At 35.2% G+C, this 52,357-nt stretch carries 53 protein-coding genes (1 of these 53 running past the window's edge); 47 read left to right on the plus strand and 6 right to left on the minus strand.

Features of this window, described 5'->3' with window-relative positions; genetic code table 11:
• From ACTQ54_RS06725 to coaD, 26 genes are all read left to right on the plus strand, one after another.
• Window positions 1-30, plus strand: the final stretch of a protein-coding gene (locus tag ACTQ54_RS06725; protein WP_441755364.1) for an ACP S-malonyltransferase. The gene continues 906 nt to the left of window position 1, outside the view; only the last 30 of its 936 coding nucleotides appear in the window; its start codon lies beyond the left edge, outside the window; it ends in the stop codon at window positions 28-30.
• 11 nt (window positions 31-41) lie between these two features.
• Window positions 42-764 (plus strand): 3-oxoacyl-[acyl-carrier-protein] reductase, encoded by a 723-nt coding sequence (gene fabG / locus ACTQ54_RS06730; RefSeq protein ID WP_441755365.1) that lies wholly within the window; start codon window positions 42-44, stop codon window positions 762-764.
• A gap of 29 nt (window positions 765-793) precedes the next feature.
• A complete protein-coding gene (gene fabF / locus ACTQ54_RS06735; RefSeq protein WP_441755366.1) occupies window positions 794-2,029 on the plus strand; it encodes a beta-ketoacyl-ACP synthase II in 1,236 nt (411 codons plus the stop codon).
• A gap of 2 nt (window positions 2,030-2,031) precedes the next feature.
• A complete protein-coding gene (gene accB, locus ACTQ54_RS06740; RefSeq protein WP_441755367.1) occupies window positions 2,032-2,508 on the plus strand; it encodes an acetyl-CoA carboxylase biotin carboxyl carrier protein in 477 nt (158 codons plus the stop codon).
• A gap of 21 nt (window positions 2,509-2,529) precedes the next feature.
• Window positions 2,530-2,967, plus strand: a complete 438-nt coding sequence (fabZ, locus tag ACTQ54_RS06745) for a 3-hydroxyacyl-ACP dehydratase FabZ (protein WP_441755422.1) — start codon at window positions 2,530-2,532, stop codon at window positions 2,965-2,967.
• On the plus strand, window positions 2,968-4,365 hold the full coding sequence (locus ACTQ54_RS06750) for an acetyl-CoA carboxylase biotin carboxylase subunit (RefSeq protein WP_441755368.1): 1,398 nt from the start codon (window positions 2,968-2,970) through the stop codon (window positions 4,363-4,365).
• 1 nt (window position 4,366) lies between these two features.
• Window positions 4,367-5,218: an acetyl-CoA carboxylase, carboxyltransferase subunit beta gene (accD, locus tag ACTQ54_RS06755; protein ID WP_441755369.1), complete on the plus strand. Its 852-nt coding sequence runs from the start codon at window positions 4,367-4,369 to the stop codon at window positions 5,216-5,218.
• 15 nt (window positions 5,219-5,233) lie between these two features.
• Window positions 5,234-6,013: a carboxyltransferase subunit alpha gene (accA, locus tag ACTQ54_RS06760; protein ID WP_441755370.1), complete on the plus strand. Its 780-nt coding sequence runs from the start codon at window positions 5,234-5,236 to the stop codon at window positions 6,011-6,013.
• Window positions 6,014-6,362: 349 nt separating this feature from the next.
• Window positions 6,363-7,997, plus strand: coding sequence for a peptide ABC transporter substrate-binding protein (locus ACTQ54_RS06765; protein WP_441755371.1), 1,635 nt, complete (start codon window positions 6,363-6,365; stop codon window positions 7,995-7,997).
• A gap of 194 nt (window positions 7,998-8,191) precedes the next feature.
• Complete coding sequence (locus tag ACTQ54_RS06770; RefSeq protein ID WP_441755372.1) at window positions 8,192-9,133, plus strand: ABC transporter permease; 942 nt, start codon at window positions 8,192-8,194, stop codon at window positions 9,131-9,133.
• 1 nt (window position 9,134) lies between these two features.
• Window positions 9,135-10,205 carry an oligopeptide ABC transporter permease gene (opp3C, locus tag ACTQ54_RS06775; protein WP_441755373.1) on the plus strand — a complete coding sequence of 357 codons (1,071 nt, stop codon included), beginning with the start codon at window positions 9,135-9,137 and terminating at the stop codon, window positions 10,203-10,205.
• Between the two features lie 10 nt (window positions 10,206-10,215).
• Window positions 10,216-11,259 (plus strand): ABC transporter ATP-binding protein, encoded by a 1,044-nt coding sequence (locus ACTQ54_RS06780; RefSeq protein WP_441755374.1) that lies wholly within the window; start codon window positions 10,216-10,218, stop codon window positions 11,257-11,259.
• Window positions 11,260-12,171: an ABC transporter ATP-binding protein gene (locus ACTQ54_RS06785; RefSeq protein WP_441755375.1), complete on the plus strand. Its 912-nt coding sequence runs from the start codon at window positions 11,260-11,262 to the stop codon at window positions 12,169-12,171.
• A gap of 368 nt (window positions 12,172-12,539) precedes the next feature.
• Complete coding sequence (gene pdhA / locus ACTQ54_RS06790) at window positions 12,540-13,649, plus strand: pyruvate dehydrogenase (acetyl-transferring) E1 component subunit alpha (RefSeq protein ID WP_441755376.1); 1,110 nt, start codon at window positions 12,540-12,542, stop codon at window positions 13,647-13,649.
• A 2-nt stretch (window positions 13,650-13,651) separates the two neighbouring features.
• Window positions 13,652-14,629, plus strand: a complete 978-nt coding sequence (locus tag ACTQ54_RS06795; RefSeq protein WP_441755377.1) for an alpha-ketoacid dehydrogenase subunit beta — start codon at window positions 13,652-13,654, stop codon at window positions 14,627-14,629.
• An 86-nt stretch (window positions 14,630-14,715) separates the two neighbouring features.
• Window positions 14,716-16,383, plus strand: a complete 1,668-nt coding sequence (locus ACTQ54_RS06800) for a dihydrolipoyllysine-residue acetyltransferase (protein WP_441755378.1) — start codon at window positions 14,716-14,718, stop codon at window positions 16,381-16,383.
• A 12-nt stretch (window positions 16,384-16,395) separates the two neighbouring features.
• The gene (lpdA, locus tag ACTQ54_RS06805; protein ID WP_441755379.1) at window positions 16,396-17,805 is read left to right on the plus strand and encodes a dihydrolipoyl dehydrogenase; all 1,410 of its coding nucleotides are present in this window, start codon (window positions 16,396-16,398) and stop codon (window positions 17,803-17,805) included.
• A 124-nt stretch (window positions 17,806-17,929) separates the two neighbouring features.
• Window positions 17,930-18,307, plus strand: a complete 378-nt coding sequence (locus tag ACTQ54_RS06810) for an ArsR/SmtB family transcription factor (protein ID WP_441755380.1) — start codon at window positions 17,930-17,932, stop codon at window positions 18,305-18,307.
• 149 nt (window positions 18,308-18,456) lie between these two features.
• A complete protein-coding gene (locus ACTQ54_RS06815; RefSeq protein WP_441755381.1) occupies window positions 18,457-18,744 on the plus strand; it encodes a UPF0223 family protein in 288 nt (95 codons plus the stop codon).
• Between the two features lie 13 nt (window positions 18,745-18,757).
• The gene (locus tag ACTQ54_RS06820; protein WP_441755382.1) at window positions 18,758-19,540 is read left to right on the plus strand and encodes an inositol monophosphatase family protein; all 783 of its coding nucleotides are present in this window, start codon (window positions 18,758-18,760) and stop codon (window positions 19,538-19,540) included.
• Window positions 19,541-19,549: 9 nt separating this feature from the next.
• On the plus strand, window positions 19,550-21,388 hold the full coding sequence (gene typA / locus ACTQ54_RS06825; RefSeq protein ID WP_441755383.1) for a translational GTPase TypA: 1,839 nt from the start codon (window positions 19,550-19,552) through the stop codon (window positions 21,386-21,388).
• A gap of 177 nt (window positions 21,389-21,565) precedes the next feature.
• Window positions 21,566-22,165 carry a superoxide dismutase gene (locus ACTQ54_RS06830; protein ID WP_441755384.1) on the plus strand — a complete coding sequence of 200 codons (600 nt, stop codon included), beginning with the start codon at window positions 21,566-21,568 and terminating at the stop codon, window positions 22,163-22,165.
• Window positions 22,166-22,330: 165 nt separating this feature from the next.
• Entirely contained in the window at window positions 22,331-23,623 is a 1,293-nt protein-coding gene (locus ACTQ54_RS06835; protein WP_441755385.1) for an FtsW/RodA/SpoVE family cell cycle protein, read from the plus strand.
• Window positions 23,624-23,634: 11 nt separating this feature from the next.
• The gene (locus tag ACTQ54_RS06840) at window positions 23,635-24,000 is read left to right on the plus strand and encodes a YlbG family protein (RefSeq protein WP_441755386.1); all 366 of its coding nucleotides are present in this window, start codon (window positions 23,635-23,637) and stop codon (window positions 23,998-24,000) included.
• Window positions 23,997-24,554, plus strand: coding sequence for a 16S rRNA (guanine(966)-N(2))-methyltransferase RsmD (rsmD, locus tag ACTQ54_RS06845; RefSeq protein ID WP_441755387.1), 558 nt, complete (start codon window positions 23,997-23,999; stop codon window positions 24,552-24,554). Before ACTQ54_RS06840 ends, rsmD begins: the two co-directional genes overlap by 4 nt.
• A gap of 3 nt (window positions 24,555-24,557) precedes the next feature.
• Window positions 24,558-25,070 (plus strand): pantetheine-phosphate adenylyltransferase, encoded by a 513-nt coding sequence (gene coaD, locus ACTQ54_RS06850; RefSeq protein WP_441755388.1) that lies wholly within the window; start codon window positions 24,558-24,560, stop codon window positions 25,068-25,070.
• A 70-nt stretch (window positions 25,071-25,140) separates the two neighbouring features.
• Here coaD and ACTQ54_RS06855 read toward each other — a convergent pair whose 3' ends face one another.
• Window positions 25,141-26,691 (minus strand): ATP-binding cassette domain-containing protein, encoded by a 1,551-nt coding sequence (locus ACTQ54_RS06855; RefSeq protein WP_441755389.1) that lies wholly within the window; start codon window positions 26,689-26,691, stop codon window positions 25,141-25,143.
• Between the two features lie 302 nt (window positions 26,692-26,993).
• On the opposite strand from ACTQ54_RS06855, the gene ACTQ54_RS06860 reads away from it, so the two are divergent.
• The 4 genes from ACTQ54_RS06860 to ACTQ54_RS06875 all read left to right on the plus strand — a co-directional run bounded on the left by ACTQ54_RS06860 (window position 26,994) and on the right by ACTQ54_RS06875 (window position 31,261).
• Window positions 26,994-27,662, plus strand: coding sequence for a helix-hairpin-helix domain-containing protein (locus ACTQ54_RS06860; protein ID WP_441755390.1), 669 nt, complete (start codon window positions 26,994-26,996; stop codon window positions 27,660-27,662).
• The gene (locus ACTQ54_RS06865) at window positions 27,662-29,989 is read left to right on the plus strand and encodes a DNA internalization-related competence protein ComEC/Rec2 (protein ID WP_441755391.1); all 2,328 of its coding nucleotides are present in this window, start codon (window positions 27,662-27,664) and stop codon (window positions 29,987-29,989) included. Before ACTQ54_RS06860 ends, ACTQ54_RS06865 begins: the two co-directional genes overlap by 1 nt.
• A gap of 143 nt (window positions 29,990-30,132) precedes the next feature.
• Entirely contained in the window at window positions 30,133-30,567 is a 435-nt protein-coding gene (locus tag ACTQ54_RS06870; RefSeq protein WP_441755392.1) for a GNAT family N-acetyltransferase, read from the plus strand.
• Window positions 30,557-31,261, plus strand: a complete 705-nt coding sequence (locus ACTQ54_RS06875) for a TraX family protein (RefSeq protein ID WP_441755393.1) — start codon at window positions 30,557-30,559, stop codon at window positions 31,259-31,261. The genes ACTQ54_RS06870 and ACTQ54_RS06875 overlap by 11 nt, the downstream gene beginning before the upstream one ends.
• A gap of 558 nt (window positions 31,262-31,819) precedes the next feature.
• Here ACTQ54_RS06875 and ACTQ54_RS06880 read toward each other — a convergent pair.
• Entirely contained in the window at window positions 31,820-32,821 is a 1,002-nt protein-coding gene (locus ACTQ54_RS06880) for a YhdH/YhfP family quinone oxidoreductase (protein WP_441755394.1), read from the minus strand.
• Between the two features lie 146 nt (window positions 32,822-32,967).
• On the opposite strand from ACTQ54_RS06880, the gene ACTQ54_RS06885 reads away from it, so the two are divergent.
• The 9 genes from ACTQ54_RS06885 to ACTQ54_RS06925 all read left to right on the plus strand — a co-directional run bounded on the left by ACTQ54_RS06885 (window position 32,968) and on the right by ACTQ54_RS06925 (window position 41,390).
• Window positions 32,968-33,816, plus strand: a complete 849-nt coding sequence (locus tag ACTQ54_RS06885; RefSeq protein WP_441755395.1) for a glycosyltransferase family 8 protein — start codon at window positions 32,968-32,970, stop codon at window positions 33,814-33,816.
• A gap of 158 nt (window positions 33,817-33,974) precedes the next feature.
• Window positions 33,975-34,436, plus strand: a complete 462-nt coding sequence (locus ACTQ54_RS06890; protein ID WP_441755396.1) for a MarR family winged helix-turn-helix transcriptional regulator — start codon at window positions 33,975-33,977, stop codon at window positions 34,434-34,436.
• 3 nt (window positions 34,437-34,439) lie between these two features.
• The gene (locus ACTQ54_RS06895) at window positions 34,440-35,399 is read left to right on the plus strand and encodes a ring-cleaving dioxygenase (RefSeq protein WP_441755397.1); all 960 of its coding nucleotides are present in this window, start codon (window positions 34,440-34,442) and stop codon (window positions 35,397-35,399) included.
• Window positions 35,400-35,420: 21 nt separating this feature from the next.
• Window positions 35,421-36,029, plus strand: a complete 609-nt coding sequence (locus ACTQ54_RS06900; protein ID WP_441755398.1) for a flavin reductase family protein — start codon at window positions 35,421-35,423, stop codon at window positions 36,027-36,029.
• Between the two features lie 13 nt (window positions 36,030-36,042).
• Entirely contained in the window at window positions 36,043-36,645 is a 603-nt protein-coding gene (locus tag ACTQ54_RS06905) for an alpha/beta hydrolase (protein WP_441755399.1), read from the plus strand.
• A 169-nt stretch (window positions 36,646-36,814) separates the two neighbouring features.
• Complete coding sequence (locus tag ACTQ54_RS06910; protein WP_441755400.1) at window positions 36,815-37,747, plus strand: polysaccharide deacetylase family protein; 933 nt, start codon at window positions 36,815-36,817, stop codon at window positions 37,745-37,747.
• 387 nt (window positions 37,748-38,134) lie between these two features.
• On the plus strand, window positions 38,135-39,295 hold the full coding sequence (locus ACTQ54_RS06915) for an ABC transporter substrate-binding protein (RefSeq protein ID WP_441755401.1): 1,161 nt from the start codon (window positions 38,135-38,137) through the stop codon (window positions 39,293-39,295).
• 186 nt (window positions 39,296-39,481) lie between these two features.
• Window positions 39,482-40,261 (plus strand): hypothetical protein, encoded by a 780-nt coding sequence (locus ACTQ54_RS06920; protein WP_441755402.1) that lies wholly within the window; start codon window positions 39,482-39,484, stop codon window positions 40,259-40,261.
• A gap of 4 nt (window positions 40,262-40,265) precedes the next feature.
• Window positions 40,266-41,390, plus strand: coding sequence for an alpha/beta fold hydrolase (locus ACTQ54_RS06925; protein WP_441755403.1), 1,125 nt, complete (start codon window positions 40,266-40,268; stop codon window positions 41,388-41,390).
• 111 nt (window positions 41,391-41,501) lie between these two features.
• On the opposite strand, the gene ACTQ54_RS06930 is transcribed toward ACTQ54_RS06925, so the two are convergent.
• Window positions 41,502-42,347, minus strand: a complete 846-nt coding sequence (locus ACTQ54_RS06930; protein ID WP_441755404.1) for a DegV family protein — start codon at window positions 42,345-42,347, stop codon at window positions 41,502-41,504.
• 189 nt (window positions 42,348-42,536) lie between these two features.
• On the opposite strand from ACTQ54_RS06930, the gene ACTQ54_RS06935 reads away from it, so the two are divergent.
• The 5 genes from ACTQ54_RS06935 (at window position 42,537) to ACTQ54_RS06955 (ending at window position 46,871) form a co-directional block, all read left to right on the plus strand.
• Window positions 42,537-43,172, plus strand: coding sequence for a hypothetical protein (locus tag ACTQ54_RS06935; protein ID WP_441755405.1), 636 nt, complete (start codon window positions 42,537-42,539; stop codon window positions 43,170-43,172).
• 157 nt (window positions 43,173-43,329) lie between these two features.
• Window positions 43,330-44,751, plus strand: coding sequence for a bifunctional metallophosphatase/5'-nucleotidase (locus ACTQ54_RS06940; protein WP_441755406.1), 1,422 nt, complete (start codon window positions 43,330-43,332; stop codon window positions 44,749-44,751).
• 16 nt (window positions 44,752-44,767) lie between these two features.
• On the plus strand, window positions 44,768-45,475 hold the full coding sequence (locus tag ACTQ54_RS06945; RefSeq protein WP_441755407.1) for a YutD family protein: 708 nt from the start codon (window positions 44,768-44,770) through the stop codon (window positions 45,473-45,475).
• The gene (locus tag ACTQ54_RS06950) at window positions 45,475-46,251 is read left to right on the plus strand and encodes a TIGR01457 family HAD-type hydrolase (RefSeq protein WP_441755408.1); all 777 of its coding nucleotides are present in this window, start codon (window positions 45,475-45,477) and stop codon (window positions 46,249-46,251) included. Before ACTQ54_RS06945 ends, ACTQ54_RS06950 begins: the two co-directional genes overlap by 1 nt.
• On the plus strand, window positions 46,248-46,871 hold the full coding sequence (locus tag ACTQ54_RS06955; protein ID WP_441755409.1) for a TIGR01906 family membrane protein: 624 nt from the start codon (window positions 46,248-46,250) through the stop codon (window positions 46,869-46,871). Before ACTQ54_RS06950 ends, ACTQ54_RS06955 begins: the two co-directional genes overlap by 4 nt.
• Before the next feature lie 51 nt (window positions 46,872-46,922).
• Here the strand turns inward: ACTQ54_RS06955 and ACTQ54_RS06960 are convergent, their stop codons facing one another.
• From ACTQ54_RS06960 to ACTQ54_RS06970, 3 genes are read right to left on the minus strand one after another with little or no spacing between them, the layout of a single operon-like run.
• On the minus strand, window positions 46,923-47,483 hold the full coding sequence (locus ACTQ54_RS06960) for a phosphatidylglycerophosphatase A family protein (protein ID WP_441755410.1): 561 nt from the start codon (window positions 47,481-47,483) through the stop codon (window positions 46,923-46,925).
• 9 nt (window positions 47,484-47,492) lie between these two features.
• Window positions 47,493-48,497: an NAD(P)/FAD-dependent oxidoreductase gene (locus ACTQ54_RS06965; RefSeq protein WP_441755411.1), complete on the minus strand. Its 1,005-nt coding sequence runs from the start codon at window positions 48,495-48,497 to the stop codon at window positions 47,493-47,495.
• Window positions 48,498-48,535: 38 nt separating this feature from the next.
• The gene (locus ACTQ54_RS06970) at window positions 48,536-49,066 is read right to left on the minus strand and encodes a divergent PAP2 family protein (protein WP_441755423.1); all 531 of its coding nucleotides are present in this window, start codon (window positions 49,064-49,066) and stop codon (window positions 48,536-48,538) included.
• A gap of 163 nt (window positions 49,067-49,229) precedes the next feature.
• On the opposite strand from ACTQ54_RS06970, the gene ACTQ54_RS06975 reads away from it, so the two are divergent.
• From ACTQ54_RS06975 to ACTQ54_RS06985, 3 genes are read left to right on the plus strand one after another with little or no spacing between them, the layout of a single operon-like run.
• On the plus strand, window positions 49,230-49,814 hold the full coding sequence (locus ACTQ54_RS06975; RefSeq protein WP_441755412.1) for a peptidylprolyl isomerase: 585 nt from the start codon (window positions 49,230-49,232) through the stop codon (window positions 49,812-49,814).
• Between the two features lie 34 nt (window positions 49,815-49,848).
• Window positions 49,849-50,256, plus strand: coding sequence for a CvfD/Ygs/GSP13 family RNA-binding post-transcriptional regulator (locus ACTQ54_RS06980; protein WP_441755413.1), 408 nt, complete (start codon window positions 49,849-49,851; stop codon window positions 50,254-50,256).
• A gap of 2 nt (window positions 50,257-50,258) precedes the next feature.
• On the plus strand, window positions 50,259-51,602 hold the full coding sequence (locus ACTQ54_RS06985) for a glucose-6-phosphate isomerase (RefSeq protein WP_441755414.1): 1,344 nt from the start codon (window positions 50,259-50,261) through the stop codon (window positions 51,600-51,602).
• The last annotated feature ends 755 nt before the right edge of the window (window positions 51,603-52,357 follow it).

Here is a 52,357-nt window from a genome sequence, read left to right on the forward strand (position 1 = left end):
GTCCAAGCGTTAGAAAGTTTATTTAATTAAAGGAGTTTAATATGAGTCTTGTTTGTATTATTACAGGTAGTTCGCGTGGTATAGGCTTATCAATCGCACATTCATTAGCAAAGGCTGGCCATCAAGTAGTTTTAAATAGCCGTCGACCATTTGACAACGAAATTTTAGAACAGTTTGCTGATTATCCACTAGCAGTTGGAACAATGATTGGTGATGTGAGTGATTTCGAAACTGCAAAAGAACTTGTAGACCAAGTTAAAGAAACATTCGGCAGAATTGATGTTTTAGTCAATAATGCAGGGATAACAAAAGATGGTTTATTTATGCGCATGTCTGAAGATGATTTTAACACGGTGATTCAAACGAATCTAAATGGTGTGTTTAATATGTCACGTCACGTTGTGCCTATTATGTTAAAACAAAGAAGCGGATCGATTATTAATATGTCTAGTATCGTAGGGGTGACCGGAAATGTTGGTCAAGTTAACTATGCGGCTAGTAAAGCAGGTATTATTGGATTAACCAAGGCTTTGGCTAGGGAAGTTGCTAGTCGATCTATTACAGTTAATGCGATTGCTCCTGGATTTATTGAAACAGAAATGACTGGGCATTTGAGTGAACGTGTTGTTGAAACGATGCTAGGCCAAATCCCTTTAAAACGTTTTGGTCAAGTTGAAGAAATAAGCCAAACTGTCGCTTTCTTAATTGAAAACCGCTATATTACAGGGCAAGTAATTGAAGTAAATGGCGGCATGAACATGTAAGAACATGTTTTTACACAAGGAGGAAAATAATGAACCGAGTAGTAATAACGGGAATTGGAACAGTTTCACCTATCGGAAATGATGTTCAATCATTTTGGGATAGTATGACGAACAATCGAAGTGGTATTGCTGAAATTAAAAAATTTGATGCTGAAAATACTGGAATCAGTGTTGCGGCTGAAGTCAAAAATTTCGATCCAACATTAACCATGGATCGCAAAGAATATAAACGAATGGATTTATTTTCTCAATATGGTGTTGCTGCGGCTGCAGAAGCACTTGAAATGAGTGGCTACAATATCGAAGAAAACCCGTATAGGGTAGGAACACTCGTGAGCTCCGGTATTGGGGGCTTAATCGAAATTGAGAATGGAATCCGTAAAATGATTGATAAAGGACCAAAAAGAGTCCCACCATTATTTGTACCAATGACCATTGGTAATATGGGTGCAGGAAATATTTCCATGAAATTTGGTGCTAGAGGCATTAGCTTAGATATTGTCACAGCTTGTGCTAGTGCGACGAATTCAATCGGTGAAGCTTTCTTGAAAATTCAAAATGGTCTTTTAGATGCATGTTTTGCTGGAGGAACAGAAGGAACGATTAATGAAATTGGCATCAGTGGATTTGCTGCATTAACAGCTTTATCTACAAATGAAGATCCGTCTAAGGCTTCAAGACCATTTGATAAAGATCGTGATGGCTTTGTGATGGGCGAGGGTGCTGGAATTCTGTTTTTAGAATCATTAGAATCGGCACAAAAACGTGGAGCCACTATTTTAGCTGAAGTTGTCGGTTATGGTTCAAACTCAGATGCTTATCATATGACAGCTCCTTTACCTGACGGTAGTGGTGCAGGTGAAGCTATGAAGACTGCAATTGCTATGGCGGGTATTACAGCTGAAGATATTGACTATATTAATGCTCATGGGACAAGTACCCCAACAAACGATTCAGGAGAAACCGTTGCAATTAAATATGCATTAGGTGACCATGCTTATAATATTCCAATTTCAAGTTCAAAAGGACATTTTGGACATTTATTAGGTGCTGCAGGTGGAGTGGAAGCTGTCGCTATTGTGAAAGCTTTACAAGAAGGTTTTATACCAGCAACATTAGGTTTAGAAAATGCAGATGATGATTGTGATTTAGACTATGTCCCAAATGCAGGACGTCAACAAGACATTCGTTACGCTTTATCAAACTCCTTAGGCTTTGGTGGACATAATGCTGTATTATGTTTCAAACGCTGGGATGGTGAATAAATTTGGAATTTCAAGATTTACTTACCTTAATTGATAAACTCGACAAATCGACACTGACTTTTTTAGATTACAAACGCGATAACAATCATGTGATCCTATCAAAAAATGCTGTAAATGAGTCGGTGAGTCAAGCAAAAGCTGAAGCTGTTCATAATCACCTACAACAGAATGAAAAAGTTGAAGTCGTTCAAGAAATAGCTCCTGAAACTGAACAGCTAACTGAAGCACCAAGAGAAGAATTGACAGGAGAAGTTGTTACTTCACCAATGGTTGGTGTTGTCTATTTACAAGCAAATCCTGATGCAGACCCATATATCCAAGTGGGTGAACGAGTGGAACAAGGCGATGTTATTTGTATTATTGAGGCCATGAAGTTAATGAATGAAATCCAAGCACCAAAATCAGGTATTATTGAAGAAATATTAGTTGAAAATGAATCTGTAGTTGAATTTGGACAAGCAATTGTTCGCATCAAATAATTTAATATCAGTAGGAGGATTATTATGACAATTATGACTGCTCAAGAAGTAATGGAGATTATCCCAAATCGCTTTCCTATCTTTTTCATAGATGCTGTTGACGAATTAATTCCAGGTGAAAAAATTGTTTGCCGTAAAAATGTGACAATCAATGAAGAGTTTTTCCAAGGCCATTTCCCTGGAGAGCCTGTTATGCCAGGCGTTTTAATCGTTGAATCATTAGCTCAAGCTGGATCAATTCCATTATTAAAAATGGAAGGCTTTGAAGGAAAAACAGCGTATTTAGGTGGTTTAAATAAAGTTAAATTTAGACAAAAAGTTGTACCAGGTGATGTTCTGCGCCTACAAGTTGATATTGTAAAACTAAAAAGTAATGCAGGTATTGGTTATGGACAAGCTTTTGTTGGCGATAAAAAAGTTTGTGAAGCTGAAATGACCTTTATTATTGGTGCTAAGTAAATGTTTAAGAAAGTATTGGTTGCCAATCGGGGTGAGATAGCTGTTCGTGTCATTCGTGCTTTACGTGAAATGGGGATTACATCCGTTGCTATTTACAGTAAAGCAGATGAAAAAGCTTTGCACACAGAATTAGCTGACGAATCTATTTGTATTGGTCCAGCAAAAGGATTAGATTCATACGCAAATCCTATTGCAGTTCTCAGCGCAGCCCATGTTATGGGCTGTGATGCGATCCATCCAGGTTACGGATTTTTATCAGAACGAAGCGATTTTGTGAAAATGTGTGAAGAAGTAGGCATAAAATTTATAGGACCGTCGAGTGATATTATCAACTTAATGGGAAATAAACAAAATGCACGTTCTACCATGCAAGCAGCAGGCATACCAATTACACCAGGAAGCGATGGACTAGTCCATACACTTGAAGAAGCCCAAGCCATTGCAGAAGAAATAGGCTTTCCGTTAATGATAAAAGCAGCTGATGGAGGCGGTGGAAAAGGGATGCGTCGCGTTGAATCGATTGATCAATTTGATTATTTATTCGAACAAGCACAAAACGAAACCCAAGCAATTTATGGGAATAAAGATCTTTATATTGAACGAATCATCTATCCAGCCCGTCATATTGAAGTTCAAATATTAGCTGATCAATATGGTAACGTGATTCATTTAGGGGAACGCGATTGTTCTTTGCAAAGAAATAATCAAAAAGTCATCGAATTTACACCAGCACAATCCTTATCCCAAGCAGCAAGAAAGAGTATATGCAAAACTGCTGTTCAAGCAGCAGCAGCTATCGGTTATACGAATGCTGGAACCATTGAATTTTTACTCGATGAAAATGAAAATTTCTATTTTATGGAAATGAACACTCGTCTACAAGTTGAGCACCCCGTGACAGAAATGATAACGGGAATAGATATTGTTAAACAACAAATAAATATCGCTGCTAATAAACCATTAGATATGACACAAGAAAGGGTTAAATTTAATGGTGTAGCCATTGAATGTCGTTTAAATGCTGAAAACCCAAGAATGCAATTTAGACCATCAAGTGGCTATATTAACCGCTTAATTTTGCCATCAGGTGGCTTAGGTTTACGCGTAGAGTCTGCTGTTTACCCTCAATATCTGCTACCTCCGTTTTATGATTCAATGATTGCTAAAGTCATTGTTCATCAACCAACTAGAGAACAAGCATTTGAGTTGATGGATAGAGCTTTGTATGAAGTGGTTGTTGAAGGATTAGACACGAATATTGAACTGCTTGACGATTTAATTGGTAGTGAATCTGTCTTTAATGATAGAATACATACTAAGTGGTTGGAAGAATCATTTATGCCAGATTGGCAGTTAGAGCTAGAAGATGGAGCTAGAGATGAATTAGAGGAGGCATAATATGGCATTATTCCGAAAAAAGAAAACTATTCGAATAAATCCATTGCCTATTCATGAAATAGAGCAGAAAAAAGCAAGCATACCTGAAGACATGGTTAAAAACTGTCCAAACTGTAAACGGATCTTAATTAACAATCAAATTGCTGAAGAACGCGTTTGTTACCATTGTGGTGAACATTTGCATTTTCCAGCAAAAGACCGAATAGACTGGTTAGTCGATAAAGGTAGTTTTGAAACTTGGGATGAAGGTTTAAGTACGTCCAATGAAATGAATTTTCCAGGCTATACTAAAAAAATATCACAAGCTCAACAATTGACAGGACTTAACGAAGCTGTCGTAACAGGCAAAGCAAGCTTAAACGGTTTACCATTTTGCTTAGGCATCATGGATAGTCAATTTATTATGGCGAGTATGGGGACCGTTGTTGGAGAAAAAATAACAAACCTATTCGAACGAGCTTACGAACTGGGCTTACCTGTCATCATGTTCATAGCATCAGGTGGTGCACGTATGCAAGAAGGTATTTTATCTTTAATGCAAATGGCCAAAGTTTCGCAAGCCGTTTCTAAACACCAACAAGCTGGATTGTTTTACTGTGCTATTTTAACTAACCCTACAATGGGGGGAGTAACGGCAAGTTTTGCTATGCAAGGCGATATCACTTTGGCAGAACCTCGTGCAAAAATAGGATTCGCAGGGAAACGGGTCATTGAACAAACAATTCGTGCGGCATTACCGGATGACTTTCAATCAGCAGAGAGCTTGTTGGAAAATGGTTATATTGATGAAATTGTTCCAAGAACTGAACAAAAAGAAAAACTAGATTTACTCTTAAAAATCCATTCGAAATAGAGAGCAGGTGAAACTATGCAAGCCTATCAAATAGTCCAAAGAGCACGCCAATTAGATCGGATTTCGACAATGGATGTGATTAATGGTATATGTAGTCAATTTATGGAATTGCATGGAGATCGTTTAATGTCAGATGACAAAGCGATGATCACCGGCATTGGTTTAGTTGATAACAAACCTTTAACTTTCATTGGTATACAAAAAGGTAGCAATACAAAAGAAAATATCTTGCGGAATTTTGGTTCAAGTGGTCCAGCAGGCTATCGTAAGGCGATTCGCCAAATGAAATTAGCTGAAAAATTTAACCGTCCGATTCTGACCCTAATAAATACAGCAGGTGCCCATGCAGCCCCTGAATCTGAAGAAAATGGTATTGGCGATGCAATTGCGCAAAGTTTAATAACAATGAGTGAACTAACTGTTCCAACTTTAGCTATCATTCTCGGTGAAGGTGGTAGTGGAGGAGCGATTGCCCTTGCTTTAGCAGATAGTGTTTGGATGATGGAAAACAGTATCTACTCTGTTCTATCACCCGAAGGCTTTGCTTCTATTTTATGGAAAGATTCAAAGTTAGCCTCGCAAGCGGCTGATGTGATGAAATTAACAGCTAAAGATTTGTTAGAGCTGAAAGTAATTGATAAAATAATCCCAGAAGAATTCGATAGCGTTTTAATCGAGAAAGATCAGCTATTGAAGAATTTAATCACAGCTATAAAAAATGAATTTAAGCGTTTAGATGCTACAGAGGCAGAAGAACGTGTGACACTCAAATATGAACGTTTTAGAAAATTTTAATTATTCAAGATCCAAATAGTTAATGTCAGACAATGTATGTCCTCGGTCATTAACTATTTGGGTTTTTGTGTTTTTATAGGTTATTTGTTGAACGCATTATAGCTAAATCAAAAAGGAATAACACTTTCCAAAGAAATTGTATCTAATTAACGACACGACTCAATGAACCTGATTCAAATAAAACAGATAAATTATACCAGACCTTTAAATTATTCTTCATCATCCTTATTTGGCAAAGAGTCTATTATAAATTATAAAAAGATTATATCGATATTTAACAATAATAGTTGCAAATTCAAATGGACATTAGTATATTAATATTAGTGTTAAAAATGAAGGAGGAAGTCAAATGAAAAAATTTATTGTATCGCTATTAACAATCGTCTTGATGTTAAATAGTTTATCACTATCAACGATTGCAACGGCTCAAGAAACACCTGAGATTAATCCAAGTGTAGAACAAACCTTGAATATCATGACTATAGGTGAATTAGCTACATTAGATAGTGCAGTTTATAATGATACACCAAGTTCAGATATGATTGGACAAGTTTTTGAAGGACTGTTTCGTATCGTTGATGGAACTGAAGTAGAGTTAGGTCAAGCTGAAAACTATGAAGTTAGCGAAGATGGATTAGTTTATACCTTTACTTTACGTGACGGCTTAGTATGGAGTGACGGCAATCCGATTACAGCTAACGACTATGTGTATTCTTATCAACGTCTAGTTGATCCAAATGGTTTAGCTTCAGCACAATCCGTTGAAATCTTTAAGAATGCAGCTGCTATCCGTAATGGTGAAATGGAATTAGAAGAAGTTGGTGTTGTTGCATTAGATGACACAACGCTTGAAATTACTTTAGAATATCCAGCGCCTTATTTACCTAAATTGTTAACAGGTAGCCGTTTTATGCCGGTACAACAAGCAAAAGTTGAAGAGTTAGGCGATAGCTATGGTACTTCGACAGAAAATATTGCCATGAATGGACCGTTCTTAATTGAAGGTTGGTCTGGAACTGAATTAGAATGGACTTTAGTGAAAAACCCTAATTATTGGGATGCAGAAAATGTGTACTTAGAGAATGTGCGTGTTTCAGTTGTTAAAGAAACAGGTACAGGTGCAGATTTATTTGATGCAGGCGAATTAGATTACGCAATTCTTTCTGATCAATTTGTACAACAATATGAAGGCTCAGAAGTTTTCCATTCACAACCAAAAGCAACCATCGGACACTTAATGTTTAACGTGACTCGTGAAACAACAGGAAACGCTGCTTTACGTCGTGCAATCGCACAAGCTTTTGACAAAGAATTGTATGCCACTTCAGTGATTCGTGATGGTTCAACGCCTCTAAACGGTTTTGTACCAGCTGATTTCGATGTTAATGAAGATGGGGTTGACTTTAGAGAAGAAGCAGGAGAAGTTTTACCGTATAACGTTGAAGCAGCTCAAGCAGATTGGGAACAAGCTAAAGAAGAATTAGGTATGGATACCATTGAAATTGAATTATTAGTTTCAGATGTGGATTTATCTGGAAGAACAGCTGAGTATTTACAAGCTCAATTAATGGAAAACTTACCAGGCTTAACGATCACAATTCGTCAAGTACCATTAAATAACCGCTTAGAGTTCCAACGTGCTTTAGATTATGACTTCTTCTACGGTACTTGGGCACCAGATTATCAAGATGCGATTAACTTTATGGAACAGTTGATTACAGATGGTGGTATTAACTTTGCTGATTATTCTAATGAAGAAGTGGATAACTTAGTTAACCAAGCTCGTAATGAATATGCAACAGATTCTGTAAAACGCCGTGAAGCGTTAATTGAAGCTGAAAGAATTGCCATTGGTGAAGATGCTGTTGCACCTGTAGTTTATCAAGCTGCGACTGCTTACTTATTAAACCCATCTGTTCAAAACTTACAAATTTTACCATTCTCGAGAACATTGAACTTGAGAACAACTTATATTTCTGAATAAATATCTGTTTAATGAACAAGTGAGTCATCATATTTATAGCTTTCAATTCGTAACTGAATCGTTATGAATTGAAAGCTATTTTACATCTTAATCAAATTAAGAGCTATAATGTATAGTAATAGCAATATCAGCATGCTTGAATTATAATGATTAGAAGTCTAAGAATATCAAGAGTTATAGAAAGTGGTGAGTATATGCAATCATATGCACGATATTTAGGTCGTAGAATTATTTATATGATTTTAACCTTATTTATTATTATTAGTGTGACCTTTTTATTATTGCAATTTTTACCTGGAACACCGTTTGCAAATCAGGATTTATTAACTGAAACACAATTACGCTTATTAAATGAAAAATATGGTCTCAGTGATCCTATTTTTGTTCAATATCTAAATTATCTAAAAAATATTTTAAAAGGTGATTTTGGTATTTCTTTTCAGTTTAATAATTTACCAGTAGGTCAAATTATTGCGGATAGGGCAGGTCCTTCATTCCAACTGGGAATTCAAGCAATGGTTTTGGGAACGAGTGTTGGCGTCATTTTAGGTATCCTTTCGGCCGTTTATCAAAATACTTGGATTGACTATTTTACGTCTGTTTTTGCGATTGGTGGTCGATCCGTTCCTAACTTTGTTTTTGCGGTTGTTCTACAATTTATTTTTGCGGTTTGGCTTGGGACATTACCCATTGCTTTTTGGAGAGATGGTTTTAGGTCCACGATATTACCAACGCTGGCTTTATCAATTTCACCAATGGCTGAAGCGGCACGTTTTGTTCGTACTGAGATGATTGAAGTTTTAAGTAGCGATTATATTGAGCTGGCTAATGCGAAAGGTTTAGCGGAATTTTATGTGATATTTAAACATGCATTAAGAAATGCTATCATCCCTTTACTAACGATTTTGGGGCCAATTACAGCTAATTTAATGACTGGATCATTGGTCGTTGAACAAATATTTTCAATTCCTGGTATTGGGGAGCAATTTACCAAATCAATTTTAGTTAATGATTATCCAACTATTATGGGGATTACTATTATGTATTCCGTTATCCTAGTAGTACTAATTTTAATAGGTGACATTTTATATGGAATGATTGACCCTAGAATGAGATTGACGAAAGGAGGAAATTAGAATGTCAACTGAGCTATATCCTTCAGAATATAATGAAAAACAATTACTTGAACTTGGGACAATGGATGATGCTTTATTTCAACCAAAAATAATCATCGATTCTGATGAAAATGAAAAGATTTCGACACCATCGCTAAACTTTTTTCAAGATGCTTGGCGGCGGTTGAAAAAAAATAAAGCGGCTATGATTTCATTGTTGGTGGCAATCATTATTATCGTAGTTGCTATAGCGGCTCCTCTTTTAACGCCACATTCACCTTTTAAACAAAACCCTAGTTTTTCGAACCTTCCTCCTAAAATTCCAGGATTAGAGAGTTTTTCTTGGTTTGATGGTAAGAGTGTTAATCGTGGAGGTACTTTGGTAGATAGCTATGAGATGGCGGGGGTTCCTGAAGATGTCTATTTTTATTTAGGGACAGATAGTTTAGGAAGAGACTTGTTATCAAGAATTCTTTACGGAACAAGAATTTCATTATTAGTAGCATTTGTTGCGGTATTTATTAATTTAGTATTTGGGATTATTTATGGACTGATTTCCGGTTGGGTTGGAGGTAAGCTTGATACCTTTATGCAACGGATTTTAGAAATTTTGTCAGGAATTCCGAACTTAGTGATTGTTGTATTAATGTTATTAGTCTTAAAACCTGGGATTACTTCTATTATCATTACCATTGCACTGACATCTTGGATAAATATGTCACGTGTTGTTCGAGCACAAACGATTCGTCTAAAGCAACAAGAATATGTGTTAGCTGCTCGTGTATTAGGTCAATCGACTTTTAAAATTATGTTTACGCATCTATTGCCAAATATGCTGGGAATTATCATTGTTCAAGTAATGTTTGCGATTCCTTCAGCGATCTTTTTTGAAGCTTTTTTAAGCTTTATTGGGATTGGAATTCCAGCTCCGAATGCTTCATTGGGAACCTTGTTAAATGATGGTTATCAAACTTTCCGCTTTTTACCGCATTTAATGTGGTATCCTGCAATAATGATTTCATTAATCATGTTGTCATTTAACTTGTTGGCTGACGGATTACGTGATGCGTTTGACCCGAAAATGAAAGAGTAGGCGGTGAATTATGGAAAAACCAATTATTTCAGTCCGTAATCTCGAAATTAGTTTTGACACCTTTGCTGGAGTCGTACAAGCGATTAGAGGCGTGAGTTATGATTTGCATCGCGGTGAAACTTTGGCAATCGTAGGTGAATCTGGTTCTGGAAAGACAGTTTCTTCAAAAGCTATTATGGGCTTATTAAGTAAAAATGCAAAAGTTGAAAATGGAAATATTTATTATAATGGTGAAACTGACTTATTAAAGTTAAGTGAAAGAGAGATGCGATCTTACCGTGGAACAAAAATAGCCATGATATTCCAAGATCCGATGACATCTTTGAATCCTACTTTAACTATAGGACGTCAAATCGAAGAAGTCCTACGCATTAAAAGGAATTTTTCAAGACTGGATGCGCATGCAGAAGCGATTAATTTACTCACTTTATGTGGGATTCCTAATCCTGCCGAGCGGCTAAAGCAGTATCCTCATCAATTTTCAGGTGGTCAGCGTCAGCGGATTGTCATTGCGATCGCTTTAGCAGGAGATCCGAATGTCCTTATTGCGGATGAGCCAACGACAGCTTTAGATGTAACCATTCAAGCGCAAATCATTGAATTGTTACAAAAAATACAAGCCGAAAAAGGAATGGCCATTATTTTTATTACCCATGATTTAGGCGTGGTCGCAAAGGTTGCAGACCGAGTTGCGGTTATGTATGCTGGGCGATTTGTTGAAATAGGACCCGTTGATGATATTTATTATAATCCTCAACATCCGTATACATGGGGGTTATTAAGTTCTATGCCAACAACGAAGACGACAGGAGCATTGTATGCAATACCTGGGACGCCGCCTGATTTAATTAATCCTCCAAAAGGAGATGCCTTCGCGGTTCGGAGTGAGTTTGCTCTCGAAATTGATTTTATTAAACAACCTCCGATGTTTGAAGTAAGCCCGGAACATTACGCTGCTAGCTGGCTCTTGCATCCACAAGCACCAACGGTGATACCCCCAGAAAATATTCTTGAACGTCATCGTTACTATCAAAGTAAACAAGGAGGAATGTAAATGTCAGAAAATAATTCACATCAACATCCTCTATTGCAAGTAAAAAATTTGGATGTGACATATAATCGAGGCAGTCGTTCAGAGGTGAAGGCTGTTGAAAGCGTGACTTTTGATATTTATGAAGGTGAGACATTTGGGCTTGTAGGTGAGTCTGGAAGTGGAAAATCAACGATTGGTCGCGCGATTGTGCGCTTACTACAACCCTCAAGTGGGGAAATCATTTTTAATAATAAGCCATATCACACAAATTTGTCTTCAAAAGAACGGCTTTCATTCAATAAAAATGTGCAAATGATCTTTCAAGATCCTTATTCATCTTTGAATCCGCGTATGAAAGTACAAGATATTATTGGAGAAGGTATTGATATTCATGGTTTAGCCGGTAACCCTCGGATGCGTAATGAACGTGTTAAAGAACTTTTAGATACAGTTGGGCTTAATCAAGATCATGCTAGCCGATATCCTCATGAATTTTCAGGTGGACAACGCCAAAGAATTGGAATTGCTCGTGCGCTTGCAGTGGAACCAAGATTTATCGTAGCAGATGAGCCAATCTCTGCTTTGGATGTTTCAATTCAAGCTCAAGTCATTAATCTACTTGAAAAACTACAAGTGGAAAGAAAATTAACTTATTTATTTATTGCGCATGATTTATCCATGGTAAAGTATTTTAGTGATCGGATTGCGATGCTACACCGTGGTCGGATTGTGGAAATGGCTGAAGCTGAAGAATTATATGCCAATCCAATTCATCCTTATACGAAAAGTCTTTTATCTGCTGTTCCGGAGCCTGAGCCAGATATTGAACGCCAAAAGAAAAGAATAATTTACAATGAAGAAAAGCATTCAAATAGTAAATATGAATTAAAAGAAGTGGCAATTAATCATTGGGTACAGTCTTTTAATCAATAATTAGGCTTTAAACAAATATTCACAATGTATATATTTAGATTGGAATCAGCTTTAAAAATAAGTTGTTTTGTCGATGTTTATGAAAATAATATAACAGTTTGAACTATGTATCATAACAGATATTTCTTTAAATAAGCACTTTCTTTTGCAATTGAAAGTGTTTTAAAGAAATAGCTGTTTTTCTTTTTGTTTGACAACTATTTCACAAACCTTGTCAAAAGACTGATGTTATCAATTTTTTTTAATCCAAAAGCTTGCATTTAACCTTAGATAATGCTAAATTAGTGATGTACAAATGGATATTAGTACAGTTTATTTAACTGTTTAATGATTCAGACAAAACAATGCAGAGAGGAATGTGTACAAGCATGGCTAAAAATGATGCTCCTACAAAAATCGAAGATTTATTAAGACCAGATAACTTTGATTTTAGTACAGTACAAGTGTTGAATGAAGAAGGAAAAGTAGTTAATGAAGACTTACTTCCTGATTTGTCAGATGAAGAATTAGTTCAATTGATGAAAGATATGGTTTGGTCAAGAGAGTTGTTCGAACGATCAACCGCATTAAATCGTCAGGGTAGACTTGGATTCTATGCACCAACTTCTGGGCAAGAAGCTTCTCAAATGGGTTCAATTGCTGCAATGACAAAAGACGACTTTATTTTACCAGGATACCGTGATATCCCTCAATTAGTAAAACATGGTTTACCTTTACATAAAGCTTTCTTATGGTCTAAAGGGCATGTTGAAGGTAATAACTATCCAGAAGATCTCCATGCTTACCCACCACAAATTATTATCGGTGCTCAGTATGTTCAAGCTGCTGGGGTTGCAATGGGTATTAAGAAAAATAAACGTAATGCAGTTGCTGTAACTTGGACAGGTGATGGTGGTTCTTCACAAGGTGACTTCTACGAAGGTATTAACTTTGCAGGTGCCTTTAAATTACCAGCTGTTTTCTACATTCAAAACAATGGTTGGGCTATTTCTACACCTCGTGAACTTCAATCAGCTGCACCAACATTAGCACAAAAAGCTGTTGCGGCAGGAATTCCTGGTATTCAAGTAGATGGTATGGATATTTTAGCTGTTTATGCTGTATCTAAAGCTGCTCGTGAGTATGCAGTTGCTGGAAATGGACCAGTTTTAATTGAAACACTTTGCTACCGTTATGGTGCTCACTCATTATCTGGTGATGATCCTAAACGTTACCAACCAGAAGGAGTACAAGAAGAATGGCGTGCAAAAGACCCATTAATCCGTTATGGTAAGTATTTAGTTGAAAAAGGCTTATGGTCTGTAGAACAAGAAGAAGCATACTTGGAAGAAGTTAAAGAAGACATCAAGAATGAAATCATGAAAGCTGATACGACACCAAAACAAAAAGTTTCAGATTTCTTGAAATCTATGTATGAAACTCCAGACTATGTAACACAAGAACAAATTGAAATTTTTGAAGCAAAGGAGAATAACTAATCATGGCACAAAAAACAATGATTCAAGCTATTACTGAAGCATTAGCCACTGAATTACGTAACGATGATCGTACTTTGATCTTCGGTGAAGATGTGGGTAAAAACGGTGGTGTTTTCCGTGCGACAGAAGGCTTAAGTGATGAATTTGGCGATGACCGCGTATTTAATACTCCTTTAGCTGAAAGTGGTATTGGTGGTTTAGCTGTTGGTTTAGCATTAGAAGGATTCAGACCAATCCCAGAAATTCAATTCTTCGGATTCGTATTTGAAGTTATGGACTCTGTTGTTGGACAAGCCGCACGTACACGTTACCGTATGGGTGGCACACGTAATTTACCAATCACTTTCCGTGCACCATTTGGTGGTGGAGTGCATACTCCAGAATTGCACGCGGATAACTTAGAAGGATTAATTGCACAATCTCCAGGGATTAAAGTAGTTATTCCATCGAACCCATATGATGCAAAAGGTCTACTAATCGCTTCTATTCGCGATAATGACCCAGTATTCTTCTTAGAACATATGAAATTATACCGTTCATTCCGTGAGGAAGTTCCTGAAGAAGAATATACAATTCCTTTAGGTAAAGCTAATGTTGTTAAAGAAGGTACTGACGTATCTGTTATTACTTATGGAGCTATGGTACGTGAAGCTGCAAAAGCTGCTGAAGATTTAGAAGCTCAAGGAATCTCAGTAGAAGTTATTGACTTACGTACAATTCAACCATTAGATATTGAAACAATTATCGCAACAACTGAAAAAACAGGTCGTGTAGTAGTAGTTCAAGAAGCACAACGTCAAGCAGGTGTTGGTAATCGAGTGATTGCTGAAATATCTGAACGTGCTATTTTATCACTAGACGCACCAATTGGCTTTGTTGCGGCACCAGATACCATTTTTCCATTTGGACAAGCTGAAAGAGATTGGCTACCAAATGCAGATGATATCGCTGCTAAAGTCCGTGAAACTTACGAATTCTAATTCATTAATAAAGGATAGTGAGCAATTGATTTGCTCACTATCTACTAGTTTTTAAAATGTAAATGAAGAAAGGAAGAATCTAAACCATGGCATTTAAATTTAAATTACCTGCATTAGGCGAAGGTATCATGGAAGGCGAAGTTGTATCTTGGTTAGTTAAAGAAGGCGACCAAGTTAATGAAGACGACGTACTAGTTGAAATTCAAAATGATAAATCTGTAGAAGAACTACCTTCTCCTGTATCAGGGACAGTTACAAAAATTGTTGTTGCTGAAGGTGAAGTAGCAAATCTTGGTGATGTATTGGTTGAAATTGATTCACCAGATCATAATGATGATGAGGAAATAGCACCAACTGCTCAAGCAGGAGCACCAGCATCCTCTCCAGAACCAGTAGCTGCTGCAGCACCAGCAAAAGGTGGAGCGAATTTCCAATTCAAGTTACCTGCTTTAGGTGAAGGAATTATGGAAGGTGAAGTTGTTACTTGGTTAGTTAAAGAAGGCGACCAAGTTAATGAAGATGACGTTTTGGTTGAAATCCAAAATGATAAGTCTGTAGAAGAATTACCTTCTCCACTTTCAGGTAAAATTGTTAAGATTCATGTTCAAGAAGGTGAAGTTGCAAACTTGGGTGATGTATTAGTTGAAATTGACTCACCTGACTATCAAGCAGATGCAGAAACGGCAGAAGAAAGCGTACCTTCGAGTCCTGAGTCACCAGCAGCTTTAGAACCAAAAGAAGAAGACTCACCTAAGACTGAAAGAAGCAACACAGCTGTAGAAATTGATCCAAATAAACGCGTTATTGCAATGCCTTCAGTTAGAAAATTAGCTCGAGATAAAGGTATTGATATTAGAGGCGTTGCAGGTAGCGGTAAGAATGGCCGTATCTTAAAAGAAGATATTGAAAATTACAATCCAGATGCAGTTGCACAAGCTTCAACAGTAGAAACTGAAGCAGTTGCACAACCATCTACAACAGAACAAGCATCTGCTCCAGTTGCAGCAGCGGCACCAGCAGAAGCTAAACCATTTAAATCTAAAGAAGCAGACCGTGAGCGTCGCGAACCGCTTTCTGCTATGCGTAAAGCAATTGCAAAAGCAATGGTTAACTCTAAACAAACTGCTCCTCACGTAACTTTATTTGATGAAGTTGAAGTATCTGCACTTTGGGATCACCGTAAGAAATTCAAAGATATTGCAGCACAACGTGATACTAAATTAACTTTCTTGCCATATGTTGTTAAAGCTTTAATTGCAACTGTTAAGAAATATCCAGTATTAAACGCTTCAATTGATGATGCATCTCAAGAAATTGTTTACAAAGATTACTACCATATTGGTATTGCAACAGATACTGAACGTGGCCTATATGTTCCAAACGTTAAAGATGCAAATACAAAATCAATGTTTGACATTGCAGACGAAATTGTAGAAAAATCTTCATTAGCTCATGATGGTAAATTATCAGCGGGTGACATGAGTGATGGTACCATTACAATTTCTAACATTGGATCTGCACGTGGTGCATGGTTTACACCAATTATCAACCACCCAGAAGTTGCTATTTTAGGTTTAGGTACGATCAATACTGAACCAGTAGTGAACGCTGAAGGTGAAATCGTTGTAGGTCGTATGATGAAATTATCATTAAGTTTTGACCACCGTATCGTTGATGGTGCGACTGCTCAAAATGCCATGAATGAACTAAAACGTCTATTAGCTGATCCAGAATTATTATTAATGGAAGGATAAGGTGAATAACATATGGTAGTTGGAGATTTCGCAATTGACTTAGATACAGTCGTAATTGGATCTGGTCCTGGTGGATATGTTGCTGCAATCCGTGCAGCTCAACTAGGCCAAAAAGTTGCTGTCATTGAAAAAGGTGACATTGGTGGGACATGTTTAAACGTAGGTTGTATCCCTTCTAAAGCATTGATCCATGCTGGACATGTTTACCACAATGCAGTACATGGAGATTTCTTTGGTGTAAGTGCAAAAGATATCTCTGTTGATTTTACTCGTACACAAGAGTGGAAACAAAATGAAGTTGTTAATAAATTAACTAACGGTGTAGAAATGCTACTTAAGAAAAACAAAGTAGAAATTATCCGTGGTGAAGCTTTCTTCGTTGATGCAAACACTTTACGTGTTATGAATGACGAATCAGCTCAAACTTATGAGTTTAAAAATGCCATTGTAGCAACTGGTAGTCGTCCAATTGAAATTAAAGGTTTCAAATTTGGTGAACGTATCTTAGATTCAACTGGAGCTTTAGCTTTAGATGAAATTCCAAAGGAATTAGTAGTAATCGGTGGAGGTTACATTGGATCAGAGTTAGCTGGAGCATATGCAAACTTTGGTACAAAAGTTACTATTCTTGAAGGTACAGGACAAATTATTCCTACATTTGAAAAAGACATGGTTCGCTTAGTTGAACAAGACTTCACTAAAAACAAAGGTGTTGAGATTGTAACCAATGCATTTGCACAAAGCGCTGAAGTGAATGGTGACCGTGTAACTGTTACTTATGAAACCAATGGTGAAACTAAGACAGTAGAAGCAGATTACTGTTTAGTAACAGTAGGTCGTCGTCCAAATACTGACAACCTAGGATTAGAGTTAGCTGGCGTTAAAGTTAGCGATCGTGGCCTAATCGAAGTGGACAAACAATGTCGCACAAATGTTAAAAACATTTTTGCTATTGGTGATGCTGTTCCTGGTGCTGCATTAGCTCATAAAGCAAGCTATGAAGCTAAAGTAGTTGCAGACGCTATTAGCGGTGGAACTTCTGAAGTAGATTACATTGGAATGCCAGCAGTTTGCTTTACAGACCCAGAATTAGCTTCTGTTGGACATACTGCGCAATCTGCAAAAGAAGCAGGTTTAGATGTGAAAGCATCTAAATTCCCATTAGCTGGTAACGGCCGTGCATTATCATTAAATGCAACTTCTGGTTTCGTTCGTTTAGTAACAACTAAAGAAGATAATGTTTTAGTTGGTGCTCAAGTAGCTGGACCAAATGCATCTGATGTGATTGCTGAGTTAACATTAGCGGTTGAAAGTGGTATGAATGCTGAAGATATCGCATTAACTGTTCACTCACACCCTTCATTAGCAGAAGCTGTGATGGATGCTTCTGAACTAGCATTGGGTATGCCAATTCATATTTAATCTTACAGTAATAGAATTAACTCTTCTGACTACTTATGGTTGGAAGAGTTTTTTAGTCGATTGACTGTAATAGAAATGATTACGATTGACATAACTAGCTTTCATTCGCTAGGATATAAGAAGAATGGAAGTGGAAAAATTGGAAAACGAATTACCTCACCATCACGGAAATACCATTAAAGAACTCGTTAAAGTGATGCCAACGACGGAAGCTTTTATTGAAGCAGCTTTTTATTTCAATCAGATTGGTGATGGAACACGCTTAAAAATATTTTGGTTATTATGTCATACAGAAGAATGTGGTATCAATCTAGCCGCCATCATGGGGATAAGTTCTGCAGCAGTATCCCACCATTTAAAAACATTGAAACTAAAGCAACTTATTCAAGGTCGCCGGATTGGAAAAGAAATTTATTATACTAAAACAAATCATCCAGTCGCAAATCTCTTACATGAACTGATTGATAAGTACTTTGAGTTGGTTGATGAATTATCCAAATAACGATAACTTCTTGATGAGAACGCAATGACTCATCGAGAAGTTTTTTTTAAATTGTATATTTTTTCTTTATGAAAAGGCTTAATCACTAAAAAGTTTTTTCTTTATGGATGAAATCATGTATAGTATATATTGGAACTAGGGGGGATAAGATGGAAGGCTATTCCTATCCAATAAATTCAGATTGGACGACTGAAGAAATTGTTACTGTTGTTAATTTTCTTGCTAAAGTAGAACAAGCTTACCAACAAGGAATTCGTCTTAAAGAGATTCATAGTGCATATAATGCATATAAACAAATTGTAAATAGTATAAGTGAAGAAAAGCAAATTGATCGTCATTTTCAACGTGAAAGTGGTTATTCTACTTATCAAGTTGTTAAAAAACTGAAAGATTTACTAGCTCAAAAAGCCGATCAACAAAGTATTATTAAGTTATAAACAGGAGGATAAGATGTTCGATTATTTAATGCACCATCGTATTCAAATGTGGCTGGAACAAGCTGCTGAAGAATTACAATCAGCTCTCAATCGTGATTTGATTGTCGAAGAAAAGAAGGATGCTAGTGATTTAGTCACTGAAATGGATAAAAATACTGAGAAATTTCTAGTAGGTAAGATTCAACACTATTACCCTGATCATAAAATTATTGGTGAAGAGGGTATGACTGGTGAAAAGGTAACCGATGTTTCTGGAATGGTATGGGTAATTGATCCAATCGACGGCACACTAAATTTTGTAAAGCAAAAGAATAATTTCGGGATCATGGTTGGTCTCTTTTACGATGGACAACCCGTAGCGGGTTACATTTATGATGTCATGAATGATCACTTATTTACTGGTATTGTAGGTGAAGGTGCTTATCTAAATAACAAACCGATTGAATTGGAACAATATCAAGCGATTAATCAAAGTTTGGTTATGGGAAATGTTGGTATGTTTATTGAAAATCATATGAATACACAAGCCATTTTCAAAGAAGCATTAGGTGCTAGATCGCTAGGGTCAGCTGCCTTGGAAGTGATTAGTGTTATTCGTGGTGAAGCTTCGATTTACATAAGCCACGGCTTGAGTCCTTGGGATTTCGCCGCTGGTTATGCGATTTGTCATGCTTTAGACATGAAAGTAACAACCTTAGATAACCAACCATTAAATATTTTAGAACGCTCCTCCGTTATATTTGCACATAAAAATGTCCATCAAGAAGCGATTAATTTGTTAAACCCGACTGAATAGGAGATTGGGATGAAAAGAAGAGAAGATATTAGAAATATTGCTATTATTGCACACGTTGACCATGGTAAAACAACTTTGGTTAATGAGTTATTGAAACAATCAGAAACACTAAATAATCACACACAAATAGATGATCGTGCTATGGATAGTAATGATATTGAAAGAGAACGTGGTATCACTATCTTAGCAAAAAATACAGCTGTGAATTATAAAGGCCATCATATTAATATTTTAGACACACCAGGTCACGCGGATTTTGGTGGCGAAGTTGAACGTATTTTAAAAATGGTCGACGGTGTCATTTTAGTTGTGGATGCCTATGAAGGAACAATGCCACAAACACGCTTTGTATTAAAAAAAGCATTAGAACAAGGTCTAACACCGATTGTGGTTGTCAATAAGGTCGATAAACCATCTGCAAGACCTGCAGAAGTCGTTGATGAAGTTTTAGAGTTGTTAATCGAATTAGGTGCCGATGATGATCAATTAGATTTTCCGGTTGTTTATGCATCAGCTGTTAATGGTACATCAAGTTTATCTGATGATGTAAATGACCAAGAAAATTCAATGGATGCTGTTTTTGATACAGTATTGAAGTATATACCTGCACCGATTGCTAATTTTGACGAACCACTTCAATTCCAAGTTTCTTTATTAGATTATAATGATTACGTTGGGCGAATTGGAATTGGGCGTATTTTCAGAGGGAAAATCAAAGAAGGCGATCAAGTTACACTGATTAAAGTCGATGGCAGCAAGAAAAACTTTCGCGTTACTAAAATACTCGGGTTTCTTGGTTTGAACCGTGTTGAAGTTAAAGAAGCAGTAGCGGGTGATTTAATTGCTCTATCAGGAATGGATGATATTTTTGTTGGTGAAACAGTGACTGATGTTAATACACCAGAACCACTAGCACCACTCCATATAGATGAGCCAACATTAGAGATGACATTTTTAACGAATACATCACCTTTTGCAGGACGTGAAGGTAAATATGTTACTTCACGTAATCTTGAAGCGCGTTTAATGCAAGAATTACAGACGGATGTTTCTTTAAAAGTTGAAGTGACTGATTCTCCAGATATGTTTAAGGTCTCCGGGAGAGGGGAGTTACACTTATCAATTTTAATTGAAAATATGCGTCGTGAAGGTTACGAGTTTCAAGTATCACGACCAAAAGTTATCTTAAGAGAAATCGATGGCAAAACATATGAGCCATTTGAAAGAGTTCAAATTGACACACCAGAAGAATATATGGGATCAGTTATTGAAGCACTTGGCCAACGTAAAGCTGAGATGGCAGATATGGTCAATACGGGCAATGGTCAAGTACGTATGGTTTTCCTCATTCCAGCTCGAGGACTGATTGGCTTTTCTACTGAATTCATGTCAATTACACGTGGTTATGGGATTATGAACCATACATTTGATGAGTATTTACCTTTAATTGATGGTTCAATTGGTAGAAGAAGAAATGGTACTTTAGTTTCTATCGACAACGGTCAAGCAACGACATATGGTATTATGAACTTGGAAGATCGTGGAGCAATTTTTGTTGAACCAGGTACCGAAGTTTATGGCGGAATGATTGTAGGAGAGCACAACCGTGAAAACGACCTTACGGTCAATATAACGCGTGCTAAACAATTAACCAACGTACGTTCAGCAAATAAGGACCAAACAAGTGTTATCAAACGTCCGCGCATAATGACTTTAGAAGAATCCATCCAGTTTATGGATGATGATGAATATTGTGAGGTAACACCGAAAAGTATTCGTTTACGTAAACAAATCTTAGATAAGAGTGAACGTGAAAAAGCGAACAAAAAAAATAAAAAAGAAGATTAATATTATCCGATAACATTCATGCTTTCATTCAATTTTATTGATAAAATCGAATTATATTTAATAGATAAATTTATTCTAGTGTTTTTATATAAATAACGTTTTAATTGAGCATTATACTTTCATTTATAGGCTAGATTTGATACAGTTAATATAGTAATGAATTTAGGAGGAAAAATAATGACTTTTGAATTACCAAAATTACCATATGAGTATTCGGCTTTAGAGCCAGCAATCGATGCGGCAACTATGGAAATCCACCATACAAAACATCATAATACATATGTAACTAAGTTAAATGATGCTGTATCTGGAACAGAATATGCTGACAAATCAGTTGAAGAATTAGTTAAGAATTGGGCGAACCTTCCTGAAGACAAACAAACAGCGGTTAGAAATAATGGTGGTGGACACTTAAACCACACACTATTCTGGGAGCAATTACAAGCACCATCAGATAACAACGAAATTCCAGAAGCATTAAAAACTAGAATTGAAGCTGACTTCGGTTCAGTAGATGCTTTCAAAGAAAAATTTGAAGCAGCTGCTACTGGTGTATTTGGTTCAGGATGGGCATGGTTAGTTCTTGATGGTGGCAAATTAGATGTTGTATCTACACCAAACCAAGATAACCCAGTAACTGATGGCTTAACACCATTATTAGGTTTAGATGTTTGGGAGCATGCTTACTATCTAAACTATCAAAACAGACGTCCAGAATACATTAGTGCATTTTGGTCAGTTGTAAACTGGGAAAAAGTTGCTGAGCGTTTAGCTTAATCAGACATCCAAATAAATAAAAGCATAAATTTTATACATCTAAAAGAACATTCTCACTAATTATGATAAGATAAATTTACTTAATCTAATTAGCGGGATGTTCTTTTTTATATCTTTAAAAATGCTATAATAAAAAATGAATCTTATAAAGGAGGTCTTGATGGATTGAATGTTATAAGTAGCTTGCCAACTCCAAGTGAAATTAAAGAGTATGCACAAAATCTATGGCAAAGTATAAAGCCAGAGTTAACGATGCGTTCCATCAAAGAAAAATTCCGATACATTGATTATCCTGTTTTAATCATAACGATGCTTTTAATCTTAATTGGTCTGTTTTCTGTCTTCAGCGCAACAATGTATATAGCAGATCCTCAGACTGGGTTAAGCAATCCGATCGGAGCTTTTATCACACAATATTATGCTGTTATCATTGGCCTTGTTGCCATTATGTTTTTTATCGTGTTACCTTTTCAGATTGTATCTGATATTAATGTATTGATATTTTTACAGCTAATCATTATTATTTTGCTAATTATAACGCATCGATTTGGTGAACTACTAGGGGGAGCTAGGTCTTGGATTAATATTTTTGGTTTTTCCTTTCAACCCAGCGAATTAGCCAAAATAACCAATATATTATTAATCAGCTACATCGTTTCCTACTTTAATCAAGTTAGAATTTTTTCGAAGTCGTTGTTTAGCCATCTTCATTCATTCACAGCAATTGCTTTAATCTTGTTAACCATCACTTTAGTGGGGCTTCAGCCTGACTTTGGGATGTTAATTATTATGATTGTGACATTAGCTTTTATTTACGTACCTAATCACTACAATTTTAAAATTAACGTTTCATTATTAACATTTGGGGTCTTGGTATATGGCCTAATTCTGTTTTTTGCTCAAAAATACTCCGATGAATTAGTGAATTCAGGTCATTATATGCTTGCAAGAATTGGATCATTTGTTGATCCTTTCGCCTTTGAACAAACTGCAGGTTACCAATTAATTAATGGCTATTTAGCTTTTAGTCGTGGCGGCCTCTTTGGAGTAGGACTTGGTCTAGGTATCGGAAAACGTGGTTCATTACCTGCAGGACATACTGATTTTATTTTAGCTGTTATCGGAGAAGAGGCCGGCTTAGTGGGTGTATCGATTGTCTTATTGTTATTATTTGGTTTAATTTTTTATCTTTATCGTCGCGCCGTAATGTGTAGACAAGCTTATCATCGGAATGTTATTAGTGGAATAGCTTCACTTTTTTTAGTTCAAACCTTAATCAATGTTGGTGGAATCGCTGGCTTAATTCCTTTAACCGGTGTTACCTTACCATTTATTAGTTCAGGTGGAACAAGTATGATTGTGAGTTTAATTGCTATTGGTATTGCAGAGATATTTATTATTGATGACAAGCGATTGGCTAACAAGCAAAATAAACTCAGTGTCATCAACAATAGTTAAGGAGGTAGTCCATGGAGTTTGAAATGATTGAACGTCAATCACTGATTATTTGGGTATATACGTTAAAACATATAAAAAATTTACGGAAGTTTGGTTATATACATTATATTAGTAAAAAATCAAAATATATTGTGATGTATGTAGATAAAAATCAAACAGAAAACGTGATTCAGCAATTACAAAAATTACATTTTGTGCGTCAAGTTGATTTGTCCTATCGTGATGATATTGATATGACATTTAAAGATGCGATACCAAACAGAATTGATCCTAATCAGCGAAAAGAATTGGATCAGAAATCTGAAGATTTTCTTCAACGTCTAGCTCAGTCATTAGAGTTACCTAAGAAGAAAATGACAGAAGAGGAAAATGTATGAGAGTCATCGCAGGAATGTATGGGAGTAGACGTTTAAAAGCTGTACCAGGTGATAATACACGACCAACCACTGACAAGATTAAAGAAAGTATTTTTAACATGCTTGGTGGCAGTTTTGCTTCAGGTATATGTTTGGATTTTTATGGTGGGAGTGGTGGCATCGCCATTGAAGCTGTATCGCGTGGAATAGATTTTGCTGTCATTACTGAAAAATTTCGTCCAGCCATCCAAACAATTGAAGAGAATATCCGTCAATTAAATGCATCAGATAAATTTGTTATCTTAAAAGGCCCCAACCGTCAATCCTTAAATAAATATCACCATACCAATCCAGGGCTTCAATTTGATTTAGTTTTCCTAGATCCACCCTATGCTAAGCAAATGATAGTTGAAGATATTGAATGGTTAGATGATCAAGGTCTGTTAAAAGAAAACACACAAATTGTGTGTGAAACGGATGTAAGTGTTGAATTACCATTAGCAATAAAATCATGGCAACAGATGAAGCAAAAGAAATATGGACAAACATTAATTACAATTTATGAAAGAGGATAGTTTATGCAAGAAAAAGGTAAAAAAATTGGAATTTTTGCAGGAAGTTTTGATCCTTTAACCAACGGGCATCTAAATCTTATCAATCGCAGTTCCAAAATTTTTGATCAAGTCATTGTTTTAATTGCAGTCAACACGAATAAAGTGGCTTTATTTACTGCTGATGAGCGATTGGAGTTAATTCAATCTGTGACACAAGATATTGAAAATGTAAAAGTGGAGACTTTAAAAGATGATTTGGTAGCTAATTATTTTGAAAAAGTTAATGGGACGGCCATGATACGTGGTTTGCGTAATACACAAGACTATGATTATGAAAATAACATCGACATCATTAATAAAAAACAAAATGAAAATCTAGAAACAGTCCTGCTGTATGCTGATAACCAATATCGTTACTTGAGTTCAAGCTTGATTAAAGAAATTGCCACATTCCATGGTGATATCAGTGATATGGTTCCGAAACAAATTGAAACAGCAATGAAAAAGAAATACAACTATCCTTCAACCGAGAATTAATTAACATAAAAGCCGCCTGTAAAGTTATGATTAGCTTTACAGGCGGCTTTTTGGCTTTGAAGTATTCATATTATTGGCTAAGTATATCTTTATCTACTAACTGAATACCATTCGTTGTTAGTTCATAAATATACTGGCAAACATTTTTCAAAAAAGAACGGTCATGGGATACAGAAATAATGACACCTGGAAAGTCACTAAATAATTGTTGAAGTTGTTCTTGTGACAGAGGTGAAAAATTACGCGTCGGCTCATCCAAGAGGAGGACATTATGTCCACCTAAATCGAATTTCAGTAATAATAATTTTGCCCGTTGACCGCCTGAAAGTTGGCGAATGTTTTGTTGCATCTCATCCACTGTAAAACGCATACTGCCTAAATAAGTCATAATTTGTGTTTGCTCTTCAGCTGAATAGTCTTCTTGTAAAAAACTAATAGGCGTTTCATCCGGCTTTAATGCTTCAAAATAATTTTGGGGGAAGTAACCAACTTTTAAATCGTCACGATTTTGTAATTCCTCCCAGAGTTGTTTAAGTAAAGTTGTTTTACCAATTCCATTAGAGCCAATAATCCCTATTTTATCTGCTGATTTTACGGATAGGTTTATATCTTTACTTAATAATTTATTCTTTCGATATAAATCTCGGTCAACCCAATGGACAATTTGCTTGTTTTGAACTAAATCTATCATATTAGAAAAAAGTACATGAATAGCATCTTCTTCTATTGGAATTTCTTCGAAAGAGGCTGCTTCTTTTTCAAATCGTCTTCCCATTGACTTAACAGCATGCATTTTTTTCTTTAATAAACGCCCACCGCTTGGATCTTGTCGTGAAATAGTTTCTTGTCTATGATCAACAGTTTGCTCTATTTGACGGTATTTATCCATTTTCTTTTGATGTTCAGCCCTTTGTTTGACAGCAATTTTCTTTTGTTTGGTAAATTGCTGTCTGCGGTTTTTAACATACTCATCGTATGGTATATGGGCGACGGTATTTCGTGATTGTGTTTTATGCTGTAAAAGTTCCAAATGAATAATGCCGTTAGCCGTTTTTGATAGAAGTTCTGTGTCATGAGAAATATAGAGAATAGTCGCTTCGCTTTCTTGTATAAAACGCTCCAACCATAAAATAGCAGCTATATCTAAATCATTAGATGGTTCATCCAATAGCAACAAATCAGCTTCAACGCTTAACATTTTTAGCAATTGGATTTTGAGTTTCTCACCCCCTGATAGGGATATTAATTGTTGTTGACTATTTAACTGATCGGCAGAGATATTTAATTGGTTTGCTAATTGAAACAGACGATTGTAATCGAAATTGATATCGACTTCAAAATTATAGATGTAATCCTCAATTGTTAAGTTTTCTAGTTGGCTAGGTAAGGATTGGGGTAAGTAGGTTAAACGACTAAAGTGATTGATCATCTGACCTTCAATGATGAAATGATTATCTAAGTTTTTGTCCTGCATAATCCATTTAAGCAATGTAGACTTTCCATTGCCTTCTTCGCCTATAACAGCGATTTTGTCGCCTGGATTGATTGTAAAGGACAAATCCTTAATTAGCGGATTGAGACTTTTTGTGTGTGATATCGATAAATGATTGATTTGTAACATAGTATTTCCTCCAAAAAAAGAGACCAAGCTAAATTTCGCTCGTCTCAATTAAAAAGAGTATCCAAAAAAATAGACAATACAAGACTGTTTTATCCGGATATACCATATTTAATCTAAAAAAGACCGCACGAAACTAGCTCTTTAGGGAGCATATTTTGATGACTGATATTTTTTAGATAATGTACATCCTCACACAACCTTTCTTCGTTAATTTTACTATAACAAAAAATTTGATAAAAAAATAGTGGAAATCCAATTTTAATGTGTATTTATGAGTAGAGATTTAAATTGGAGGGAAAAGGATGTTAAAAGAACTATTACAAAAGTCAATTTATGTTGTTGCGGGAGCCATCATCATGCTAATAATCTTCGTGATTGGATATTTTTTACTTAAGGACCAAACGATGACCCTAGAATCATTTGCAGATGAAGTTGAAATGAGTCAAGACATTAGCTTTAGTGAGAAAATGACTGTGGAACAGCCAGAAGAATCTTCTTCTGAATTAATATATGTGGATATAAAGGGGGCGGTCCATTATCCCAATATGTATGCACTTCCTAAAGGAAGTCGGTTGTTTGACTTGATTGAAAAAGCAGGTGGTTTTCTACCTGATGCTCATACCCAACAAGTGAATTTAGCGCAGCTGTTGGAAGATCAAATGATGTTGTATATTTATCGTGAATCAGACTTAATTCAAAGCGATATTGGAGAAGATTCACCTATTCAACCATTAGTAATCGTAGCGTCTGATAGGGGAGAAGAGTCGAATGATAATCTAATCAATATTAATTCCGCAAGTCAGGCAGAACTTGAGACACTCCCCAACATCGGGCCCAAAAAAGCGGATGCGATTATCCAATATCGGACACAAAATGGTTCATTTTCAACGATTGAAGAGATGATGAATGTGAGTGGGATAGGGGAAAAGACTTTTGAAAGTCTAAAAGATTTGATTAAGGTTGCCCCATAATGAAAAAAACACTTGAACCATTACACTATCATTGGACCTTCATCTTTGCTTTTTTATGGACAACTGCTATGCTGTTTTTCCAGTTTCATTTCTTTATCTTTTTATTGTGGATTTTGCTAGTTATTAGAATCATATTACTGAAAAATAATTTACTTTTAAAACTGATACTTTTTAGTTTTATTTTGTTTTCCTTTATTTCTTTAAGTAAATATCTCTCGAGTGACCAATTAGCTTCCTTCGTTCAAGAGGACGAAGAAGTTCAGCTAAGTTTACGAGTGGATCCGTTAGATATTAATGCGCAAGAAAATTACTTAAGCGCAAAAGGTGTTTTGAAAAATGGTGAAAAAATCGAAATTATTTACTATCATGATGGTAAGCTTGAAGTTCAGAATGGCTTAAAAACATCTCAAAACGACTGGTTAATTGAAGGAATTATTAGACGTCCAAAAACTAGACGTAATTTCCATTTGTTTGATTACGCGACTTATTTGGCTTCAAATGATATTTATTGGGAAATTGAAATTTTAGAAATACTTGATGTCAAGAAAAGTAAACATTGGTCTTATTTCTTTGCGAATTTTAGAGCTTATATTTTACAACCATTCAAGGACTTTGATGATAATAGTTGGATGGCCTTACACAATAAAATTTTGTGGAATTTAGATTCAGCATACTATCGTGAAATGCAATCTGACTTTGCCCGCTGGGGGATTATATATTTCTTTGCTGTATCGGGTTTGCATATTCATTTTATCATTAAGTTTATATGGTATTTGTTTCTTAGGTTGGGGATGACACATGAAACGGTTCAAAAAATAATTGTTGGTGTGATTCTTTTGTATGGCTTTCTAATTGCATGGCCAGTAGGAGTCATTCGAGCTGTTGGTGTTTATTCGGGACAAATCTTAATCAAGCATTTTCAACTTAACATTAGTCCCTTAGATTGCTTGGCTATTATTGGAATTGGTTTATTGTTATGCAATCCCAAAATAGCTTTATCACTCAGCTTCATGTTAAGTTTTTTGATGACATATATTGTTCACTTCAGTCGAACTACAAAAATTAATGATTCATCGATTAAACAAGCGGTACAATTAACCATATCGTGTTTACTATTTTCATGGCCGATTGTTTTACAGCAAAATTTTGAATGGAATAGCTTGCAACTTTTAATGAGTTTAATCTTTGCTGTTTTATTTGAAAAAGTTATTATGCCGGCTGTATTTTCGACATCCATATTATTTCTATTACCCGGGAAAATAATTCGTGATGGGTTATTTCATATGGTTAATATTATTTATTCATTTTTAATGAAGCCCTTAAACCAACTAACAACATTTGCTTCTTTTATTGTTACAACCGGTCACCTATCCTTAGTTAGACAATTATTACTATGGGCTGGGGCATTTATTTGGATGAAAAGATCAAATAAACATCTTAAACAATCTTTGCTAGTTGTGAGTGCCGTCTATTTATTCGTTATTTTTGTGTGGCCATACTCAGATATTTATTCAAAAGTGACGATTATTGATGTTGGACAAGGTGATGCACTTTTATATCAACCTGCTTTTTCGAATAAGCATTGGTTAATTGATACCGGAGGGAGGATGTCTTGGGGGGAGTCGGCAATAGAGGATTCAATTGATCAACAATTTGGGCAAAGAAATATTATTCCAGCTTTAAAAGCTCTGGGTGTCAACCAAATAGATGGTTTAATAATAAGTCATCCAGATATTGATCATATGGGGAATCTATTTGCTTTAGTTCAAAACATTCCGATCAAACAATACATTATTTCAAGTTATACGGAGCAATCTGAATTGTGGTTGAATTTTCTTAAAATAAATTCGATAGCAGAGTCAAAAATTTTAGTCATGGAACAAGGCGATCGCTTAGTAATAGGTCAGTTAGCCCTATATTCTCTCATCAATCCTGCTTTAGCCTATGATTCAGTTGCCTCCAACAATTCATCTTTGATTGCCCGTATACAGCTCGGCAATGATTTTTTATTAAATATCGCTGATATTGATCGCGATACCGAATTGAAATTACTTCAGCAAATAAGAGATTTAAAAGCTAGTATTATTAAGCTGGGTCATCACGGTTCGCGAAACAGTAGCCATCCAGATTTTATCGCTCAGTTAAAACCTCAACTGGCGCTCATATCTGCTGGTGAAAACAACCGCTATCAACATCCGCATCAAGAAGTCCTTGATATATTAGAGGAACAGAATATTCCATATTTGAGCACCAAAGACAGGGGAGCTATTCAAATCTCTTATAGTAAATTAACTGGGTTAAAAATCCAAACAGTCATAGATAATTGAAAACAATGAAGGCATCTTGTTCGTAAACGTCAACACTTATTTTTAGAAAATTAATTTTTTATCCAATTAAAAAAAATTATGTTAAAATGATTGTAAAGAAACAAATTTATTTAAAAATTTTATAGAAAAGGTGTGTTAGCAAGATGATTCGCGATATTGACTTAAATGATGTGATGTGGATCCATGAATTGAATAGTTTTGAGTTAAGATTTCGTTCGGACTATAATGACACTAAAGATCGTTTAGCGGATATATTAAATAAACCCGATGAACATTTTATTAAAGGTTACGAAATGAATGGTCAAATTGTTGGCTACGTTCACGCTCAAATGTATGAGACACTTTATGACAAACCTTTAGCCAATATTTTAGCTCTGGTTGTATCTGAGGACCACCAAAGAATGGGAATTGGTAAATCACTTGTGGATGCACTATCAGAGGCCACTAGAGCAAAAGGTCTGGCCGGTCTACGAATTAATTCAGGTTTATATCGTGAACGAGCCCATCAATACTACGAATATTTAGGCTTTGACAAGGGAATCAATCAAATGAGGTACTTAAAACATTTTGAAGAATAATGCCTTTAGCTTGTCGTTTTCATCGTCAACACTAAAATGGATAGCCATGCTAACAATGGTGATCGACCATATAGGAGCAATTTTAATTGCTCCTCTTAGTTTGACAAATTTTCTTAACTTTTATCATTGGTCACTAGTTTACGATATTTGTCGCCTAGTCGGCCGCTTAGCCTTTCCGATTTTTGCGTTTCTAATAGTTGAAGGCTACCAACATACCCGTAATTTTAATAAATATCTCTTTCGCTTACTTCTCTTAGGTCTAATTTCCGAGATTCCTTTTGATATAGCTTTTAACCAACATTGGTTGGATTTTAGCTATCAAAATATATTTTTTACACTTGCATTAGGCTTATTAGCTATTAGAGCTTATGATCTCTGGCGTCATCAAATCATCGGCACTTTAATTCCTTTAGGCATTCTCTTGTGCGCAGAATTTTTACAACTCGATTATGGGGCTTATGGTATTCTTATGATTATGGCAATATATTATTTTAAGGATAACCGTTTGACTCAATGCTTAGTAGGAGCTGCTTTAGGTCTATTTCAATTAACGGCAGCTTTCGCCTTTATCTTTATTTATTTTTATAACGGAACAAAGGGGCAAAGAAATGTCCGATGGATGTACTTAATTTATCCAATCCATCTTGTTCTTTTAGTACTGATGCGATCAGCTTTGTTTAATGTATTATTTTAAGAGACAGGCAAATATAAATGACCTCTAAAAGTTAATGGTTAACTTTTAGAGGTCGTTTTTGCTTTATGGATAAGGAGGGTGGGGAACGCGTTAAAGCTTTTTAATTTAGCTATAACCCGTTTGTTGAACGCTAGGAAGGGCAGTAGGAGTTTTCCAAAAAAGTCTAAGTGGACAGTTTTCAATTGATATATACATTTAGGATACACGCATTTATCAAACGCGTCCCCCTCAATCGGTTTGAGTTCCCTGCGATTGCGAAACGGAAGCCCATCAAACGACTTTAGTTCCCTGCGATTGCGAAACGGAAGCACATCAAACGACTTTAGTTCCCTGCGATTGCGAAACGCGTGCCCCTCAATCGGTTTGAGTTCCCTGCGATTGCGAAACGCGTGCCCCTTAATCGGTTTGAGTTCCCTGCGTTTACCGAACATCTGCCACCTTTGCACTACTAGAGTATATGTGTTCACCGAACGAGTCCCCATTAACCCCTCCAGAGTACCCCCGTTTACCCAACAGCAAACCAAACTAACAAACACACTTTAAAAACTCAAAAACGATTTATTTTGTTTCCTCATCAATTTTAATAATTGTTCTTCCTAAGTGACGTCCTTCGTTCAACGCATCGATGGTTTGGTCAAGATCTTCTAAAACAGTTTCTTGGTGATGAACTAGGTGGCTAACATTTAAGTCTTGGGCAATTTTATTCCATACCTTAATTTTTTCTTCCAAACTGGCTAATGTAACTGAAATTCCAATTAACTGAACGCCTCTTAAAATAAGTGGGAGGACAGTGGCAGGAAAATCTGATCCACCAGCATTCCCGCATAAAGTCATTTTCCCTTTTTCATGTAGATAGGTCATTGCTTGACTAGCTACTTCACCACCAACGGTATCGATGACATAGTGATATTCTCTCTTGTTCAATGGTTTTTTACTAGCTAATAAATCATCAGTATGTAAAGTATGATGGGCACCTAATTCTTTTGCTACGTCCACTTGATAATCTTTTCGAACGAGAGCAGTGATATTTTTATATCCAGCTTTGATCAGCATTTGGACACTGATACTTCCGACACCGCCTGTGGATCCTGTAACAAGAATGGCAGGATTTGTATCAGGATTCATACCAGCTTCTTCTAGAGCTAAAATACTAGCTGCAGCAGTGTAACCAGCAACACCAAATAGTTCGGCATCTTTTAAAGTAATTTCTTCTGGCAATGGGATAACACTGTCCGCATTCACTCTAGCATATTCTGCATAACCACCGGTATGGGTCACACCAATTTCATTACTCATGGCAATGACTTTTTGACCTACTTCGAAACGGTCATCTTCGGATTCTACTACAACACCGCTCAAGTCAATACCTGGAATCATTGGATATTGTCTGATGACGCCACCATTTTTTTGTACTGCTAGCATATCTTTATAATTAACTGAAGAGTAAGCCACTTTAATTAAAACTTCACCTTGTGATAAATCCTCCAAAGTCGTATATTCCAATTGATATTCGATTCGATCATCAATTTCGCGAACCATAATAGCTTTAAACGAATCCATTTATTTCCCCGCTTTCACTGAAATTTTTCTTATGCTTAGTTTATCACATTTTTTTAAAAATATAGTAAATATCTCATTTACATCAGATTATTTACGCTAATTCATGTATAATGATCCTTGAAACTACGATGTATGAAAGGGAAAAAATGGAAACAATAAATTTACTTTTTTCTGTAGATGATAATTATGTTACACAACTAGTAACTGTTTTGCTGTCCATTCGAACACATACTCCAGAAGTTCCAATGAATGTATATGTACTACAAAAAACAGATCTAGACCATAATCTACAACTTGACAGTTTTTGTCAGCTATTAAATATGACTTATTATCCCGTTGTTATCGGTGAAACAGCTTTTAGTGATGCACCTGTAACTGATAGATGGCCTGAATCAATCTACTACCGTTTGTTGGCACATGAATATCTACCAAAGGAATTAAAGAAAGTTATTTATTTAGATGCGGATGTTTTATGTATAAATAGTATTTTGCCGTTAGCAGAATTGGATATGACAAATAATATGTATGCAGCTGCTAGTCATAAGCAACTGACCGAACTAACAACTTATGTTAACCGAATTCGTTTAAATACCTTTGATGCTGAAGGCTATTATAATTCAGGTGTATTAGTGATGAATTTAGAGTTAATTCGTCAAAATGTGACGGCCGATTTAATATTTAAATATATCAATGATAACCGTCTAAAGCTTCTTTTACCTGATCAAGATGTTCTAAATGCCTTATTTTTTGATAAAATATTGTCCATACCAGATGAAATTTATAATTTGGATGCTCGTAAACAACTTATTTATGAATTAATCAGTGAAGGACAATGGACAATGGACTGGATCATTGACCATACGATTATTTTACACTTTTGTGGAAAAGATAAACCTTGGCATAATCCCTTCCGTAATCAATTCAGTGCTTTATACAAGCATTATCAACGTCATGCTAAGCAGTTAATTGAGACGCACTCTACACTAACTTATTAATTCAATTAGGACCTAGCTAATATTTTCATCGCTAGGTTCTACTTAAATTTAATCACTTGACTTATTCAAATTAAGATGATAATATTATTTCAGGTTCGAAATATTTTTTTAAATTAATATAATTTCGAATTCGAAACATTAACTAAAGGAGTAATCATATGAATAGACAAGAAGAAGCTTTGAAAGCATTTATTGGTTTAAAGAGAACACAAGATTTATTTGACACAATTCTAAAGCAACATGTTACTTCTTATGGCTTAACACTCAATGAATTCGCAGTCTTAGAGTTGCTTTATCATCGTGGCGAACAAGCTGTGCAAAAAATCAAAGAAAAAATTCTTATTGCAAGTAGCAGTACAACTTATGTAATTGATCGTTTGTGTACCAAAAGATTCGTGACTCGTAGACAAGATAAAGTTGATAAAAGAGTTATTTATGTAAATTTAACTATAGAAGGTCACTCCCTAATCGAAACAATGTTTCCATCACATGCAAATTTGATTGAATCGTTTTTTGAACAACTGAAAACAGAAGAAATCCACAATTTTAGAGAAGATTTAAAATTAATTAGTCGAACAATACAAGAAAAATTAGATGATCAAGAAAATGAGGTGAAATAAATAATGACTTATCCACTGTTAGGTATCCACCATGTGACAGCTGTTACAAGCAGTGCAGAAAAAAATTATGAGTTCTTTACTAATGTATTAGGTATGCGGTTAGTTAAGAAAACTGTTAACCAGGATGACATTCAAACTTATCATACGTTTTACGCGGATGATAGAGGTAATCCAGGAACAGATATGACATTCTTTGACTTCCCTGGTTACCATAAGGGACAAAGAGGAACAAATTCAATTTCTTGTACGGGATTTAGAGTCCCCAATGACGCAGCCGTTGAATATTATCTTAACCGTTTTGATGAAATGGGGGTAAAACATGAGGGTATTCAAACTTTACTTGGTAAACAAGTATTACCTTTTGAGGATTTTGATGGCCAACGTTATCAATTATTTTCTGATGAAAAGAATACAGGTATTGCAGCAGGAATTCCATGGCAAAATGGGCCTGTTCCAACGGATAAAGCTATTTATGGTTTAGGTCCAGTTGAAATCACTGTTTCATATTTTGATGAATTCAAACAAATGATGCAAGAGATTTATCAAATGGATTTAATTATTGATGAAGATGAAATGACAGTGTTTGAAATGGGCGAAGGTGGTAATGGAGGTCAACTAATCTTGAGAAAAGATACCAAATCACCTGTTGCTGTCCCTGGATTTGGAGAAGTTCATCACGTTGCATTTAGAGTAGCTGACCATACGGCTATTAAAGCTTGGGAAGCTAAATATAACCAGTTGATGATGAGACACTCTGGCTGGGTTGACCGTTTCTATTTCGAAGCTTTATATGCTCGTGTGGGTCATATTTTGATCGAACTTTCAACAGATGGACCTGGTTTTATGGGCGATGAGCCTTATGAAACATTAGGCGAAAGTTTATCCTTACCACCATTTCTAGAGTCTCAACGCGAACTGATTGAAGCAAGTGTTAGACCATTTGACACAACTAGAAGTAAATAATACATAGGAGGAGCAATGATAATGTTATCTATTAACCCTTTAGATTTAAGTGAACGTGATAATTATAAGTTTTTAATCGGTTCAATCATCCCAAGACCGATTGCACTTATAACAACACAGTCAGAAGAAGGAGTCGTTAATATTGCTCCTTTTAGTTTTTTCAATATTGTCACCTCAAACCCACCTATTTTATCAGTGGGCCTTCAACGAAAAAATGGAAAACTAAAAGATACGGCTAGAAATATTTTTGCTAACAAACAAGCTGTTATTCATATTGTCGATACACATAATGTTGCGGATGCTAATCAAACAGCAGCTAACTTATTAGAAAATGAGAGTGAATTAGAGAAAACGAACTTTCATTTAGTCCCTTCAACGATTGTAGACGTCCCTGGTCTTAAAGAATCTCAAGTTCGCTTTGAAGTTGAATTGTATGATTCTTTAGCAATTGAAGGTGAAAATGGCATCGGAAGTGATTTGGTTTTATTGAAAGTCTTGCATTATCATATCAATAAAGCCATTTATAAAGAAGGACGGATCGATCCAATACAGCTAGATCCTGTAGCGCGTATGGCTGGGCATGATTACAGTGACTTAGGTCGATTATTTGCTATCCCAAGACCTGAATAAGGAAGGAACATCTATGGAACATATATTTCAAAAAGGAAGTAACAGCAAAGGTTTTACCTTTATCTCGTTACATGGTACAGGAAGTAACGAAGAAGCCATGTTACCTTTAGCGGAAGCATTTAATCCAGATTTTAATGTCTTAAGTATTCGCGGAAATGTGAATGAAAATGGAATGCTACGTTATTTTAGACGATTAGCCGAAGGTGTTTATGATATTGATGATTTAAACCAACGTGGAGATGAATTATTAGCTTTTATCGTTAAAGCAGCTGATGAAAACCAATTTGATATTCAAAAAGCCGTTTTACTTGGTTTTTCAAATGGTTCAAATATAGCCATTAACATGCTATTGAAAAAAGATAATCCCTTTAAGTATGCCATGTTACTTGCACCTATGTATCCGATTGAGGATATTGAAGTCAATCAACTTGAAGACTTGAATGTTTTTATTTCGATGGGGAAAATAGATCCTATTGTTAGTTTAGATGATTCAGAATATGTCGTTTCAATTTTTGAAAATCGCAATGCAAAAGTAACCGAATCTTGGACAAAAGGACACAATGTAAGTAGTCAAACCATCATCGATGGTAGAAATTGGCTCAACACAATTAAATAATATTAATAGCTGATTGAAAGTCTTTAGTTTTCAATCAGTTATTTTTTTGGAAAGCATTAGCAATTAACTTGTATGCATGTTAAAATTATGTTAGAAACATATAATGTAATGGTAATGCTGTTGAAATTTAAAAATATTTTTACTGACTGTTATCAATGGAGGAGAGTTAATGCTGAAAATTGTGGTGATTATTGTTATGTTGTTATTTGTGACTGCTTGTCAAGAAGAAGAAGCTGTGACACGTTTATCGATTGAACCGGTTCATGAATCAGTTGCACCAGAAAATGACAATAATCAAATTATGGGTGGAATTAATCATGTCGAAATTGTTCAAAATGACACTTCAGGTGAATTGTGGGGTTATCAACCTCGCCAAGCTTGGACAAAATTTGATCACTATGCAACCGTGAATGAAGAAGGATTTGCCTATAATATTTTTAATGATCCAGACATATCATCTGAAATTTCACCGATTACTGAAGGTTCAGATGAACGCATATTGTTTTTTACATTTGATGATGCGCCACAAGCACCAGATAGTTATGCGCTTCAAATGGCTGAAACATTGAAAGCTTATGATGTTAATGCTGTGTTTTTAGTTAATGGGATGTATATGGAATCTGAAGAAGGACGAGAAATTACACGTAAAGTGCATGAAATGGGTTTTGAAATAGGTAATCATACAACAACTCATTCCGATATGAGTGAATTATCATATGAAGATCAACTTTGGGAATTACAAGTGACCAATGACATGATTGAAGAAATTACCAATGATCGTGTACGTTGGTTTAGGCCTCCATATGGTTTGTATAATCTTGATACAGTACTAGTAGCCAATGAGCTTGGCTTGCAATTAATTACTTGGACCTTTGGTTATGACTGGCAAGATGATTACTTAGACGGGAATGCATTAGCAGAAATTTCTTTAACAACCGATTATTTACATCCTGGTGCTAATATTTTGATGCATGATCGACCTTGGACACTAGAAGCACTGCCAAGAATTATTGAAGGTTATCGTGAGCAAGGTTATCATATCGTTGATCCTTACCTCATTCAACACCAAGAAAACAGTACGGTGATTCATGGTTTAGAATAATAATGAGAAAATGATTAAATTTATTTGACAATCCTTAAAATATGAGTTAGAATATTTTCATCATATTGATTTAAGAGGTGTTTGAATGCAAACCATTCAATGTCAATCACAATTCGAATTATTATTAGGCCTTAGCTTATTAAGATAGCATTTGCAGCTATATACATACTATAGATGCAAATGCGTGCAAATTTTTGCAATTTGTATCTATGAAGAGCTAAGTCTTTTAGACATGCCTGCATAGATTCTGATAAATCTATTAAGGTATTGTCTAATAACGATAACATAATTATTTTGCTTGTTAATCGGATTAGATTTTATCTAATCCGATTTTTTGCGTTTAAATCGTCTGAATCATTTGATAATACATTTTATGGAGGAATTCTCATGAAAATTAAAAAAATAGGTATTGCTTTGTTAACTACTTTGTCGATCGTTCCTGTTTCTTTAGCTAGTCAAACAGTTGCTGCTCAAGAGACAATTAAAATTGGTAGTAATTACGAATTATCAGGAGATGCCGCTTCATACGGGCAAGCGATGGAAAATGCCTTACAGTTAGCTGTAAGTAAAGCCAATGAAGAAGGTTGGATGTTTGATGGTTCAACATTAGAAGTTATTTCCTTAGACAATACATCCAATATAACTGAATCTGCCTCCATTGCCCAGCGCCTTGTTAGTGAAAATGTAGTAGGAATTGTTGGACCAGCCTTAACTGGAACATCACAAGCACAGATTCCAATCATCACAGAAGCTGAAGTACCTGTGGTATTGCCAGCAGCTACGTATGATGACATTACCTTAGATGAGTCTGGAAATGTATTAGAATACCTCTTTAGAGTATGTTTTGAAAACTCGGTGCAAGGGGAAGCTGCAGCTGTTTTTGCCATTGAGAATTTAGATAGTCAAAATGCGGTTATTATTAGTGATTATGGTTCAGACTATTCGATTGGATTAGCAGAAGCCTTTAAAACTAAATACCAAGAACTAGGCGGAAATATTGTGATTGAAGATTCTTTCCAAACCGGCGATACTGATTTTAGTTCAGTGTTAACCCGCTTAATTGGTGCTGATTATGATGCTATTTACATTCCAAGCTATTATACTGAAGGTGGTATGATTATTAAGCAAGCGCGTGAACTGGGGATTACAGCACCTATCCTATCAGCAGATGGCTTTGCAAGTCAAACCTTAGTTGAATTAGCTGGTGCAGAAAATACAAACGATGTTTACTACACATCCCATTTCTCAAGTGCTACCGAAGATCCTTATGTTAAAGAATTTCTTGCTGATTACGAAAAAATGTTTGGGCAAGAAGCAGATGGTTTTGCAGCTCTAGGTTATGATGCGGCTACCTTGTTAATTGATGCAATTAATCGTGCTGAATCAACGGATACACAAGCAATCAAAGATGCCCTAGCTAGTACCGTGGATTTCCAAGGGGTAACGGGGACATTTACTATTGATGAGAACCATGATCCAATTAAATCCGCAACGATGATTGAACTACAAAATGGTGAAATTGTTTCTGCGGTTCGTGTTGGTGAATAATTATTTAATCTGAATTTAAAATCGGATGCCAGTGTAGCATCCGATTTTTTTATGGCAGTGATATTTATTTGTTATAACCGATAAGTTAAAAATAGCTGAACATTGGTATGCAAGTTTGATTCAGATGGTAAAATTAGTTACTATATAAGTCGGGGTTATTTTACTAAACAAAAAGAAGGTCATATTATGCACAATAAAATCCCAAAAAGCTTTTATTTTAAATTAATTTTTATCTTAGTCGTATTTTTGTTTGCTTATTTGTCAAATCAATCTTTTATTGATGCGACATTGGCAGATGACAGTTTAACGAATTATGAGTCTTTTACGATGATTATCCAAGAAGTTTTAGGTTTTCAAAATCGTTCAGAACCAGTTATTCCAACGCAAGTAACGCTCGATCATTCATTGAATCAGCAAACACCCCGCGAGATAGATGCTTCATTTGAAAATTTAGATAATTATCTCTATGCTCAAGAACGCGCAGAAACATTTAATGCGAATTTAGATTTGGAGGCTTTAAATGACATTTTCACTAGCAAAATAAACGAACACCGCATTCAGTTAAACTGGGAATCGATGGGAGTAGCCAATCATTTAGCCAGTGGAATTGAGCAACGTGTACAGGAATTGAGTGACCATCATTACTTAAGTCCTACAACGCTTGCCGGTGAAGATTTCCGATCTTTATTTACAGATATTGAAAATAATCAATACCGCTTAGGTGAAAATTTATATGAGTTATATATTTCAGCGAATGATATCCATTTGGATACATGGTCCAATCCAGAAATTTTAGCCAATTATTTGGTCGAGGTTTTTGAACAAAGCAGCACGAGTGAGTTATATCAAAACTATCTCAGCCAATATATTACAATTCAAGCAGCAGCTAGTGACTTTAACATCGAAACGGCCTCTTATGTGCGTCTCGTTGTTGTTTTGGTCCTAGATACGCAAACAGGGAGATAAGAAAATGTCAGAAAATAAATTTTTGAAACAGACGATTAACACATTAAAATTATTAACAGTAGCTGGAGCAACTTATCATGTCTGGTACCATAAAAATAATAGTCTTGTGACCAATAATCCCGGTGAATTGGAATTATCAAATCACAATATTTTAGATTTAAATTGGATTTCAGGAGATGACTATGCAACGCAAATGGAAGCTATTGTTTTACCTTATTTAGAACAATTCCGCCAGCAAACAAGCCGTACCATCAATGGCCATTTGATCGCTATCGATTGTTATTTATTGCCTAAACCAGCCCAAACCTTTGTCATCGTCCATGGTTTTAACGAATACAAAGAGAAATTTCATGAAATCATCTATTATTTACTCCAAGCTAATATTCAAGTGGTCATTTACGACCAAAGAGGGCATGGATTTTCAAAAACCAACCCCTTACAAAGCCAAATAAATATCACTGATTTTAATGACTATGTAGTAGATTTACAACACATAATGAAAGATGTTGTATTAGCCATCGCACAAAATACCCCGATTGTATTATTTGGTCATTCAATGGGAGGAGCAGTTGTTACTTCCTACTTAGAAACAAACGATGCCATTGCTGATCTAGCTATTTTGAATGCACCCATGATTGATATTGAAACAGGTAAATACCCACAATCATTTTCACATCTACTAAGTCGATTCATTAGCAAAACACCTTTTGGAATGGCCTATATTCCGACTACCGATGCTTTTGATCCCTTAAAACATACAGCTTTTAATGCTGAAAATGATTTAACCCATTACCCAAATCGAAATGAATATACCCACAATTTAAACTTAGCCTTGCATGAACTTCCCACACGTGGGGGAAGTTATAATTGGTTAGCTGCTTCACTCAATCAAATTTGGGAAATCCGTAAACAAGAAAATTTAGCAAAAATTAAGCAGCCCGTTCTACTTTTTCGAGCAGAAGATGATACGATTGTTCGATCAAAAGGATCGTTCACTTTAAATAAATACCTACCAAAAGTCTTTCCAATACTGGTGCCAAATAGTAAGCACGAGATTTTTCAAGAAAATGACCAAATTGTGCAGGCGTATGTCAGCCATATGATTCAATTTATTCAACAAATGGTGTAAAGATTCTGAATTTAACAAAAACCAATAAACCCCCAAAAGTTAGCTTGTACCTCTAACTTTTGGGGGTTAATCTTTTCGTATTCTGTAGTCCTTTAAAAAGCCAAATATTTATTAAGCGTGCTCAAAGCCGATAATCATGCCGTTACGTTGAGCATAGTAAGTACATAGTCCACTCATCTTAATTAAATTGATATCTGCGGATGGGAATTCAGCTTTTATTTTATCGGTTAAAGTATGGGCAACTTCAATACTCGTATTATAGGAAATCTCAATTTTTCCACCTTGATATTTATTTTCTTCCATGGCTTTCAATAAAGTATTTAAAGCCCGTTTAATTCCTCTTGATTTATGAGCGAGTTCAATTTGTCCGTCATCACTTCTTTTTCCAATTAAACGAATATCAAGCAAACCAATCATTTGACCAACGATTTTACTTACGCGACCATTTTTGACTAAATTGTCTACGGATTCTAAAACAAAGTTAACGTTTGTCTTAGTATGATAGTCTTTTAATTGTTGAACCAATTCATCAAATTCTACTCCCTCTTTAGCTAATTCAACCGCTTTACGAATTAATAAATTCATTTCTGAACCGGCGGTAAATGTATCAAAAACAAAGACATTTTTGCCTGGATTTGATTCTAAAAACATATCGCGACCAAGGGAAGCACTGTTATAGCTACCTGATAAATTACTTGAGATCGTAAAGCAAATAACATTATCTGCACCTTCAAGGGCTTGGGCATAAGCACTAGGAGCAGGGCATGCGCTCGATGTAGCAGTTTTTTCTTTCTCAGATGCATTAATGAGATCTTCTAAATCAATATTTTCATCATCAATATATACTTTATTTGCGATATTAATCATTAAAGGGACAACTTCAAATGCGACATCGTCACCTAAATTATCTATTTGTCTAATATCAGAACCTGAATCTGTTACTATCTTCCATTTCATTAAATTTTCCTCCTATTCAATCTTTCACTTTAGTATATATTTAAAAAGCGTTTTAATCAAATAACTTAATTAGAAATTCCATGGCATTAAAGAGTATGATTATTTTGTGAATTTAACCTTTCTTGTTGATAAATACAGCACAAAACAGTTACAATAGAAATAAGGACAATTCACAAGGAGGCAGTCAATATGTTACTCGGCAATTTACATCAATCAAATGTTATCATATTATTTTCATTATTTTTTGGAGCAGTAGGGTTTGGCTTTTCAATTACAGGTAATACTCAATATGCACTTGTCTCACTTATCATTGCTACCATTGCCTCATTTTTTAATATTAAATTTGGTGATAACTTCGATAGAACAGAAGAAGAAATATCTTTTGCGCTTGAATTAGAAGTCTTAAGTCAATTTGTTGTGTTTGGCATGTTGCCAGCAGGGTTTTTAATCAATATTGCTAATGGATCAATGTTTGGTTTATTCGTGATGACCTTATATTTATTAGCCGTTGCTATTCGCCTAGCTCATTATAATCGGGCACAACGTTTTCAAGGCGAAATTATGGAAGGTTATACCGAAGGCGTTCCATTGGAGCATTCAGTTTTGCTAATTCCAATCGTTTCATTATTGGCATATTTAGTAGACCAATCGGTAATGCAATACATTTTAATCGTTTTTTACATCCTCATTGCCGTTGCAACTGTTATTCGCTTCCCGATTCCAAAACTTAAAAGCCAATGGATTTGGGCGATTATGGCGATTAGCATCGTTGTAGCTGGCGTGTTAATTTGGTTAGGACCACTTTATCCGACAATTGCTGCCTAAATGAATCATATTAATAAGCGATTATTTTATATAAATAAATACCTTTGGATTAAAAAGGGGATATTTATTTAATAAAATAATCGTTTTTTTATTTCTTAACTTGAGTTGCTTCATTGTAAGGCATATTGCTATAATATTGATATGGAGGAGAGCTATCGTGAAAATTGTTTTATTACATACAAACGATTTACATGGCCATTTAGAACATTGGCCGATAATCCAAGAATATTTCGATATCACCAGTCGCTTGCATGAATCAAAGAATGAAATGGTTATCCGACTCGATATTGGAGATGCAATTGATGCCGTCCATCCTTTAGTAGAAGTGACGGATGGTCAAATAATGATTGATTTGTTTAATGAAGCGCATTATGACATGGTTACAATTGGCAATAATGAAGGATTAGGAATCGCTAACTCTCAACTCAGTAAACTGTATGCCCAAGCCAATTTCAAAGTTGTCCTAGCGAATATTTTGGATAAGGAAACTTTGAACGTTCCCAAATGGGCCCTTCCATATCATATGATTGAAACTGCTCAAGGTCCAAAATTATATTTTATTGGTTTAACGGCAGATTATCATAGTTATAATTTAAATGGTTACCAACCATTAGACCCAATTGAAGCTCTAAGAGAAACACTTAAAATGATGCCGAAAAAAGAGCCACATGACTTAATTATTTTATTATCGCATGTTGGTTATCCAACTGATCGATTGATTGCCGAAGCGTTTGAATCCGTCGATTTAATTTTAGGTTCACACACCCATCATTTATTAAGCTATGGAGAAAAGGTTAACCAAACTATGTTAGCAGCAGCTGGAAAATATGGTTATTATGTTGGACAAGTTGAGCTTGAATTGGATGACAACTGGTTAAATGGCCAGACAATATCAAAAGAGAAGGCATGGTCAATTGACTGTTCAGTCCATTCAACATATCATTTAAGTGATATTACGGGTATTACTATCGAAGAAGATACACTAGTAAATGAAGGTAGGATTCGTTTAGAAGAATACACGATAGCTGATTTACCTCATGCATACTATGCCGATGTATATGAAGGTGAGAATTCTTATGTACAAATGGCGCTAAATGCCATTTCGAAGAAAGAAGAAATTGACATAGCGATTTTAAATACCGGCTTATTTTTGAGTGATATACATGCTGGCTTAGTTAGTCGAAATCATTTACATGAAACATTACCTCATCCAATGCATCTTGTTCATTTAAAGATGACAGGAGAACATTTATTAATTATGTTAAACCAAATGATGGAAAAACAAGCTGATTTAGTCGATATGCCGATTAACGGGATGGGCTTTAGAGGAAAAATATTTGGAACCTTATTCTTTAAAGCTTTACACTATTGCGTGAAAGAAAGGCAATGGTATTATCTCGATGAGCCGATTCAAATGAAGAAAAACTATGAGATTGTCACGGTTGATCATTTATGGTTTTTACCTTTTTTCCCTGCCATTGATCAATTTGGGAGCCCACAATTAGTTTTTCCAGATTTTATTCGCCATGTCATAGGTGAATATTTAGCAGATCAATTTCCCTTGAATTTATTAGATTAGGAGAGTCAAACGAACGATGAAGCAACAAGATAGTTCCATTTCAAAACAGATTGGTGATATTCTTGATGAAATCACTCAAGCGGATGTGGATTCCAAAGATATTTATCAAATTGATAATGAATCACTCCAAATTAAAGATGTTGACTATGTACTAGCGGTTGATTACCGTGAAGGTTTTGACTTAGAAGCCTTTAAAAATCGTTATCAAGAATATTTCGAAAAATTTGATTTTATTGTAGGAGACTGGGGCTTTGAACAATTAAGGCTGCGAGGATTTTACCAGCTCAATCAAAGGCGTGTCCCTATTGATCAAACTATTGGCTTTTTAGACGATTACCTTAAAGAATATTGTAATTTTGGCTGTCGCTATTTTGTTTTAGCTAAAACAGACTCATATTTACAGTATCAAAAACTTATTAGGTCCGAAAACGGGATTAATGCTTTAAATACCATTAAAGAGTCATTTAAGCCAACAAAAAATAATGTCACTACGAGTAAAAGTAAGCTTAATTCGAATAGAAGAAATAGAAAACCGCAGTCAAATCAACGAAAAACGGATAAACCAAAAGAAGCATTTTCAATTAAAACACAAACTAAGAAGACACAATCAGAGACGAATAAGACCACTTCGCATGTGAAAAAACCGAAAACGACCGTTCAAAAGAAAGTTAATAGTTCATTTATAATTAAAAACCCAAAAAGTCAAACGAATAGAGGCAAATAATGAAGGAATATAAGGGATATCTTATTGATTTAGATGGAACAATTTATGCAGGTAAAAAAAGAATATCTACTGCAGAGAAATTTATTCAAGAGTTAGTTGCGATGAACTTTCCATTTTTAGTGTTAACAAATAACGCCACAAGTAGTCCCCAGCAAGTTGCAGAACGATTAAATAAATACTACGACATACCGGTGCAGCCACATCATATTTATACATCCGTTTTAGCGATGATTGATTATTTAAAACTTAATCATTTAAATCAGACGATTCATGTTGTTGGTGAAGAGCCTCTAAAAGCGATGATCGCTGATAGTGGTTTTACTTTAGATCAAACTAGGCATGCAGATGTCGTGGTTCAAGGGTTAGATCGTTTTGCGACTTATACTACATTAAATGAAGCTGCTCTTGCGATTCGAAACCAAGCGGTTTTCCTTACGACCAATGAAGATCACTCGATTCCTACAGAGGATGGTTTATCACCAGGTTCTGGAGCTATAACAGCCTTTTTATCATTTACTACTAAAGTAAAACCAACCATTGTTGGTAAACCACACCCGCAGATATTTAATGGGGCGATTCAACATATTGGTTTTGATCGCGATGAATTGTTAATGATTGGTGATAATTATACGACCGATATTTTAGGCGGTATTCAAGCTGGCCTAGACACATTACATGTGCAAACAGGAGTGACATCCCTAGAAGAATTGAAACGGTATGAAAAACAACCAACCTATACGATTAAAGACTTATCTTATTGGAGTCTAAAAAAATGATTCAGTTTAGGATAAAACAAGTATTTGCCTTTATTTTGACGGTTGTTGCAGCATTTTCCATTAGTATTTCTTTAACCATTATAAGTTCACCATTGTCATATAAATTAACCATCCCACTTTTCGGTTTAACAGACAAATCAGGATTATCTGGCGACCAGCTTATGGAAAATTTCCAGGTCATAGTTAATTATTTATTGAATCCTACCGTCTCAAGTTTAGAGATGCCTTATTTTCCAGCATCCGAAGGTGGAATTGTTCATTTTGAAGAAGTAAAAGTCCTAATACAGATGAATTTAATTTTATCGTTAGTAGGGCTAGGGGCTATTTTCTTAATCATATGGTGGATAAGGAAACAGAGGATCATGACTTACTTTATACAATGGTTTCAAATCGCCGTCTACTTTCCTTTGTTTCTTATATTCTTGATTATTGTTTCTTTTGATCAAGTCTTTTTACTATTTCATAAAATATTGTTCAATAATGATTTATGGTTGTTTAATCCAATGACCGACCCCGTCATTAATGTCTTACCCCAAGAATTGTTTATGATTTATTTCTTTATTGCCATTTTAATTTATGAAGTAATCATTTTGATTAGCCGAAAAATAAGTTTTAGATAAAAAAAGAGCTGATGTTCGACTAACAATTTAGTCAACATCAGCTCTTTTAAATTAGTTATGGCTTTTTTTGTAACTTTTTTGGGGACTAGGAGATGGTTGAACATCATCATCTTTTGGTTGTGAGTGGGCAATACGACTAGCAGCTGCAGCAGCTAGTGCACCTACAATATCATCAATAAAAGTATTACAATTTTCATCTTTGTTGTCATTTAGTTTACCAATAATACCTGGTTTTAACTTATCAACGTATCCAAAGTTAGTTAAGCCAATTGAACCGTAAATATTAACAATCGATAAAACAAGAATTTCATCAATTCCGTAAAGACCTTCATCACGCATTAATAAATCACTTAATAAGTCAGAAAAATGTCCATTTTCAGCAGCAATGTCAATTTCAATTCCAGTAATAACCGCATTTTGAACTTCACGTTTACGTAAAACAGCCCGTAGATTTTCAACACATTCTTCATGTGTTAAGTCTTCAACATAATTTTTTTGTAAATCTAAAACAATATCTCCAATTTCTTCAATTTTAACACCACGTTGTTCAAGCAATTCATAACAATGTTTTTCCATGAGGCTTTGTTTAAGATATTCTTCTTTTCTAGTCATAAGATCCTCCTAAAATAAATTCGTACTGTGTACATGACGGACAACATAATCAGGGTTAATAAAAGTTAAGGCATTATTGATTACTGTAGGTGCTTCACCAAATCCTGTAGCGATTATTTGAACTTTCCCAGGATAACTAGCAATATCACCAATCGCATAGATTCCTGGAATATTTGTCTCAAATTGATGATTAACAATGAATTGATTGCGATGCGACTCAAGTCCCCAATGACTTAATGTACCTAGAGATGATGAAAAACCATAATTAACAATAAATTCATCAATATCTAAGGTTAAAAACTCATTTGTTTTGTTTTGTTTTAACTTCACTTGCTTGATACGATTTCCATCACCGATTAATTCATGGGGAGAATAGGGCGTAAGGATTTCGACAGATGACTGTTCAAGTAACTTTACATTGTATTCGAGTGCGCGGAACTGTGGGCGACGGTGAACGATATAAACTTTTGCTGCAATAGGTTCTAATGTTAATGCCCAATCAACTGCCGAATCGCCACCTCCACAAATGGCAACAACACGATCAGAAAAATGATTGATTTGATTAACGTAATAATGTAAGTTCGTTTCTTCATATTGTTCAGCTTGATCCAACTTTAATTTTCGAGGACTAAACGCACCATTACCTGCTGCAACAATAATTGTTTTGGTGTAATGTTTTCCTTTATTGGTATGGATAATGAAATTTTCTTCATTAGAAGATGCAGTTATATTTTCTAATTCAATCGCTTCTTCGCCTAAACAAAAGGTAACATCAACTCGTTCAAGTTGTTTAATGAGATTATTCGTCAATTCCTGTCCCGTAATTTGTGGATGTGCTGGAATATCATAAATAAATTTTTCGGGATACAAGTGAGCAGGTTGCCCACCGAGTAATTCTAAACTATCTACAATTTTAACAGATGCTTGACGCATGTTGGCATAAAAAGCAGTGAATAAGCCAACAGGTCCTCCACCTATAATAGTAATATCATAAACATTTTGCTGATTGGTCACTGTATTCCTCTTCCTATGTGTGCGTATAAAATATTTTTTTATTGAACAAAGTACAATGCGATACTACGTACAACAATAGCAACAATAGAACCTGTAAAAACACCTACTATAACTTCGGTTGGTTTATGACCGAGATATTTATTGATAATCATTTTTTCATAATCTTCTAAGGCATAGTCTTGTACTAAAGGATGGGCATCTTCGGTATTGGCTGCATGTTTTTTTCTTTCATTTGAGAGGTGTAAATCACCATTTTCTAAATAGTCTCTGGCAATAGCATCTAGGACAATCCCTTGTTCGCCGCTTTGTCGACGAACACCCATCGAGTCAAACATAATGATAACACCAAAAATAGTTGCAATGGCTACGAATGGTGATGAAAAGCCGTATTCTAAAATTAAGGCTGTAATCAAACTACTTACAGCTGCCGAGTGGGAACTTGGCATACCACCTGTTGAAGTGACGAGCTGAATGCTTACATGCTTTCCCTTAGTAAAATATGCTATAGGGTATTTGATTACTTGGGTGAAAATGATTGCCATGATTGATGTGATTAAAGGAAGGTTCATCTGCAAATTTTCCTCCTCTGATAAATTTAATTACTATATTATCATAACAAATAATTTCTCTAAAAACAGTAATAATAATTGAGAAAATAGAAGTTATTTAAGATTAAGGGCAGATAGTGTATAATGGAAATAGAATTTATTTTATATGAAAAGGAGATTAATTATGGCAGTTTTTCCACAATTAGAACTAAATAATGTAGAACCTACTGTTGTTTTACATACGAATAAAGGGGATATCGAACTTGTTTTATATCCTGAACAAGCACCAAAAACAGTAGAAAACTTTCTTGGTTTAGCTAAAGAAAATTACTATAATGGTGTTATTTTTCACCGTGTTATAGAAGATTTCATGATTCAAGGTGGAGATCCAACAGGTACTGGAATGGGTGGCGAAAGTTTTTATGGTGAGAGTTTTGAGGATGAATTCTCAAATCAACTATTCAACCTTAAAGGAGCCTTATCAATGGCTAATGCTGGACCAAATACCAATGGAAGCCAATTTTTCATTGTAACAGCACCAACAGTGCCAGCTCAAATGCTAGGGCAATTAAAAGCAGCAGGATTCCCAGAAGAAATTATTAAAGCCTATGAACAAAATGGTGGAACACCATGGCTTGATCACCGTCATACCGTTTTTGGCCATGTTACTAAAGGATTTGAAACAGTTGAAGCGATTAATACAACTGAAACAGGACGACAAGATAAACCAGTGGAAGATATTGTCATTGAATCTATTGAAATTTTATAAACAATAGATAAGTTGTTACAAGGAGTTTGATTAGATGGAAGATACTTTTTCAATTGGTGATGTTGTTGTAGGAGAAGTAACAGGTATTCAAAACTATGGGGTATTTGTTAAATTATCCAATGAACAACAAGGACTTATTCATATTTCAGAATGCAAACATGGCTATATGGCTAATTTAGATGGATTTATCGAACTAGGTCAAAAAGTAAAAGTCATGGTTGTAGATATTGATGAATATACAGAAAAAATAAGTTTATCTATCCGTACATTAATGAAGCTAAATGATCCACCACATGCTGCAAGACTCAAAAAAATCCGCCGTAAAAACTTACCAAATATAGGTTTTTCTAGTATAAATAAGCAATTACCAAAATGGATTGATGAAGCATTAACTGCAATTGAAACGGATCGTTTTAATTTAAAAAAGTATAGAGGAGAATAGTTATGGGACATATACAGTTTGATTACAGTAAGGCAACATCCTTTTTCTCAGACCATGAATTGGAGCAGTTACAACCTTACGTTAAAGTAGCAGATGAATTATTGAGAAGTCAAAAAGGTGCTGGAGGGGAATTTACAGATTGGGTAGAATGGCCAACAGAATATGATAAAGAAGAATTCGCTGCAATCAAAGCCGCTACAGAAAAAATAAAAAGTGATTCTGAAGTATTAGTCGTTATTGGTATTGGAGGATCTTACTTAGGTGCTCGTGCAGCCATTGAATTTTTAAATGACTCTTTCTACAATATTAAAGCAGGTAAAATTGGTCAACCACAAGTATTGTTTGCAGGAAACAATATTAGTTCGACTTATTTACATGATTTACTTGATTTAATTGGTGATCGCGATTTTTCTATTAATATCATTTCTAAATCAGGTACGACAACAGAACCTGCCATTGCATTCCGTGTATTAAAAGAAAAATTAATTAATAAATACGGAGCAGAAGAAGCCAAAAAACGTATTTATGCTACAACTGATAAAGCAAAAGGTGCTTTAAAAGATGAAGCTAATAAAGAAGGTTACCAATCATTTGTTATCCCAGATGGTATTGGTGGTCGCTTTACTGTTTTAACAGCAGTAGGTTTATTACCTATCGCAGTAACAGGTGCAGACATCGATCAATTAATGCAAGGTGCTTTAGACGCTTCAAATGAATATAGAAGTGCTGATTTACAAGAAAACGAAGCTTATCAATATGCTGTGATAAGAAATTTACTCCATCGTAAAGGTAAAGACATTGAGTTATTAGTTAATTATGAACCAGCACTACAATACTTTAGTGAGTGGTGGAAACAATTATATGGAGAGTCAGAAGGAAAAGACTTTAAAGGAATATTCCCAGCAAGTGCTAATTTCTCGACAGACCTTCACTCAATTGGTCAAACCATCCAAGAAGGTAAACGCAATATTTTCGAAACTGTTATTAAAGTAGAAGAGCCACGTCATGAAGTAATCATTCCTAGTCAAGAAAGTGACTTAGATGGATTAGGTTATTTACAAGGTCAAACTTTAGACTTTGTTAATACAAAAGCCTATCAAGGAACATTATTAGCCCATACGGATGGACAAGTACCTAATTTACTATTAACAATTCCAGCATTAGATGCTTATACATTAGGACACTTAATTTATTTCTTTGAGATTGCTGTAGCTATTTCAGGTTATTTAAACGGTGTAAATCCATTTGACCAACCAGGAGTAGAAGCATACAAAAAGAATATGTTCGCTCTATTAGGTAAACCAGGTTTCGAAGATCTAGCAAAAGAGCTAGAAGAACGCCTTTAAAATAAATATCTCTGCAAAGTGAGCAATACTATTGCCTGGTAATCGCTTACATGCTATAATGTTTATACAGGAATAGGAAGGAATCCTAATCCCGTCGTTGCAAGAGTATATGATGTCGCTGCTAAACAAATATATATGTGTTGTTTTATGTAGATGCGTAGCAATTAGAAGAGTAATAGATAACAAGTCAAAAATACTTAAAGAATCGCTAGTCAAAATGCCTTAGATCAAGATATGTAACTGAATCGATTTAGCGACATCGAATGAGAGAGTTATTCTTGCATGAGTTAATTGAAAATTGAAGTGGTTGGTAGTTTGCTTTTTAAACAGCTAAATACATTAAATTTTCAATTAACAATATAGAGGGTCTCGTATTATTTTGAGACTCTCTATCTTTTTTAAAAAAGTGCTTGACTTTTATTATTGCCAGATGGTATATTATTTCTTGTCCTCTGGGACACGATTTAATGCTTAATTAATTGTTTTGAATTTTTTCTTAAAAAATTTAAAAATAAGTGTTGACTTAAATCTAACTAGATGATATTATTATTTTCGTTGCTGCAAGAGACCAAAAGCTCGCGCAACAGTCGCTGAAAAAAGATTTTAAAATAAATCAAAAAAACAGTTGACACCCAAAACAGAACATAGTAATATATAGAAGTTGTCACTTGGACAACAAAGCTCATTGAAAACTGAACAAAGACAAACACCAAATTTTGTGAGGGTTCGTTTTATAACGAACACAACCGAATAAA

Source organism: Fundicoccus sp. Sow4_H7, from assembly GCF_052115865.1.
Classification (GTDB): Bacteria; Bacillota; Bacilli; order Lactobacillales; family Aerococcaceae; genus Fundicoccus_A.

Coding starts and splice junctions, on each gene's coding strand:
- accA (WP_441755370.1), top strand. CDS start 5,234: ATGCAAGCCTATCAAATAGTCCAAAGAGCACGCCAATTAGATCGGATT.
- ACTQ54_RS06820 (WP_441755382.1), top strand. CDS start 18,758: ATGTTCGATTATTTAATGCACCATCGTATTCAAATGTGGCTGGAACAA.
- ACTQ54_RS06810 (WP_441755380.1), top strand. CDS start 17,930: ATGGAAGTGGAAAAATTGGAAAACGAATTACCTCACCATCACGGAAAT.
- ACTQ54_RS06885 (WP_441755395.1), top strand. CDS start 32,968: ATGGAAACAATAAATTTACTTTTTTCTGTAGATGATAATTATGTTACA.
- ACTQ54_RS06945 (WP_441755407.1), top strand. CDS start 44,768: ATGAAGCAACAAGATAGTTCCATTTCAAAACAGATTGGTGATATTCTT.
- ACTQ54_RS06930 (WP_441755404.1), bottom strand. CDS start 42,347: ATGAAATGGAAGATAGTAACAGATTCAGGTTCTGATATTAGACAAATA.
- ACTQ54_RS06770 (WP_441755372.1), top strand. CDS start 8,192: ATGCAATCATATGCACGATATTTAGGTCGTAGAATTATTTATATGATT.
- ACTQ54_RS06960 (WP_441755410.1), bottom strand. CDS start 47,483: ATGACTAGAAAAGAAGAATATCTTAAACAAAGCCTCATGGAAAAACAT.
- ACTQ54_RS06905 (WP_441755399.1), top strand. CDS start 36,043: ATGGAACATATATTTCAAAAAGGAAGTAACAGCAAAGGTTTTACCTTT.
- opp3C (WP_441755373.1), top strand. CDS start 9,135: ATGTCAACTGAGCTATATCCTTCAGAATATAATGAAAAACAATTACTT.
- ACTQ54_RS06870 (WP_441755392.1), top strand. CDS start 30,133: ATGATTCGCGATATTGACTTAAATGATGTGATGTGGATCCATGAATTG.
- ACTQ54_RS06970 (WP_441755423.1), bottom strand. CDS start 49,066: ATGAACCTTCCTTTAATCACATCAATCATGGCAATCATTTTCACCCAA.
- ACTQ54_RS06975 (WP_441755412.1), top strand. CDS start 49,230: ATGGCAGTTTTTCCACAATTAGAACTAAATAATGTAGAACCTACTGTT.
- lpdA (WP_441755379.1), top strand. CDS start 16,396: ATGGTAGTTGGAGATTTCGCAATTGACTTAGATACAGTCGTAATTGGA.
- ACTQ54_RS06890 (WP_441755396.1), top strand. CDS start 33,975: ATGAATAGACAAGAAGAAGCTTTGAAAGCATTTATTGGTTTAAAGAGA.
- ACTQ54_RS06915 (WP_441755401.1), top strand. CDS start 38,135: ATGAAAATTAAAAAAATAGGTATTGCTTTGTTAACTACTTTGTCGATC.
- ACTQ54_RS06895 (WP_441755397.1), top strand. CDS start 34,440: ATGACTTATCCACTGTTAGGTATCCACCATGTGACAGCTGTTACAAGC.
- ACTQ54_RS06840 (WP_441755386.1), top strand. CDS start 23,635: ATGGAGTTTGAAATGATTGAACGTCAATCACTGATTATTTGGGTATAT.
- ACTQ54_RS06865 (WP_441755391.1), top strand. CDS start 27,662: ATGAAAAAAACACTTGAACCATTACACTATCATTGGACCTTCATCTTT.
- ACTQ54_RS06985 (WP_441755414.1), top strand. CDS start 50,259: ATGGGACATATACAGTTTGATTACAGTAAGGCAACATCCTTTTTCTCA.
- ACTQ54_RS06920 (WP_441755402.1), top strand. CDS start 39,482: ATGCACAATAAAATCCCAAAAAGCTTTTATTTTAAATTAATTTTTATC.
- ACTQ54_RS06750 (WP_441755368.1), top strand. CDS start 2,968: ATGTTTAAGAAAGTATTGGTTGCCAATCGGGGTGAGATAGCTGTTCGT.
- ACTQ54_RS06795 (WP_441755377.1), top strand. CDS start 13,652: ATGGCACAAAAAACAATGATTCAAGCTATTACTGAAGCATTAGCCACT.
- fabG (WP_441755365.1), top strand. CDS start 42: ATGAGTCTTGTTTGTATTATTACAGGTAGTTCGCGTGGTATAGGCTTA.
- ACTQ54_RS06785 (WP_441755375.1), top strand. CDS start 11,260: ATGTCAGAAAATAATTCACATCAACATCCTCTATTGCAAGTAAAAAAT.
- accD (WP_441755369.1), top strand. CDS start 4,367: ATGGCATTATTCCGAAAAAAGAAAACTATTCGAATAAATCCATTGCCT.
- ACTQ54_RS06860 (WP_441755390.1), top strand. CDS start 26,994: ATGTTAAAAGAACTATTACAAAAGTCAATTTATGTTGTTGCGGGAGCC.
- fabF (WP_441755366.1), top strand. CDS start 794: ATGAACCGAGTAGTAATAACGGGAATTGGAACAGTTTCACCTATCGGA.
- typA (WP_441755383.1), top strand. CDS start 19,550: ATGAAAAGAAGAGAAGATATTAGAAATATTGCTATTATTGCACACGTT.
- ACTQ54_RS06830 (WP_441755384.1), top strand. CDS start 21,566: ATGACTTTTGAATTACCAAAATTACCATATGAGTATTCGGCTTTAGAG.
- rsmD (WP_441755387.1), top strand. CDS start 23,997: ATGAGAGTCATCGCAGGAATGTATGGGAGTAGACGTTTAAAAGCTGTA.
- ACTQ54_RS06880 (WP_441755394.1), bottom strand. CDS start 32,821: ATGGATTCGTTTAAAGCTATTATGGTTCGCGAAATTGATGATCGAATC.
- ACTQ54_RS06900 (WP_441755398.1), top strand. CDS start 35,421: ATGTTATCTATTAACCCTTTAGATTTAAGTGAACGTGATAATTATAAG.
- ACTQ54_RS06815 (WP_441755381.1), top strand. CDS start 18,457: ATGGAAGGCTATTCCTATCCAATAAATTCAGATTGGACGACTGAAGAA.
- ACTQ54_RS06910 (WP_441755400.1), top strand. CDS start 36,815: ATGCTGAAAATTGTGGTGATTATTGTTATGTTGTTATTTGTGACTGCT.
- ACTQ54_RS06925 (WP_441755403.1), top strand. CDS start 40,266: ATGTCAGAAAATAAATTTTTGAAACAGACGATTAACACATTAAAATTA.
- ACTQ54_RS06980 (WP_441755413.1), top strand. CDS start 49,849: ATGGAAGATACTTTTTCAATTGGTGATGTTGTTGTAGGAGAAGTAACA.
- ACTQ54_RS06765 (WP_441755371.1), top strand. CDS start 6,363: ATGAAAAAATTTATTGTATCGCTATTAACAATCGTCTTGATGTTAAAT.
- coaD (WP_441755388.1), top strand. CDS start 24,558: ATGCAAGAAAAAGGTAAAAAAATTGGAATTTTTGCAGGAAGTTTTGAT.
- ACTQ54_RS06935 (WP_441755405.1), top strand. CDS start 42,537: ATGTTACTCGGCAATTTACATCAATCAAATGTTATCATATTATTTTCA.
- ACTQ54_RS06950 (WP_441755408.1), top strand. CDS start 45,475: ATGAAGGAATATAAGGGATATCTTATTGATTTAGATGGAACAATTTAT.
- ACTQ54_RS06855 (WP_441755389.1), bottom strand. CDS start 26,691: ATGTTACAAATCAATCATTTATCGATATCACACACAAAAAGTCTCAAT.
- ACTQ54_RS06955 (WP_441755409.1), top strand. CDS start 46,248: ATGATTCAGTTTAGGATAAAACAAGTATTTGCCTTTATTTTGACGGTT.
- ACTQ54_RS06780 (WP_441755374.1), top strand. CDS start 10,216: ATGGAAAAACCAATTATTTCAGTCCGTAATCTCGAAATTAGTTTTGAC.
- pdhA (WP_441755376.1), top strand. CDS start 12,540: ATGGCTAAAAATGATGCTCCTACAAAAATCGAAGATTTATTAAGACCA.
- ACTQ54_RS06800 (WP_441755378.1), top strand. CDS start 14,716: ATGGCATTTAAATTTAAATTACCTGCATTAGGCGAAGGTATCATGGAA.